The following is a 56,079-nucleotide window of genomic DNA, read 5'->3' as shown; positions in this document are numbered from 1 at the left end:
GCCGCCTGGCTGCCCGAGTTCCGTGCCCTGGGTCCCGCGGCGGCGGACGACGACTGGGTCGACGCGTGGGTCGGCCTGCTCGCGGCATCCGCTCGACTGTCGCCGGAAGACGATCGCGCGATCATCCGCGACAACCGCCCGCATGGCTACCCGACGCAATCCCTGCTGTACTGCACCGCGGCGGTCACTCCCGACGGCGTCGCGGTGCACGACCGCACTCTTCCCCGCCCCGGTCACTGGTCCTGACGCGAAGCCTCACCACCGACATCACTTGACGCGATGCGGTGCTCGTCATACTCTTTTCATGAGGCAGAACTATGTTTCCGTATTATGAAAAACGAGAGCCCGCGCGAGAAGGACCGAGGTGACCACCATGCTGACTCCCGAATTGACACCCGCCGCGGACGATGCGACCGACGAGCGGTCGATCGTCCACATCGATCCCGACTTCTACGTCCCCTCACACGGCGAGCGCGGGAACAGCTACGTCCGCGCGTTCCGCATCCTCTTCCCGAAGGTGACCTGATCGATACTGCTTGCGGGGTTCGATGATGGAGGAGCTCGGCGGTGGTCGGATCTTCAGCGTCGATCTCGTCGTGCAGGCCGTGCATCACACCTACAAGGCGCAGGCTCGGTTTTCCGCTCAGCGGGTGGGGGCGAGAAGGTTGTTTTCTGCGCGGTCGACGATCCCAAGGAAGGTCTGGTCGTCGCCGTAGGCGCGGGCCAGGATCAGCCCGCCCTGGATGACAGCGACCGCGTCCAGCGCACGGTCTGCCGCCTCCTGGGGTGAGAGTCCGGCGAGGCGGAGCACGCCCGTGAGGGCTTCGACCCACTCGGTGAAATACGACTTCACCGCCTTGGCGAAGGTCTCCTGCTCCTCACCCAGCGTGATCGCGGCGAACAAGCACACGCATTGACGAGAGATGAAGTACTCGGCAACCGCACGCGACATGTCCGCGATCGCCTTCTGGGGATCGGTCGCAGTGCGAAGCGGAACGAAGATCTTCTCCTCGAACCAATCACTGACTTGGTCGAGCACCGCGCGGGCCATATCCGTCTTCCCCTCTGGGAAGAAGTGATAGAGGCTGCCGCGACCTATGCCGGTCTTCTGCTTGATGACGGACAGCGAACCACCCTCGAAGCCTCGCTCGCGGAAAACGCCAGCGAGGGCGAGGACCACGTCAGACCGGTCGAGGACGGTTCTGGCCATCAGAGACCGAGCTCGCTCAGACCAGGGTGGTCGGCGGGACGCGGGCCGGAGTTGTCCCAGAAGAACTTGCGCTCGGACTCGTCGATCGCGACATCGTTAATGCTCGCGTGGCGGTGCGTCATGAGACCGTCCTTGTCGAAGTGCCAGTTCTCGTTGCCGCAGGCGCGGAACCACTGGCCCTCGGCGTTCCGATATTCGTACGCGAAGCGCACGGCGATCACATCGCCAGTGTAGGCCCAGACTTCCTTGATGAGCCGGTAGTCAAGCTCGCGAGCCCACTTGTCGGTGAGGAACTCGATGATGGCGGGACGACCCTGGACGAAGGTGGACCGGTTCCGCCACCAGCTGTCCTCGCTGTAGGCGAGTGCGATGCACTCCGGGTCGCGGGTGTTCCAGCCATCTTCGGCGGCGCGGACCTTATGAATGGCGGTCTCTTCGGTGAACGGGGGAACGGGCGGACGGGACATGGTGACTCCTCGTTGCGATTGTTCTGAACCAATCAGTTCAGTATGTACCGAACGGTACAGACGCCGGATATGCGTGTCAACTCGAAGAATCATCAAGATCGTGCGGGTAAGCGCAGAACTACGCCGGGATGATCACCCCTGAAGCGATGCTTGAGGCGTCACCACCGGGTGGTAGGTCGTTGGCGTTCTTGAGATCGAGGGGTGCGCTCACTAAAGCCACCGAAAGTTCCCGCCGAAACCAGGTTCTGATCCACGTTTCCGGCGCGCGTTTCCGCGCCTATCGTGCGATCAAGAACGATCGTTTGCGGCAGGCCATCGGGGCCGCGTAGTCAGGCCAACCGCCCGGGGCTGCGGTCGATGCCATCCGGACGTCGGTGTTCCTTGCTATCGTGGCGCCGTGCGATGGCTTGCGGACGAGGCGAGTGGTTCACGATGTGTTCCGCTCTCTCCGGGGTCACCCCGGGGTACGCAGTCTGACCTGGAACGAACGCCGCAGGCGCCTTACTGCGCTTCGCGCAGACCGGTGCCCGCACTGATGGACGAGTCGTACGCAGGCCATTGCACGCCCGGCGCCCGCTCCGCGGCTGCCCTCTGATGGCGCCCTCCACCGCATCACGCGTGCTTGGGCGCACGCCGCGACCGCTGCCGTCGTCGGTGGCCGCCTCTCTGGCCGACGCTTTCCTCGCCTCAGAGGTCTGGGCGAAGGATCAGCTCGTCGAGGCCGGCGCGTACGTCATGGGAGCGCGCCGTCGTTGGCTCTCTCCGCTCGTCGGCGACGTTTTGGCCTCCTTCGCCCGCCCGCCTGTCGATGCCCCGCGACTGCTGACGTCGGTGATCCTCCGTTCGCCCGATTTCGCAGAAGCGGTGCGCAAGGCCGACGAGCGCCGTTCGCCGCTGCGTATCCACCATCGCGTCGTCGGTCCATCGGCGTCGCAGCCGCCCTCGGGTGCTCTTCCCCGCATCGACAGCATCCCGGATCTCGCCGCCTTGCTCGATCTGGACGTCGGCCGGCTCCAGTGGTTCGCCGACACCAAACATTGGAATCGGCGCGCACGCTCAGGGGCCTTGCACCACTACCGGTACGAGTGGCGCACACGGCACGGGCGGATCCCCCGGTTGCTAGAGATCCCGGAGCAACGGATGCGCCGCGCGCAGCGCAGTCTTCTGGAGCGGGCACTCGGCCTCATAGCCGTGAACGATGCCGCCCACGGTTTCATGCCCGGTCGCAGCGCGGCCACCGGGGCCGCGCGCCACACGGGGGCGGACATCGTCATATCCCTCGACCTCACCACGTTCTTCGCCCGCGTGACGGGCGGTCGCATCTACGGAGCGCTTCGGCAGTCGGGACTGTCCGAACCCGTCGCGCACGTCGTGACCGGGCTGTGCACCAACGCCGTTCCTCCGCGCGTGCTTGCTGCCATGCCACCGGGCGGATCATCCGACGAGCGGTTCGCCCTGCGCCGGGCTCTGGCCACGAGTCATCTGCCGCAGGGCGCTCCCTCCTCGCCGATGCTTGCCAACCTCGCCATCCGGCGTCTCGATTCACGGCTGACGGGATGGGCGGATGCCGTCGATGCGACCTACACGCGATACGCCGATGACCTCGCCTTCAGCGGCGGTCCGAGACTCGCGAAGCGACCTGATGCCTTCATCCGTGGTGTGCAGCGGATCATCGAGGACGAGGGGCACGTGGCCAACCCGCACAAAACGAGGGTCCGACGCCAGGGCGTCAGGCAGAGCGTGACCGGAATCGTCGTCAACCAGCGAACGAATGTCTCACGGGACGACTATGACCGGCTCAAGGCGACGATCCACAACTGCGTCGTGCACGGTCCGCGCACTCAGAATCACCGCCGACTCGACGATTTCCGTGCACATCTGCTCGGCCGCATCTCGTGGGTCGAGAGCCTGAACCCCGTGCGAGGCGAGAAACTCCGTGCGGAGTTTCTGCGCATCCGTTGGTGACCGCGCTGCGATCGGGCACGAACTCATGAGCCGAGGTGGGCGGTGTCGTTCAGGTGAGCGACCGTGCGGTTGTGGAAGTAGTCGTCTTCAACCAGTCGGGTGATGCTGCCGGAGTCCACCGTGAAACTCGCGTGGGTGAGAGCATCGAGCGGCATGCCGATCCAGCGAGCGATGACCAGGGTCGCGGATCCTCCGTGGGTGACGATGATCTTCTGTCGAGGGGAGTCGGACAGGATCCTCTCCATGCCTGCGTAAACGCGACGCGCCCATTGAAGTTTCGTTTCGGCTCCTTCGAGACCTTCGTCATGGTCCATTCGTTCGCCGTCCAGCGGTGGCGGCACGAATCTCTCACGGAACCAGGCAACGGGCTTGCCCTCGCCGGCGCCGTAAGACTTCTCGCGTAGCTCGGCCAGCCATATCGGCTGAAGATCTAGTTGCTCCCCGATAGCAGCCGCGGTTTGGGCGGTCCGGCGAAGGTCGGAGCTATAGAGCGCTGGGTCCGGCTGCACGCTCGTTGCAAGGGCCGATGCAATTCGTTGAGCCTGTTCGACTCCGCGCTCCGTCAGTTCCGAGTCGAACCATCCTCCGACGCGATGTTCCACGTGATGGGTTGCTTCGGGATGAGTCACGACGAAGAGTTCTTTCACATCCGCGATCTAAGCACGCCACTGCGCATCAGTTTGCCCCTCCACTCGGTGTTCGCATGGCCTGCCGCAAACGATCGTTTTTGGCAGTACCGCCATGCCGACACCACACAACGACCGGAACCGTCGTCATGGCATCCTACAAAGTGGCGCCCAGTTTACGTCGCGGCGGCGCATCACACTCTGGCTATGAAAGCCGTGGCCGGACGTTTCGGACGGTGGATGGCTGGGCGTTGGGCTGACGCGCTGTCGCGTGCCAATATGGGGCCGTGCGGATCGTCGGAAGTGTCTCCCTGGCCACCGCAGCCACTCTTATCGGACTTTTCGGCAATCTCATGCTGGGCCTAGCCGGCCTCAGCTTGGCGGGTCCAGGCGTCACAGTCATCGAGTACTCCGATTCGGATGATAGCGAGCGGGCGATCGGTATCGGGATGGGCATCATCGCGCTTGTGGTCTGGCTCGTGCTGCTGTTCCCTGCCGTGCTTGTGGGACTGCGCGGCGGCCGCCCGACGCGCGCGCGGCGTGCCACGGTATGGATCGTCGTGGGACTGAGCACGGTCCTCGTGCTAGGCACGCTGTTCGCAGTGCTCGCTACGCCGCCTCCCCTCAGCGAGTACCCGCCTCCGGAGTGGAACCGCGCTTAGCCCGCTCCACGGCGTCGCTTACACGGCTGCGTGGAGGCGTCCTCCCGAATAGTCGAAAGGTACGTCAGGGTCCGGCGCGCAGGGCACGTTCCATCGCCGCCATCACCGACGACCGGTTCGACAAGTAGGCTCACGCCATGACGCACTCTCGACCTGGTCACCGTTCACGTCGGTTTGCCGTGATCCTCGCTAGCGCCTTCATCCTCGCAAGTGCGACCGGTTGCAGTGCATCCGGCGAGGTGAGCAACAGTGGCTCAACTGAACAGCCCGTAACGGCAACAGAAACCCCGACAAGCGGGGCGACGGCGGAGTCAACCGCAGCCGATGATGAAAGAACTTGTGCAGGAGTGGGCGACGTGCAGACCATCCTGCACAACGTCCAATCCGCGTTCTACAGCGAACGCATGGGACAAGACGAACTGGACCAGTGGGCGGCCCTTGCTCTTCGGATTCTCCACAACATCCCTGCCGCTGACGACGGTCGGGTCGCCGACGCCCTCGCCGTCGTGCAGGACGCTGCCACCGACCCGCAGTCGCTCCTGACGCCCAGCGACATTCTCCTCTCCGCAGAAGAGGGCGCCCCCGGGGCTGAACTCTTAGCAGGGTGCGAAGCCGCGGGGTTCACGGTCGTCACGACGGGGTTCGTCGGAGGGTAACGCACCGGAGGGACCTAGTTGCTTGCAATGCGCCCTCCTCAGCTCGATCGCTAGTACGTGCGGTCGCGACACCAGCCGAAAGCCTCTGCCAGAACCAAGTTCCGGCTCCCATTAGCGGCGACCGCCCCGGGGAACCGAGTGGCACCGAGCCGAAAGCGATCGTTTCCGGGCCGCGGAGAAACGTTCGACCGCTACTCCGACCACGGCTCCCAGCTATTCGGCGAGGGCGATTGCTAGTCGGGGAAGCTCGCGGCCCGGAATGGAACCACTAGGCGAGGTGCCGATCCGTCGAGCCCCAAAGCGCAGATAGAACGATTCCGCACCTGGATCCGCGTCGAGTTCCAGGTGCGTGAACCCTGCGGCCCGCGCAGCGTGCAGTGTGTGCTCAAGCAGCATTCGACCGCAGCCGGTGCCGATCGCGGACGGATCAACGAACAACGCCGACAGTTCGCCGTCGTTCGACTCACCCCTCAGGAGGCTGAAGCCAAGAACCGTATCGTCTTGCGCCACGACCCACATCAGTCCTGACCCACAGGTCGTCGCATCGAAGGTCAGCTCAGCTCGGCATGCTTCGAGAAACTCGGCTGAATACCCCCAGTACCCCTTCGAGCGGAGAGCCAACGCTGAAATCTCTTCGTGCTCCTCGGACTGTGCCCTTCGTATGTGCAAGTCACTCACGATCTTTACTATGCACGCCACGGCGTCCGAGGCGCCAGCCGCCAGGCGACGGTACACGTCCGACTTCAGGAACCCGCACCCTCCTCGGTCGCCGCCTCCTCGATCAGCTGCAGCAGCCGGGCCGCGACGCTGACGGCGATCACGGCGGGCTGCTTGCCCGCGACCTCGGGGATGCCGATCGGCGTCACGACCCGCGCCAGGTCGCTCTCGGTCTGGCCGAGCTCGGTGAGCTTCTTGCGGAACCGGGACCACTTCGACGCCGACCCGATCAAACCGATCGAAGCGAGATCGGGAGTGCGCAAAGACATGTCGACGACCGCGAGATCCTCGACATGGTCGTGCGTCATCACCAGGACGTGGGAGCCGGCCGGAAGGCCGGCCAGCACGGCTTCGGGCACGGGTGCGAGGGTCGCCTGGATCCGTGCGACGCTGTCGGCGAAAACACCGGAAACGCCGGGGGTGCCGATCCGCTCCTCGGCGAGCATCTCCGGACGCGAGTCGACCAGGTGCAGCTCGACCTCGTGCCTCGCGAGGATGCGGGCCAGCTCCAGCCCCACATGGCCCATGCCGAAGATCGCGATGCTGGGCGTGACGCGCACCGGTTCGAGCATGATCGTGACCTCTCCTCCGCAGCACTGCACGCCGTACTCGGTGACGGCCTTGTCGCTGAGCGTAAGCACCAGCAGCTCCGGCTCCGCCGTGCCCGCTCGGAGCATCCCCCTGGCGCGTTCGATCGCCGTGGCCTCGAGGTTGCCGCCGCCGACCGTTCCGAACACGGCATCGGGCGACACGACCATCTTCGCCCCGCCGTTGCGCGGCGCATGACCGCGCACCAGGGCGAGCGTCACGATCACCGCGGGCGTGCGCGTCGAGCGCAGCGCCTGCAGTGCATCGACCCAGTCCATGTCGGGTCCCGCTCAGCGGGTGGCCAGGAGTTCCGGTTCGGGTGCCGCGACGGCATCCGCCGCCTGCTGCGCACGGCGCAGGGCCCAGAAGACCGCCTCCGGCGTCGCGGGAGAGCCCAGCTCGACCATGTGCCCCTCGGGCCCGAATTCACCGACGGCCTGACGGATCGCCTCCCGCGCGCTGAACGCCAGCATGAACGGGGGCTCGCCGACGGCCTTCGAGCCGTACACGGCGCCGTCCTCGCGGGCGTTCTCGAAGAGTCGCACGTGGAACTGCTCCGGCATCTCCGAGAAGCTGGGCAGCTTGTAGGTGGATGCCGACTGGGTCTGCAGCCGCCCGCGGTTCGGGCCGTCGCTGTCGTCCCAGCGCAGCTCCTCCAGCGTCAGCCAGCCGACGCCCTGCACATAGGCCCCCTCGATCTGCCCGATGTCGAGCATGGGAGAGAGTGAGTCGCCGACGTCGTGGATGATGTCGACGCGGCGCACGCTGTAGAGCCCGGTGAACTCGTCAACCTCGACCTCGGTAGCGGCCGCGCCGTAGGAGAAGTACTTGAAGGGAGACCCCTGCATGATCTCCGGGTTCCAGTGCAGACCCTCGGTGCGGTAATACCCCGCGGCGAACAGCTGCACGCGCTGGAGGTACGCGGCGTTCGCCACCTCGGCGAAGGTGAGCCGCTGCGCGGCGTTGCCGAAGGCCGTCACGTACCCGCCTTCGAAGACGACGTCGCGCGCATCGGCGTTCAGCAGGCGACCGGCGACGTCGGCCATCCGGCCGCGGATCTGCTCGCACGCGTTCTTCACCGCGCCGCCGTTGAGGTCGGTGCCGGAGGAGGCCGCCGTGGCGGAGGTGTTGGGCACCTTGTCGGTGCGGGTCGGCGCCAGGCGCACCTGGTGCAGCTCGAGCCCGAGCGCCGTGGCGGCGACCTGCATCATCTTGGTGTGCAGGCCCTGGCCCATCTCCGTGCCGCCGTGGTTGATCAGGACGGACCCGTCCTTGTAGACGTGCACGAGGGCGCCGGCCTGGTTGAAGGCCGCGAAGTTGAACGAGATCCCGAACTTGATGGGCGTAAGCGCGAGCCCGCGCTTGACGTGCGGGCTGCGCGCGTTGAACTCGGCGATCTCGGTGCGGCGCGCATCGACGTCTGCCTCGTCGCGCAGCTCGCTCCAGATCGCGCCCATCCGCGGAGCATCCTTCACGAGCTGGCCGTAGGGGGTGTGGTGACCGGGCTGATAGAAGTTCTTCTCGCGCAGCTCGAGCGGGTCGATCCCGAGCGCCGGGGCGACGCGACCGAGGATGTCCTCGATCAGGAACACGCCCTGCGGGCCGCCGAAGCCGCGGAAGGCCGTGTTCGAGGCCTTGTTCGTCTTCGCGATCCGGCCGTACGCGTGCACGTTGGGAATCCAGTAGGCGTTGTCGAGGTGGCACAGGGCGCGGCCGAGCACGGGCTCGGACAGATCCAGGCTCCATCCGCCGTCGCAGGTGAGCACGGCATCCAGGCCCTGCAGCATCCCGTCGGCGTCGAAGCCGACCTTCCACGAGATGTGGAACGGATGCCGCTTGCCGGTCATCGTGATGTCCTGCGTGCGGTTGAGCCGCAGGCGTACGGGGCGGCCGGTCAGCTTCGCACCGAGCGCGGCGATCGCGGCGAGGCCGTGCGGCTGCATCTCCTTGCCGCCGAACGCTCCTCCCATGCGCAGCGACTGCACCGTCACCTCGCTCGAGGTGATCCCGAGCACGTGCGCGATGATCTCCTGCGTCTCGGACGGATGCTGCGTCGAGCACTGCACGAAGTACTGGCCCTCCGAGTCGCGGATCGCGAGCGAGGCATGCGTCTCGAGATAGAAGTGCTCCTGCCCGCCGAACTCCGTGACGCCTTCGAACACGTGCGCGGCGGAGGAGAGGGCGGATGCCGCGTCGCCGCGCTGCACCGTGCGGGCGATGCCCTGGTACGACTCGGCGTCGATCGCGTCCTGCACGGTGATGAGCGACGGCAGCGGCTCGTACTCGACCGTGACCCGCTCGGCGCCGAGGCGCGCGGCCTCCTGCGTCTCGCCGAGCACCCAGACCAGGGCGTGCCCGTAGAACATCGACTCGCTCGGGAACAGCGGCTCGTCGTGCTTGATGCCCGCGTCGTTGACGCCGGGGACGTCGTCGGCGGTGAGCACGCGGACGACGCCGGGCACCTCGTAGGCACCGGAGACGTCGACGGTGACCTTCGCGTGGGCGTTCGTGGACTGCACGGGCCAGGCGGTCAGGACACCGGCGGTGTGGGCGGCGAGGTCGTCGGTGTACATGGCCGCACCGGTGACGTGCAGGGCCGCACTCTCGTGGGCGGCGCGGTGTCCCACGATGGGGTTGGCCGGGCGGTCGGCGAGAGCACTCATGCCGACACCTCCTTCGAGCTGATGACCGTGGAGCTGTACAGCTTGAGCAGCGCGGTGTTGAGCATGAGCGCGCGGTAGTCCGCACTCGCGCGGTGGTCGGACATCGGCGTGCCCTCGGCTCCGAGGATCTCGGAGGCCGCGCGCACGGTGGCGACGTTCCACGGCCGGCCGATCAGGGCCTCCTCCGCGGCGTAGGCGCGGAGCGGGGTGGCTGCGACACCGCCGAGACCGATCTTCGCGGCGGTCACGATCCCGTCCTCGATGTCGAGTGCGAACGCGATCGCGACGCTGGAGATGTCGTCGAAGCGCCGCTTGGCGATCTTGTGGAACGCGGTCACCGGGGCGAGCGGCAGCGGGATGCGCACCGCACGGATGAGCTCGTCCGGACGCCGGATCGTCTGCCGATAGCCCGTGAAGTACTCCGACAGCTCGACCTCGCGCTCCCCGTCGGCGGATGCCAGGACGAGCTTGGCGCCCAGCGCGAGGAGCGCGGGCGGGCTGTCGCCGATCGGCGAGCCCGTGCCGAGGTTCCCGCCGAACGTGGCGCGGTTGCGGATCAGGCGGGAGGCGAACTGCGGCAGCAGCTGAGCCAGCAGCGGCACTGCGCCGTCGAGGCGCTTCTCGATGTCGGAGAGCGGGAGCGCCGCGCCGATCTCGAGCACGTCATCGGTGTGATGGAGGGTGCGGAGCTCGTCGAGCTGCTCGATCGCGATGACGAGCGGCGCCCGGCGGCCACGGATGTTCACCTCGACGCCCCAGTCGGTGGAGCCGGCGACCAGGAGGGCGTCCGGCTCGTCGCGGAGCAGGCGCAGAGCCTCGTCGAGGGATGCCGGGCGGAGGAAGCGCGACCCGTCGACCTCGGCATCCGTCGGGACGGCGACCGGAGCCGGAGCCGCGAGCCGCTGCTGCAGCGGATCGTCCGCTTCGGGGTCGCCGAGCGTGTAGGCGGCGTCGCGGATCGGCCGGTACCCGGTGCAGCGGCAGAGGTTGCCGCTGAGAGCGTGGAGGTCGAACCCGTTCGGGCCGTGCTCCGCGTCGTGCGAGGGGATCCCGTCGCCGTGCCCGGTGCCCGCCTGCGCCGGCGTGGTCTCGGTGGGTGTGCGTTCGGACCGGTAGTACTCCCCCGCCATGCTGCAGGCGAAGCCGGGCGTGCAGTAGCCGCACTGCGAGCCGCCCGCCTCAGCCAGCTTCTCCTGCACCGGATGCAGGGCGTCCGGAGACCCGAGGCCTTCGGCGGTCACGATCTCCTGACCGTTGAGCGCGTACACCGGCACCAGGCAGGCGTTGACCGGAGTCCAGGCCGTGCCGCCGTCGGGCGTCGGAGTGGCGAGCAGCATCGCGCATGCCCCGCACTCCCCCTCCGCGCAGCCCTCCTTGCTGCCGGAGAGCCCGGTGTCGCGCAGCCAGTCCAGCGCGGTCGTGTGGGCGGCGGTTCCGTCGAGCGGGCGGACCTGTCCGTTGACGTTGACGACGATGTCGCTCATGGTCGATCTCCTCCTACAGCTCTCCTGCCGCCGGTCACCCGGCGAGCAGCCCCTCGATCGGTCCGCGCACGAAGTACAGCGCGAAGCCGACCGCGACGACCCACATCAGCCAGTGCACCTTGCGCGCACGCCCGGAGAGCGTGTTCACCAGGGTCCAGGCGATGAAGCCCACGCCGATGCCGTTGGCGATCGAGTACGTCAGCGGCATCGTCACGATGGTGAGGAAGGCGGGGAGCGCCACGGCGAAGTTCGTGAACTTGATCTCCTTGATCTGGGCCATCATCATCGCGCCGACCACGACGAGCGCGGCAGACCCCACCTCGATCGGCACCACCAGCGTGAGCGGGGTGAAGAACATCGAGAGCAGGAAGAGCACGCCGACCACGACGGAGGCGAGTCCTGTGCGGGCTCCCTCGCCGATGCCGGAGGCGCTGTCCACGAACACGGTGTTCGACGAGGTCGAGGTGGCACCGCCGGCGACGGCGCCGAGGCCCTCGACGACGAACGCCGAGCGCAGCCGCGGGAACGTGCCGTCCTTGTAGGCGAGCCCGGCGTTCTTCGCGAGGCCGGTCATCGTGCCCATCGCGTCGAAGAAGTTGGAGAACACGAGGGTGAACACCAGCATCGTGGCCGCCAGGGCGCCGATGCGACTGAACGAGCCGAAGAGGTCGAACTGGCCGATGAGCCCGAAGTCGGGGATCGTCATGAACGAGGCCGGGATCTCGGGGATGGTCATGTGCCACCCGTTCGGATCCTCGAAGCTCGGTCCGAGCTTGAGGAACGCCTGCGCGATGATCGCCACGACGGTCGCCGCGACGATGCCGATCAGGATGCCGCCGGGCACCTTGCGGGCGACGAGCACGCCGATGATGAGCAGGCCGAGCAGGAAGATCAGCGTCGGGACCGAGGTGATCGATCCGCCGTCGCCCAGCTGCACGGGCGGCCCGCCGGGGGTGCGGTTGACGAAGCCGGAGTCGACGAAGCCGATGAAGGCGATGAACAGGCCGATGCCGACCGTGATCGCGGCCTTGAGCGGTGCGGGCACCGCATTGAAGATCGCTGTTCGGATGCCGGTGGCCCCGAAGAGCACGATGAGCACGCCGTTGATCACGACGAGTCCCATCGCCTCCGGCCAGGTCACCTGACCGACGACCGAGACGGCGAGGAACGAGTTGATGCCGAGACCCGCGGCGAGCGCGAATGGGAGGCGGGCGATCAGGCCGAACAGGATCGTCATGACGCCGGCGGTCAGGCCCGTGGCGGCGCCGATCTGCGCGGCCTGCAGGGCGTCGCCGGTGACGTCGTCGACGCCGCCGAGGATGAGGGGGTTGAGGATGACGATGTACGCCATCGTCACGAACGTGACGATCCCGCCGCGGATCTCGCGCCCGAAGGTCGACCCGCGCTGGGTGATCTCGAAGAAGCGGTCGATCCGGTTACGGGGTTCGGCGTCGACGGTCGTGGTGGCCCCGGTGGGCAGCGGAGGGTGCACCGCCGCGGGGGTGGCTCCGGTCTCGGGCTCGTCCGGCAGGAAAACTGATGAAGACATCTTCGGCTCCGATCGTCGTTCGGGTCAGTAGTCGACTCGGGTGGACGTGGTGCTCCACTCCGTGAACGGAGCGATGCGCGCGGTGGGCGGAAGGGGCTCCTGCGCGACCGGCATGATCGCCCTGTCCTCTTCACCGCCTTCGAAGTAGCGGTAGAACACGGCGTCGTCGAATCCGGCGTCGGCGGCGTCGTTCCGATCGGCGGCGAAGTACACGCGATCGACGCGCGCCCACAGCGATGTGGCGAGGCACATCGGGCACGGCTCGCAGCTGCTGTAGAGCACGGCGCCGGTGAGGTCGAAGGTGCCGAGCCCCTGACAGGCGGCGCGGATCGCCGTGACCTCGGCGTGCGCCGAGGGATCGAGGTTCGCGGTGACGCGGTTCACGCCCTCGAAGACGCGGCCGTCGGCCGTGACGACGATGGCGCCGAACGGGCCGCCCTGGTTGCGGACGTTGTCGGTCGCGATGGCGACGGCGCGGGCGAGATACTCGGCCGGAGTCGATCGAAGGCCGGTTTCGGGCATAGCGGTACTGGTCATGACGGAGAGCTTCCTTGCTGTCGTCGCAGTGATACGGCTTATCTGGTCGGGCCTTGATCAGGCCGTTCCGCGAGATATACGTCGAACCGCTAGGTTGTGCTGCTTCCTGCCCGGAGGCCTCTGTTGAGGTTCGGGCTGGGAACGACTGTAACACCGGATGCGCTGCGCGTCCAGCCTTTCGGAATCTCTCTTCCACCATACGAAATGATGGAACGGCGAGTCAGGCCGCCGGAGCCTCCTCCTCGTCCGCACACGAGAAGCGCGTGCGATAGGCCGTCGGGGTGAGGCCGAGCACGCGGGCGAAGTTCTGCCGCAGCACGGCCGCCGAGCCGAATCCGCACTCGTCGGCGATCTGCTCGAGGGGCAGATCGGTGCGTTCCAGCATCCGCTGCGCGTGGATGATGCGCTGGCGCGCGAGCCAGGCTGCAGGGGTCGCCCCGTACTCCGCCTTGAATCGCCGGGCGAACGTGCGCGGCGACATCAGCGCCTTGGCCGCGAGCTGATCGACGCCCAGTTCGTCTCGCAGGTGCTCGACGGCCCAGTCGGCGACCGCGGCCAGCGAGTCGCTGGCGACGACGGGGATCGGACGGTCGATGAACTGGGCCTGACCGCCGTCCCTCTGCGGCGGCACGACCATGCGTCGGGCGATGCGGTTGGTGAGATCGGCGCCCAGCTCCTGACGCAGCAGGTGCAGACACGCGTCGATGCCGGCGGCGGTGCCCGCACTGGTGATGATCTTGCCGTCCTGCACGAACAGCACGTCGGGGTCGATGTCGATCTGCGGGTACATCTCGGCCATGACGTGCGAGTACATCCAGTGCGTGGTCGCCTTTCGCCCGTCGAGAACCCCCGCGGCGGCCAGGATGAACGAACCGCTGCACACGCTCATGACCCACGCGCCGCGATCGACGGCGTGGCGGGCGACGTCGAGCAGGAGCGGATCGATCTGCCCCCAGTACGCACGCGGAACCGGGCAGAAGACCACGAGGTCGGCCTCGTACGCGAAGGACAGGTCGTGCTCGACGTTGACCGAGAAGCCGATCTTCGACTGCACCACCCCGGCCCGGGGCGCGACGATGCGGAAGTCGAAGTTGGGGACGCCGTCGTCGGAGCGATCAAGGCCGAAGGCCTCGCAGGCCACTCCGAATTCGAAGGGCGCGAACCCGTCCTGGATCACACAGGCGACCGTCTTCATCAGTTCTCCCGGGTTTGGCAGTTTTCCAACGCTGTTAGTCTTTTCTGCCACTCGTGGCAGTCACGCAGCGAACGTAGTGTTTCTGCCATGGTACTCCTCATCGCACTCATCGCCCTCTCGGCGTGGGCCGCCATCGCGACCGTCGTCGAACTCCGCCGCGACGGTTACCGTCGCACCCCCACCGACTGGAGCCGCGTCACCGGTCGCGACGTCCATCAGGACGCGCAGTCCACGCACGTCTACCGCTGAGACGGAACTCGCGTCACGGTATCGTCAGGTCATGATCCCGCTCGACAACCTGCTCGCGTTCGCCATCGCGTCTGTCGTGATCATCGTCATCCCCGGCCCGAGCGTGCTCTTCGTCATCGGTCGGTCACTCTCGCTCGGCCGCCGCGCGGGCGTGCTCAGCGTCGTCGGAAACGCCCTCGGGACCGTGCCCGCCGTCGTGGCGGTCGCGTTCGGAGTCGGCGCGATCGTCTCATCATCGATCATCGCCTTCACCGTCATCAAGATCATCGGGGCCGCATATCTCGTGTGGCTCGGCATCCAGGCCATCCGCCACCGCCACGATCACGTGGCGAACACCGGAAGCGGTCCGGCATCCGCAGGGAAGCTGCTGCGCCAGGGTTTCATCGTCGGGGTCACCAATCCGAAGACCATCGCCTTCTTCGTCGCGGTGCTCCCCCAGTTCGTGGCGCCATCCGCCGGTCCTGCCTGGGCGCAGCTGCTGCTCCTCGGTCTCACGTTCCAGCTGCTCGCACTCGCGTGCGACAGCGTCTGGGCGCTGGCGGCGGGAACGGCACGCACCTGGTTCGCACGCTCACCCCGTCGCATGTCGACCCTCTCCGGCACCGGCGGCGTCATGATGATCGGCCTCGGCGGCACGCTCGCACTGACTGGCGCCAAAAGCTGACCATCGGCGGCGCCGAACGCGATCCTCACGCGAGCGCACACCCGGCGACTACGCTCGACCTCATGAGCGAGCCGCAGCAGCCTCCTGTTCCGCCATCCGCACAGCCGAACCACGCCTTCCCCCCCGGCGCCACCCGCGCCGCATCTGCCCGCCGCGCCGCAGTACCCGGCGGGCGCACCCCAGTATCCGGCGGCCGCCCCGCAGTATCCGTCATCACCTCAGGTACCGCAGCAGTCCTACGGGCAGCCGCAGTACGGCCAGCCCCCGTCCGGTCAGCAGCGTCCGTCCGCGTTCGGGTCAGGCAATCCGCTGGCTCGCACGGCTTTCATCGTCGCGCTCGTGGTCGCCGCCGTGGGCGTCCTGCAGATCCTGATGCAGCCCTTCGTGCTCGCCTCGTTCAGCTACGACGCGAGCAGCTACGGCGTCTTCAGCTTCCTGTTCGCCGTCATCGTCTTCCTCGGCAGTGCGGCCGCCCTCGTGCTCGGCCTGATCGCGGCCCGGAGAGCGGGCGGCCAGGTGCTCGCCGGCATCGCGATCGGTGTCGGCGGCGTGCAGTTGATCGGCGTCGTGCTCGGCTGGATCGCCTCGACCTTCTACCGCTTCTTCTGAAGATCGGCGGCGGCGCTCAGCGACCGGCGAGCACGCGCTCGTAGACGCGGATCATCGCCGCGGTCCGCGAGGACTGCCGGAACGCCTCGGCGACCTCGGGCACCGGAATCGGCGCCGTCCCGGCGACGATGTCGGATGCCGCGCGTCGCAGCGTCTCAGCGAGCGCGTCTGCGCGCCGGGCCTCGCGTTCGCGACCGGTCGCCGTGGCGCCGGCATCCGGCACCGCCCACAGCCCGCCGCCGAGCTCCGCGGCGATATCGGGGTCGCAGATGACCGATGGCGTGCCGAGGGTCGCCGCCTCGAACGGCGTCATCCCCTGCGTCTCGAAGCCGATCGACGTCTGCACGAGCGCGTCCGCCGCGGCGATGTGCGCGAGAGTCTGCGCGTAGGTGAGACGGCCGGCGAAGCGCACGCCTGCCCGACCCGCGACGATCTTCTCGGCCGCGGCACGCTGCGCTCCGCCGCCGATGATGTCGAGCTCGGCATCGACGCCGGAGGCCACGAACGCCTCGAGGAACGGCAGCAGCCGTTTCTCCGGGCTCATCCGTCCCAGCCAGACGAAGCGCGGGCGACCGGGCTCGCGCTGGGCCGGCGCCGCCGCGAGCGTGGCATCGCGCAGGTCGTCGTCGATGCCGTTCCAGACGACGTCGACCGTGTCGAACACGTCGTGCTGCTCGAGGCGTCGGGCGAAATGGGTCGACGGCGCCGTCACGGCCGAGGCGCCGGCGGCGAGACCCCGGAGGAAGGCCCAGCCGTCGCTGCCCGCGACCGTCTCGCCGACGCCGCGCAGAGCGGTGCGCCGCCACGCGTTGAGGATCCCGAGCACAGGGCGGTGGAGCGGCGTGACCGCGGCGAGGCCGACATCGACGCGGTTGTGCATCGTGTGCACGACCGGGATGCCGTGACGCGCGGCGTAGCGGTGGCCGATGAAGGCTCCCCAGAAGTCGGCCTGCACGTGCACCAGGTCGACCGCGGGACGGCGGGTCATCGCGCGATCCAGGAACCGGTCGGTGCCCCGCCCCGGCCAGCTCATCGAATACTCGCGGTCGACCGTGATCGGCATCGACGGCAGGTCGACGTACGCCGGGTTCTCGCTCGGCCGCGTAGCCGAGCCCCTCGAGGCGCGCATCCGGGGCGCGACGACCGTCACCGTGTGCCCGGCCCGTTCCAGGAACTCGCGCTGCAGCCGCATCGACACCTGCGCTCCGCCGAGGGAGTCGAGGTGCTGATCGCCGAAGAAGACGATGTGCATGTCGCGGTGCCCGTCTACTCGGGCAGCGGCTCGTCGCGGTACAGCGCTTCGAAGGTGTCGAGGGTGCGGTTGATGTCGTGGATCGCGACGCCGTCCAGCGAGGCCCGCTGCATCCGCTCGTATTCCGCCGGCGAAGCCGTGAGCACGTCGGTCAGACGCGCCGCGAGATCGTCGACGTTGCCCGGCTCGAACAGGTGGCCGTTCTCGCCGTCGTGCACGAGGTGCGGCAGGGCGACGGCATCCGCGGCGACGATCGGCAGTGCGGATGCCATGGCCTCCATGGTCGCGATGGACTGCAGTTCGGCGATCGAGGCGATCACGAAGAGGCTCGCGCGCGACAGCAGCGCGCGGAGGTCCTCGTCGGTGGTGCGGCCGTGGAAGGTGACGCGGTCGGCGAGACCGAGCTGGGCTGCGAGGCTCTCCAGCTGCTTGCGCTGGTCGCCGCCGCCGACGATGTCGAACGTGGTGTCGAGGGCGGGGTCGAGCTTGGTCATCGCCTGCAGGATGACCTCCACCTGCTTCTCGGCGGTGAGACGGCCGACGAAGACGATGCGGTTCTTCTCGCGCGGGGCGATCACGGGGGTGTACTGCGTGCGGTCGATGCCGCAGCTGACCGGGATGACACCCTGCACCGCGACCGTCTTCTCGAGGAAGTCTGCGGCACGACGGGTGGGCGTGGTGATCGCGCGGGTCAAGTCGAAGGTGCGCTTGGCATCGCCCCACGCCCATTTCAGCACCAGGTCGTCGATGAACTTCGGCATGGTGGTGTGGTCGAGGATGTTCTCGGCCATGACGTGGTTGGTCGCGATGACCGGGATGCCGCGCTCACGGGCGACGTGTGCCAGCCCGCGGCCGATCACGATATGCGACTGGATGTGCACCACATCGGGCTGCACGCGGTCGAGCACGACCCGCGCATAGTGCTTCGAACGCCACGGCCAGACGAACCGCAACCAGTCGTGCGGGGGCCAGCGCACCGACGGCAGCCGGTGCAGGGTCATCGGCTCACCCTCGATCACCTCGGTGCGAGGCTGCGCGCGACGGTAGGCCTGGTTGGGGGCGGAGACGTGCACCTCATGCCCGCGCTGGACCAGCCCCGCGGCGAGGCGCTCGGCGAAGCGGGCGGCGCCGTTGATGTCGGGCGCGAACGTGTCGCACCCGATCAGGATCTTCAGCGGACGGGGCGGGGTCCCCGCTGCGTTCGTCGGATCGGAGGAAGAGGAAGACATTCTGCCTTACGGTACGGCGGCCAGGGGAGCCCGATCGGGCGCTGGCCACTCTACCCGAGGGGCCTGATCGCGCCGCCGAGGCGTACCGGCATCCCCCAGGGTCACCCGTTAGCGTGGGGCCATGCGACTGACTGCCGACGCCGATCCCCGGCTCTGGATTCCCGTGACGGACTCGCTCGGGTGGCGCGGCCGGCGTCACCGCAAGGCCGCGATCCGGATGCTCCTGGGGCAGGTCAACGCGGCCGTCGGGGCCACCGAGCGCCCGGGCTCCCGCTTCGGCGCCTGGGCGATGAGCCAGGCGGCGCCGATGCTCATGAAGCGCGCCGACGGCCGGGTCCTGGTCTGGACATGGAAGGCCGAGCCCGAGCTGGTCGTCGCGATGGCCACGGCACAGGTGCTCACGCCGGACGTGCGCGTCGCGCGCGCCTCGATGCCGATGGAGTACGACGACACGCAGTCGTTCCCGACCCGTCTGGGTGCGGGTGAGAAGCTGCTCGTCCCGCTTCCGACATCCGAGGCCACGCCCCCGTTCGCCACCTACACATGGGACACCGGAACCCACCTGGTCACGCTGACCGCCGTGTGCAGCGACCGGGAGCGCTTCGGCACCCTCACCGGCGCACTCGACGACCTGGCGCGCAGCATCCGCATCGCGGACGATCTCGAGGGTGGCGAGTCCCCCGAGGTGCTCCGGCTCGACCCGGCCTGACCGGACTCACACGGACTCGGTGTAGCTGGCGGCGACCGCGATCGCGCGGGCGCGCAGTGCCTCGCGGAGTTCGCGGGGCTCGAGGGCTTCCGCGCCGGTGCCGAGCTGCCAGAGCGCCCATTCCGCGTGTCGGAGGTCTTGGAAGGTCGCGGTCATCCGCAGGGCGCCCGTCGCGTCGATCGCCTCGTCGACGATCGTGACGGCCGTGGATGCGAGCTCTTCGCGCCGCGCCGGGTCGACGCGGGCAACCACGGTGAGCGGATCCTCCCCCTCGCGGAAGCGCGCGCTCCGCTGCTGCCACAGCGCGACCAGGTCGACGTCAGCGGCGCGCTGTGCCGGCTCCGCGAGCTCTTCAGCGGCGAGGATGCGTGAGAGGCGGTAGGTGCGGTCGCCGCCGTCGACGGTCGCGAGGAGGTAGCCCTTGTCGCGCACCGTGACGAGACCGATCGGGTCGACCGTGCGCCAGACCGGATCGCGGGCCTCGGCCGCGTAGCGGATGCGCAGCCGATGGCCGACGAGCACGGCGCGGCGCACCTCGCTCATGATCGGCTCCGGGATGATCTCGGCGATCCGACGCCGGGAGAGGAGGTCGGCTTCCGGGTCGACGAGGATACGACGGGCAGCATCCGCCGCGGTGATCTGGTGACTCTCGGGCAGCGCGTCGACGATCTTCCGCATCGCGGATGACAGGGCCGAGCTGAGCCCGAACACCTCTTTCGCCCCGGCGCCGCCGGCGGTGAGCAGCGCGAGCGCCTCATCGTGATTGAGGCCGGTGAGCTCAGTGCGGAACCCGGGCAGGAGCGTGAAGCCGCCGTGACGGCCGCGATCCGCGTAGACGGGCACGCCCGCGGTCGAGAGCGCCTCGATGTCGCGCAGCACCGTGCGCGTCGAGACCTCCAGCTCTTCGGCGAGCGCCGTCGCGGACAGGCGGCCGCGTTGCCGGAGCAGCAGCACGAGGGAGACCAGGCGATCTGCGCGCATAGGAGATTCTCTCAGGAATACATGACAGAGGGTGTCGTGATTGCTTGCAAGTCTGGATGCTGAGCCTCTTCTCGAGGCGTGATCGTAGGACGAAAGGAACAGACATGACTCTCGAACGCACCGCCGTGAACCCGGTGGCCTGGTCGCAGGAGCTGGGTTTCAACCAGGGCGAGCTCGTCTCCGGCGAGACCCGGACGCTGTACATCTCGGGCCAGACCGCGATGAGCGCGGAGGGCCGGCCGGAGCATGACGGGGATATCGCAGCCCAGCTCGCGCTGAGCCTCGACAACGTCGAAGGGGTGCTCGCCGCGGCCGGCATGTCGCTGGGGAACCTCGTGCGCCTGAACGTCTACACGACCGACGTCGACGCTCTCTTCCCGCACTACGGCGTGCTGGCAGCACGCCTGGCCGCCGCCACCGTCGCCCCCACCACGACGATGCTCCAGGTCACCCGCCTGGCCGTCCCCGGCCAGCTGGTCGAGCTGGAGGCCACGGCCGTCGCCTGACCGGCGCTCATCCAACTCGTGAAGCGAGGTAACTATGTAGTATGCTCACGGATATGGAGACACTGCTGCTGGACCGGTTGCTGCTGATCGGCGAGCTCTTCCAGCGCGACATGGCGCGCGCGTTCGACGGCACCGGACTCACGACCGCCCGCGTGCACCTCCTCTGGGTGCTGCAGCACGCCGGCCCGTCGACGCAGCGTGACCTCGCTCGGCTCTGCGAGGTCACGCCGCGCAACATCACCGGCCTGGTCGACGGGCTCGAGGCATCCGGCCACGTGCGCCGCACCCCGCACCCGACCGACCGGCGCTCCGTGATCGTCGAACTGACCTCCACGGCGGCCGACACGATGGCGCGGATGCAGGGCGAGCACGCCGAACTCAACGACACCCTCCTCGCCGCTGTCGCCCCGGAGGACCGAGCGGCCCTCGAGCGCGGCATCGCCGCGATCGCGACCCGCCTCGAGACCCTCGTGGTGGAGGCGGCCGGCGAAGAAGACCAGGCCGCGTCATGACCACCGAGACGAAGGCGAACCGCTCAGACGCACCCACCCGCACGGCCCGCGCGCTGAGCTTCCTCCACCGCGCGTGGATCTCCGAGTTGCGCGTCTACTCGAGCATCGCCCGCGCGATCGCCCGGCGCCCGGCCGTCCCCGCCGGCGGGACCGGCATCGCGTATCACCAGCCGGTGCTGACGATCCTCATCATCTTCATCGTGCTCTCGGCCGTCGAGATCCCCATCCTCGACCTCATCGTGCACCCGTGGCCCGCCGTGCGGATCCCGATCCTCATCCTGGGCATCTGGGGACTGACGTGGATGATCGGTCTGCTGTGCGCGATGCTGATGCGGCCGCACGCGGTCGGACCCGACGGCATCCGCATCCGCAGCGGACTCGAGCTCGATGTCCCGATCTCCTGGGACGACATCGCCTCCGTCGCCATCGCGAAGCGCGTCGACGAGCCGAAGTTGCCACGGGTCACCCCGACCGAACAGGGTGCCGAGTACGCCGAACGGATGCAGGACGAGACCAACATCGAGATCGAGCTCGAACGTCCCGTCGGCATCCGCCTCCCCGGACTCCGGCCCAAGGGCGGACGGCACGAGGTCACCCGCATCCGCCTCTGGGCCGACGACCCGCGCGCGTTCCTCGCCGCCGCCCGCCCCTTCCTGCTCGCCGCGGACTGACCGCCATACCGTCACCCGAAGGCGGGGAGCGTCAGCCGGTCCCGCTCCGGATCGAACGCCTCGACGATCTCGAGGAGCTCCTCGCGCGAGACGTTCGCTCCGAAGGCCCCGGCACCGGGCTGCAGGCGGATGCCGTCGGCGAGGGCGCCGGCCCGAAGCGGGTCGAACCCCAGGCCGTCGATCAACCGCGCCACCCGGGCGAGAGCGTCTTCGTCGTCTCCGGCGAGCGCGATCGCCTTGCGTCCGGCGCCCCCGGAGGGTCGGGCCTCCTCCTCCATGTCGTGATAGCCCATGTGGTTGAAGGCTTTCACGATGACCGACCCCGGCAGGAACCGCTGCACGATCTCGCTCGTCGAACCAGTGAACTCCTCCCGGATGCCGTCGGTCTCCCACCAGTAGTTCATCGCGTCGATGACGACTTTCCCGCGCAGCTCCTCCACCGGGAGGGAGCGGTGCTTCCCGAGCGGCAGCGCGAGGATCACGATGTCGGCCCGGGCCGCGGCGGATGCCGCCGTGGTCGCCTCGGCGCCCGGGGCGAGCACCTCCACGGTCAGGGCGATCTTCGCCGGATCGCCGGAGCCCGCGATGAGCACGCGGTACTCCGCGGCGACAGCCAGTCGGGCGAGGACCGTGCCCACCTTGCCGGCGCCGAGGATCCCGATCGTGGTCACCTCCGTGCGGCCGCTCATGCCGCCTCCTCGCTCTCGGCGCGCTGTACGGCCAGCAGCTCCCGCACACGCGGGATCACGACCGACCCGTAGAGCTCGACCGCCCGCATCCGCGCTGCAGCCGGCAGGAATCCCATCGTGTAGATGAGGTCGAAACGGCCGACGTCGAGTGCGCCGAGCGTCTGGGCGATCTTCTGCGCCACGGTCTCGGGCGAGCCGACGTACATGGAGCCGTGCTCGATCTCGTGGTCGAACTCCTCGCGGCGGATCGGCGGCCAGCCGCGCAGCGCCCCGATCCGGTCGCGGATCACCTTGTACCGCGGCCAGAGCAGCTCGCGCGCCTCCTCATCGGTGTCGGCGATGAAGCCGGGCGAGTGCATGCCGACCGGGTGCGCGGTCGTGCCGAACTGGGCGGCAGCGCGCCGATACAGATCGATGTAGCCGGCGAAGCGGTCGGGCGCCCCGCCGATGATCGCGAGCATGAGCGGGAAGCCGTAGTGGGCCGTGCGGATCACCGACTGCGGCGAACCGCCGACGCCGACCCAGGTGCTCAACCCACCCTCGGTCTTGGGGAAGACATCCGCGTCGACGAGAGCGGGGCGCTGGGTGCCGGACCACGTGACCGGCCCCTCCTTCAGGAGCTCGGCGAACAGGTCGATCTTCTCGTCGAAGAGCACCTCGTAGTCGGCCAGGTCGTGCCCGAACAGCGGGAAGGACTCGGTGAAGGATCCGCGGCCGAGGATGACCTCCGCACGACCGCTCGACAGGGCGTCGACCGTGGCGAAGCGCTGGAACACGCGCACGGGATCATCGGAGCTCAAGACCGTGACCCCGGACCCCAGACGGATGCGGGAGGTGCGGGTCGCGATGCCCGCCAGCACGGTCTCAGGACTCGAGATCGCGTACTCGGGCCGGTGATGCTCGCCCACGAGGAACACGTCGACGCCGAGCTGATCGGCGAGCACCGCCTCGTCGACGGTCTGACGGATGGCCGCGGCGTGGCTGGAGAGCTCGCCGTTCTCGTCTTCGGTGAGGTCGCCGAAGGTGTCGAGGCCGAATTCAAGGTTGTCGACGGATGCCGAGTCGTTCATGACTGCTTTCCTTCTTTGGGTGGGGGTGTTCACGCGGCGCGCTCGAGGGAGAGCAGCTCCCGCACGCGCGGGGCGACCTCGCGGCCGAGCAGCTCGATGGTGCGGGCGCGGGCCTCGCGCGGGAGATGCATGATGTCGTACTTCAGGTCGAAGCGGTCGAGCTGGAGATCGCGTGCGGACCGCGCGATCTTCTGCGCGACCGTCTCGGGCGAGCCGACGAACAGGGCGCCCTCGGCGATCTCGTGCTCGTACCGTGCGCGGGTGGGTGCGTAGAAGCCGCGCTCGTTCGCGAGGTCGGTCACGACCGGCTCCCAGAAGCGCCACCAGGTCTCCCGCGCCTCCTCATCGGTGTCGGCCACGAGTCCGAGCGAGTGCATCCCCACGGGCTGGGGCGCGTTCCCCGCCTGGGAGAGAGCCCGATGGTAGAGGTCGACATGGCCGGCGAAGCGCTGCGGGTTGCCGCCGATGATGGCGAGCATGAGCGGCAGCCCGTAGTTCGCGGCGCGGATGACGGACTGGGGGCTGCCGCCGACGCCGATCCAGGTGGGGATGCCGCCCGGCCGCATCCGCGGCTGGGCGACGTGATCGCGCAGCGGCGCCCGGGTGGTGCCCGACCAGGTGACGGCCTCCTCGCGCTGCAGGCGCATGAAGAGGTCGAGCTTCTCCTCGAACAGCTCTTCGTAGTCGGCGAGGTCGTAGCCGAACAGCGGGAACGACTCCGTCGCCGACGCCCGGCCGAGCACGAGCTGCGCGCGGCCGTTCGAGACCGCATCGAGGGTCGAGAACTCGTGATAGAGCCGCACCGGGTCGTTGGTGCTGAGCACCGTGACACTCGTACCGAGGGCGATCCGTTCGGTGGCGGTGGCCATCGCGGCGAGGAGCACCGGGGTGGCGGAGTCGTTGTGCCCCGGGCGATAGTGCTCGCCGACGCTGAAGACGTCGATCCCGGCGTCCTCGGCGCGACGCGCCTCGTCCACGAGCAGTCGCAGAGTCTCTGCACCGCTCAGGTCCCGTCCACCCGACGACGCGGTGTCGCCGAACGAGTTGAGGCCGATCTCGAATCCCTGCGGGTTCACGACGCTTTCCTTCTCTCTTTTATTGATACGTCAATCACTTGCATTCAAGTTCTACTCCGATATGATGGACATGTCAACTAAAGGAGGCGACCATGGCAGCACGAAGCACGCCCACCGCGCCGCAGCTGCGCATCTGGCGGGACTTCATCGAGACCGTCGCCGCCATGCAGGGCGAACTGGGCCGGCGGCTTCAGGACGAATCGGACCTCTCGCCCGCGGACTACTCGGTCCTCCTGGCGCTCAGCGACCAGAGCGGTCACGAGCTCCGATCGAGCGAACTCGCCGCGACCATCGGCTGGGAGCGCAGCCGCGTCTCGCACCACCTCGGCCGCATGGAACGTCGCGGGCTGATCCGTCGCGATGACTGCGCGACCGACAATCGCGGCGCCGTCGTGGTGCTCACCGACGAGGGGTCAGCGGCATTCCGTCGCGCGAACGTGCCCCACCTGCGCGCGATCCGCGAACTCTTCATCGACCGCCTCGACGACGAGCAGCTGCAGATGGTCGACGGCATCACCCGGGCGCTGAAGAAGGGCGCCTAGGGCGGGTCACTCCAGCCCGTGCTCCGCGAGCCACTCCTTCGCGACTCGCACGGGGGCGCGCGACAGCCAGGCGTCCGTGACGAGCTCGGTGAGCCGCTCCCGATCGATCACGTCGAGCCGTACGAGCAGCCCCGGGTACCCGTCGAAATGCGGGATCGTGAAGAGCACATCCGGCTCGGCAGCGAGCAGCGCCTCCTTCTCCTCGAGGCTCGCCGTCCGCACTCCGATCACGATGCCGGCCGGCCACTCGCGTCCGAGTTCCTCGAGCTGACGGAGGTCGGTCTGTCGCGGACCGCGAAGACCGGTGAACATCCCGCTCTTGACCCGCCACGCGGCGTCACCGGTGTGTCCGTCGATCACCTCGTGCACGCCGGGCAGCGCGAGCGCGATCTCGCGCAGATCGTCGATGGTCGCCATGAGGCCATCGTCTCGCTGATCGCCGCCTCGCGCCAGCATCACAGCCGGAGCGAGGCGGTCGATCACCTCAGCGGGGTCGAACTCAGCGGGTGATGCGGAGCGTACGCACCTCGAAGGGCCGCAGCTTCAGTTCGCCACCGAGGCGCGGCTCGTCGAGCTCGTCTTCGATGAGCGTCACCTCGCGCACCTCGCGGTGCGGGAAGTCCACGGTGAGCGCGCCCGTCGTGCGCCGGCCGAGGGACTCGTACACGCGCACGATCACGTCGCCGGAGCCGTCATCGGCGAGCTTGACCGCCGACACGATCATGCCATCACCCTCGACCGAGACCAACGGCTCGACCTCGCGCGCCCCGCGCACGACGGTGGGCACAGCGTTCATCCTGATGCCCTCGGTGGTCGCGATCCCGGCATCCGCGCCGACCACGAAGCCGACCTCGATCTGGTGATGCCCGTGATCGGTGTCGGGGTCGGGGAAGCGCGGGGCGCGCAGCAGCGACAGGCGCACGGTCGTCGCCACCGCATCGCCGTCGACCTCCCGAGTGGTGTCGTACCCGTAGATCGAGTCGTTCACCAGCGCGACGCCGAAGTCGGCCTCGCGCACCAGCACGAAGCGGTGCATCGAGGTCTCGAACTTCGCCGCCTCCCAGCTCGTGTTGGTGTGCGTCACCCGCGACTGGTAGCCGAACTGCGTCTCGGCATCGGTGTGCGAGGCCTGCACGTCGAGCGGGAAGGCGAGCTTGAGCAGCTTCTCGGTCTCGTGCCAATCCACGTCGTTGCGCAGCAGCACCGTGCGCTCACCGGGGGCGAGGGAGATCCTCTGCTCGATGGTCGACTCCGAGAACTCCCGGCGCACGGTGACGACCGCCGTGCCACCGTGGACGGTCGCATCGATCGACGACACGTCGGTGAGGTCGTCGACGCTGTTGCGGTAGTACTTGTCGATGTCCCACGCGTCCCACATGTTCGGGAAATCCTGGTGCAGCTGGAAGAGGTTCGCCGCCTGTCCCGCCGCGACGGCCTCGCGGCCGGAGGCGCGGTCGACGGCCGACACGATCAGCCCCTCCGCCGAGACGAGAACGGAGACGAGGTCGTTCTCCAGGCGCCAGCCGCCGTCCTCCGCGGTGAGCGACACCGAGGCTGCGGTCGGCTCGACCACGAACGATGCCCCGAGCGCACGCCCGCGCCCGACGGAGGTCGGCTCGAAGAGCAGCTCGCGCTCCCCCTCGCCGGCGAGGGATCGCCGCGCGGATGCCGAGATCTCCTCGGCATCCGACAGCACGTTCGTGAGCACCTCGACGGCCTCGCGGTGCACCCAGGCGATCGAGGTGCCGGGGAGGATGTCGTGGAACTCATGGAGCAGGACGATCTTCCAGAGCCTGTCGAGCTCGTCCTGCGGGTACGACGCACCCGTGCGCACGGCATCCGTCGTCGCCCACAGCTCGGCCTCGATGAGGGCGTGCTCGGCCCAGCGGTGCAGCGCCTTCGTGGCGTGCTGGCTGGTGAGGGTCCCGCGGTGCAGCTCGAGATAGAGCTCGCCTACCCACACGGCCGGGTGCGGCAGTTCCGCCTTGGCCGCGTCGAAGAACACGTCGGGGTGCTCCCACACGACCTGCGCGCTGCCCTCGAGGTTCGCGAGGCGCGTGGCCTTGCCGGTCATCTCGCGGGTCGTGCCGCCGCCGCCGTCGCCCCAGCCGACGGGCGCGATCGATCGGGAGCTGAGCCGGTTCTCCTTGAACTGGCGGGAGGCCTTCGCGACCTCCATGCCGCTGAGCTGCGAGTTGTAGGTGTCCATCGACGGGAAGTGCGTGAACACCTGCGAGCCGTCGATGCCCTCCCACAGGAACGAGTGGTGCGGGAACACGTTCTGCTGGTTCCAGGAGATCTTCTGCGTGAAGAACCATTCGAAGCCGGCGCGGCGCATGAGCTGCGGCAGGGCCGGGGAGTATCCGAAGCTGTCCGGCAGCCAGACGCCCTTCGATCGGATGCCGAACTCGCGCTCGAAGAAGCGCTGGCCGTGCGAGAACTGGCGCACCAGAGACTCGCCCGTCGGCATCACGGTGTCAGACTCGACCCACATGCCGCCGAGCGGCAAGAAGCGCCCCTCGGCGACCGCCGCCTTCACCCGCTCGTACACCTCGGGACGGTGCTCTTTGAGCCAGGCGTACTGCTGCGCGCTGGACATGCCGTACTGAAACTCGGGCTGCTCCTCGAGCAGGGTCGTCATCGACGAGGTGGTGCGCGCGACCTTGCGGATCGTCTCGCGCACCGGCCACAGCCACGCGGAGTCGATGTGCGCGTGGCCGATGGCCGAGATGCGGTGCGCGCTCGCCTCCGCCGGGGCCGCGAGCACCTCGGCGAGGCGGGCACGGGCGTCGGGTGCGGTCTGCGCGATGCGCTGCAGGTCGAGGGCATCGAGCGCGTCGTCCATCGCCTGCAGGATGCGCATGCGCCGCGGCGATGTCGGCGTGAGTTCGGCCTGCAGCTCGAACAGCACCTCGAGGTCGAGCGAGAGCTCGAAGACGTCCCGCTCGAACACGGCGAGGTCCATCCGCCGCGAACGGTAGAGCGGCTCACGCGAGGAGGTCTGGATGTCGCCCTCCTGCGTCGGCAGGAAGGGGTGGTAGTCGAGCAGCACCGGGTTGGCCGCGGCCTCGAGGTACAGCTCGACGGGCTCTTCGCCGTGGGCGGCCTCGGTGATCGGCAGCCACTGGTTGCGCGGGTTGATGCTCTTCACCGGGCTGCCGTCCGGGCGGTAGACGAGGGCCTCGCACTGGAAGCCGGGCATGTTGATGTCGAACCCGAGGTCGATCACGGCCTCGACGCGACGACCCGCCCACTCGGCGGGGACGCGACCCGTCAGCCGGAACCAGGTGGTCCCCCAGGCCGGACCCCAGGGCGCCCCGACGGCACCGGGAGCGTAGTCGAGCGCGAGGCCATCCTGCGGGCTGATCGGCTCGCCGGGCAGTTCGTGGAGCTCGACCTCCAACGGCACGGACGCCGAGTGGATGGCCGGGCGGATGCGCTCTTCGAGGACGCGCTTGACGCGGCCGACGGTGAGCGAGGTGTCGTCATGCATATGGGGGATCTCCGGCTCGACGGTGAGGGCAACTAAAACGATCTAGTGACCCAAGTCTAGGACACTCGATCCGTGCTTTCACGAGACTAAACCGATCAAGTATGGTGAGTGACTATGAGCCCGGCGAAACGCGTCACCATCGCCGATATCGCGCGCATGGCCGGGGTCTCTCCCGGCGCCGTCTCGTTCGCGCTGAACGGCCGCCCCGGTGTGAGCGACGAGACCAGGCAGCGCATCCTCTCGATCGTCGAGGAGAACGGCTGGCAGCCGAGCTCGGCGGCGCGTGCGCTGGTCGGGGCGAAGGCGAACACGGTCGGCTTCGCGCTCGCCCGGCCCGCACGGTCCCTCGGATCCGAGGCGTTCTTCACCGACCTCATCGCCGGAATCGAGTCGCGCCTGTCGGTGAGCAAGGTGAGCCTGCAGCTCCGCCTCGTGGCCGATGTCGCCGAGGAGATGGAGGTGCACCGGCAGTGGCGATCGTCGAACCAGGTCGACGGCTTCATCTTCATCGATCCGCGCGACGACGACCCCCGCGTGGACCGCATCACGGCCCTCGACGCGCGTGCGGTCATGATCGGATCCAAGCCGTCGCCCGAGGGTTCGGTGCCGAGCGTCTGGATCGGTGACGATGCCGTGGCCGAGACGCTCTTCTCGTACCTCGCGGCCCTCGGCCACACCCGCATCGCCTACGTCGGCGGCCCCGCCGACCTCGAGCACACGCACCTGCGCGCCGAGGTCCTGGAGCGCATGGCATCCGACGGGATCGAGGGCGAGGTGATCACGACGGACTTCTCGCCGGCACGGGCATCCGCGGTCACCCGCTCGCTGCTCTCCGGGCGGCAGCGCCCGACCGCGATCGTCTACGACAACGACGTGATGGCCGTCGCCGGTCTCCGCGTCTCGCAGGAGATGGGACGCGCGGTGCCGCGGGACGTGTCGCTCGCGTCGTTCGATGACTCCGTGATCGCCGGGCTGATCAACCCGTCGATCACCGCGATGACCCGCGACACGTTCGAACTCGGCGAGCGCGCGGCGACCCTGTTGCTGCAGCAGATCGAGGCCGGGGCGAACCTGCCGAGCGTGGAGGGCCCGACGCCCGTGCTCACCGCACGCGAGAGCACAGCCCCGCCGGCGCGGCTCGGCTGAATCGAAACGGTGGGCCGTTCGCGGTATGAGCGAGACGCTGCGGGCCGCCGGAAGTATGGCGAGGATGTCATCGCTTGGATCGCTGTCTTCCAACGGACCGAGGGCGCGGGCACGGGCACGACCCTGAACCAGATTGGGGTGATGCCCGACGACGGGGAATTAGAGCGCCGTGAAAGGGTGCGGTAACAATTGGATGACTTTGACCGGGGCCCGGAGGATATGCACCAGCCCCACCTGATACCCGAACACGCGATGGGTTGTCAGTCGCATGACATCGCCGCTTTGCCCGCCATTCCTGGCGGGGTCGCCCCCGTAATAGCGCCCACCTGACGCGCGCCGGGACTGGCGCGAACGCGTGCCCGCGCTATGAGTTGGCCTGCACATCGACGCGTAAGAGATCAGCGGCCAGCATATAGACCCAGGACACGCACGACTCCACCTCGGCACGGGACAGGTCCGCGTGCACGCCTTTGCTCGCGAGGTCATCGAGTGACTTCAGCCGAGTGCCGAGAGACACCAGATTCGAAGCGAGCAGGTCCGCATGCGTCGACCGCCCCCGGCGCTCGAGGACCCAGGCCGTGAGGCGGTTGCGGTAGTGATCGTCGTCCATCAACCGAGACAATCCGTCCTCGCCTGTGACCGGGGCGCCTGGTGGGTACAAAGCGTCAGCTAGAGCCTTGATGGCGCGTCGACATGATGTCGCAGCGTGGCTGGTGGCTTCGTGCCCGTCGCCATCGGAGCGGGATTCTGCAGCCCGGAGTGCTTCTAAAGCTTTGGGTGCGCGTCTCGCGAGTTCCGTTTCAACGAATTCACGACCTCGCGCGACGGAGTCCGGCACGGTTTCTCCAGCGAGAATCTGGGCTTCGACGTCCAGCACGTAGGTGTAGGCAGCGTCCTTCGTGCGCTCAAGCATCGATCTGCGTAGCGCGATAGGAACGTAAAGACTCGTCCGTGCCTTCTTTCGGTCGAGGTACGCGAGTCCTACGTCGATGGGGGTCATCCCGGCAGGGATCTCATCCTCGTGTAGCGCCACCATCGAGGCGAGGTTGGTCTCGAGTTCACCCACGGATTGAGACAGGATCACGTTCTTCCCGCCTTGCTCGACGGTGCGGCGCGCTTGAAACGTCTCTGCAGCACGCTCCCATTGCTTCATCGCTTCTTGGGTGCCCACTTCCGCTGTGAGGCGCGCGAGCAGCAGTCTGTTCCTCTCCTTGCTGTCGTCCCCAAGACCTTGCACCTCCATGCGTAGCCAGAACTCTGCAACCGTGTCCTGTCGCAGCGTGGCGACCCTAAGCGCTGACCGGCAGATTACCGTGGTGGGAGAGTTAGCGGCCACCGCTGCCAAAGTGTTGTCGATGGCGCGCGCGATCCGCTCAGAGGACTCCATGTATCGAAGATACTGGCCGTCGCCCATGCGCAACTGAGCTGGGCGGGTACCTCAGGTGGTTGCGATCTCCGTAGTACCCAATCGGGTTGCGCATCAACTGAGACAGAAGTTTTTAGCGGTTCCAACTCCTCATGGGTATCGCTCAGTACCGCAAACGCTTGCCCATTGCGTCCGGGGTCGAGCTACGCGAGACCAGAGAGTCGCGGATCCTTGAACCTTCGACTCGCCCGTTGTACACGCGGCCGAGGACTCAAAGCACCTCGCGAAATGTGTCGGTGCGCGAGAGGTCGTCACCTGGTGGGCGACTTGTCCGCCCACCGTCGGAGTTGCATGGCGCGAAACATTCGGACAGGGGAACGCTTCGCGCTACGCTCACCAACGTGAGTGAACTCAGAGTTGAACACCGCCGATTGAGCCTTCTGGGAAAGATCATCCGCGTCGTCGACGACGGTGAAACGCACGCAACACCCGGGATGCTGATGGTTGACCCGGGCGACGCAGCGGAGCGGGCGTCCGTCACCGCAGACGCCCGCGCGCTCCGTGATCAACAGCAGGTCAACCTCGATGAGCGCTACTCCGGAGGATGGGCTGCCCGCCCGACCTCGGACGGGCGCGACGCGTGGGCAGAATACGTTGCTCGACGTTCCGACCCCGTAGAACGCCAGCGGCAGGCGCGTAACGACTATCTGCGATGGATCTATGAGCACACGAGGGACAACACGCTCGCTGTCGCCGACCACTTCCTTGAGGCGGGGCTTACGTTCCTCGGCGACCCGTATGCCATGGAGGACCTGACACGCGCAGGAAAGTGGCTTGCCGACCGCGGGCTCATCGAGGGACCCGGGGCGGACCAACGCCCCGACCCGCTTCGTGTCGGCCTCACGGTCAAAGGGGAGGATCTGGTCGAGTCCGGCCGCGAACTCCACTCCGAGGCACCGCAAGCGGCTTCCACGTCGTATACGTTCCATGCGCCCGCGCAAGTAGCTCACAACAGTCCGAACGTCGTGCAGATGCAGACGAACGACGCGAGCAAGGGCGCGGTCGAGATCGCCGCCATGCTCGATCAGCTGACCGCGATCCTCGTCCCAGACGAGGCACGCCGGACCGGAGAGTTCGCTGCGCAGCTGCGCGAAGAAGCGAGCGGGACTGCGCGGTCATCTCGCTTCCGCGAGATCGGCGACGCGGTAATGAAGGCGTTCGGTACCGGGCTTGGCGGCGCACTGGGTAGCGCTGTTTCCACCCACACGAATGCGTGGCTGGGAACCTTGGTCTAGCTGCCTTCGCACCCATGCGTCGTGCCGACCCTTCAATTGCACGTGATCGAGACGCCCAGCACGCATCATCTCGACGCGGCTCGGTACATTCGTCCCGTCTCCCTTTGTGAGACGAACGTTCAGAGAGGACACCGCGTACAAGGCCGTCCGGGCCATGTACTCACGTCGATAGCGACGGAGTGCCAGTCTGGAGGACGCGAACAAACTCTCGGAGCCCGCTGACCACCTGGCCGTTTCGAACTTGGAACTGCGGGTATCGGGAAAGTTGTTACTAGTTCTCGAGCGAACCTTGAGCGCATCCGCGGCTGGCAGCGCACGCGCCTCTGACCAACCGAGTGTTCGTGCGAAGCATGTGGCGTGTAACCCGGTCCGATGACATTGACCCAGGAATTGATCTCGTAGGCGGATCCTTCGCTCGCATCGCTCGAGACCCGGCCGAAACGAAGCGCCGGTCGAAGTGCGAACTCGCTCGAGCGTCCTGCCCGCCCGTCAGGCTCCGACGACCGTGTTCACCGAGCCGTAGGGGTCGACCTCGTTCGCCGACACGTCGGGGCGGATCAGACGACGGATGCCGCGCGCATCGAGCGCGGCGGGGTCGAGCGCCGTCCGCGAGGTGACCAGCGCCGGGTCGAGACCGGCGGCGCAGGCATCCACCCACGCCTGGAACACCACTCCCCCGGGGCTCAGTGTTGCGCGGCTCACCGGCACCTCGCGCTCGTCGACCTCGACCACGATCGCAGTCTCGCGTGCGGGCGGCGCCTGGCGTGCGCGCAGCTCCGGGATGAGCTCGGCGAATCGGCGGCCGAGGGGCTTCGCCTTGCCGTCCTGGCCGACCAGGCCGAGCGAGTACTCCAGCTCGGGGAAGTCGCCGAGCTCACGGCTCACGTCATGCGAGCACCACCAGGTGATGCCCCAGAGGTTCTCGGTGCGGGCGGCCGAGCGCACCGTGGCCTCCAGGAAGCCGGGCATCTCGTCTTCCTCGAGACAGTTGGAGGGGGCGCCGACCTCCTGCAGCCACACCACCCGCTCCGGGTCCGTCGCGAAGGCGCGGGAGAGCTCGATCAGGTATTCCGCGTGGCGGTCGGAGGCGACCGAGCGCCCGCCGTAGCGCTGGGCGGTGCCGTTGAAGATCCAGGAGTGGATCGTGGTCATCGCCCCGAGGCGCGAGGCGTGCGCGGGCGTGAACCCGTGGCCATCCATGTACCAGACCGCGTCGTACTCGCTGTGCACGTTCGCATGGCCGGGAGCCGCGGCATCCGCCGCCGCCAGCAGCGCGGAGATCCACTCGCCGGCCTCGTCCTGCGTGACCGGCCAGGGCGAAGGATGCGTGTGCGCCGAGAACTGGTTCGTCTCGTTCCCGAGGGTCAGGCCGAGGAAGTTCGGGGCCTCGCGCAGCGCCTGGCCGAGCCGGTCGACGAGCGCGACCTGCCCCTCCAGCGCCTTCGGATCGGTGAACATGTTCTTGTCATGCCAGGTGTACAGCCAGGACGGGACGAAGTCGAAGCTCGAGAGGTGCCCCTGGATCACGTCGACGCTGGCGTCCAGCCCGAACTCGCCGGCGATGTCGACCATGGCGCGCACGTCGTCGACGGCCTTCGTGCGGATGAGCGTGCGGTTCGGCTGGAGGACGTTCCACAGCGGGAAGACCCTGACGTGGTCGAGCCCCAGCTCGGCGAGCGCGGCGAAGTCGCGGCGCACGTCGTCCGGCGTGAAGTCGAGCCAGGAGTGCATCCAGTCCTTCGACGGCGTGTAGTTCGCCCCGAATCTCAGGGGAGCATCGAGAGCGCCACGCTGCGTCATGTGTCCGGACCTTTCCGACGGCGCCCTCCGGTGAGGGCATGTCGGATCACTATAACGCTTGAGCAACGAACATCCCACCGCCCGGAACTGATTCCCGTGAGACCCTCCGCCAGCACCTTGACAGGCGGAGAATCGGATGGTTTCATCTGCTAAAGCGTTGTAGTCCACTCGCATGTGGACTACAACGCGGAATCGCCCGCCTCGAGGAAGAAGCACGATGAGAGTTCCGACACGCATTGCCGCCCTGGCAGCATTCAGCATCGGCGTCCTGGCGCTGACGAGTTGCACGGGAGGCGGCGGAGGCTCCGGCGACACCGGCCCCATCGACACCTCCGGCGAGCTGAGCGGAACGATCCAGTTCCAGACCTGGTCGCTCAAGAACGAGAAGTTCACGCCCTACTTCGAGGATCTGATCGACGCGTTCGAGAAGGAGAACCCCGACGTCACGGTCGAGTGGCTCGACCAGCCGGGTGACGGCTACCAGGAGAAGATCCTCAGCCAGGCGAACGCCGACACCCTCCCCGACGTGCTGAACCTGCCGCCGGACATCGCCTACCCGCTCGTCGCCGCCGGCAAGCTCGTCGACATCGACACGGCCGACCCCGATCTGAAGTCCGTCTACAACGCCGGCGCCTGGGACGCCTACAGCCAGTACCCCGAGGTCGAGGGCACGTACGGACTCCCCTGGTACCTCTCCAGCGATGCGTCCTGGTGGAACCTCGCGCAGCTCGCCCCGTACGGGGTCACCGAGGACAACCTGCCGACCACGGTCGACGAGCTCCTCACCCTCGCGAAGAAGGTCGCCACGGAGTCCGACGGCAAGGTGCAGCTGCTCTCGTCGATCCCCGCGCTCGACACCTTCACGGCCGCCGGCATGGAGGTCATCGACGACAAGGGCGAGTTCGACTTCAACACCGACGAGGCCGCGAAGATCATCGAGGCCTATGCCGACGCCTACGCGGCGGGTGCGATGCCCGCCGAGGCTCTGACCGGCGACTACGGCGGGAACGCCGAGTCCTACATCCAGGAGAAGGTCGCGTTCACGACCGGAGGCACCGGCTTCACCACCGACCTGCAGAAGGACGCCCCCGTTCTGCTGGAGAACACCGTCGCGACGCAGCGCCTGGGGGTGCCGCCGCTGTACGTGCAGGGACTCAACGTCTCGGCCGACTCCGACAACAAGGAAGCCGCTCTCGCCTTCGCCGAGTTCGTGACCAACGAGGAGAACCAGGTCGCCTTCTCGTCGCTCGCCGTCGGCACCGCACCCGGCACCGCCGCAGGTGGCGACAAGGTCGTGGAGAACATCTCCTCGTCGATCACCGACGAGAAGCAGCTCGCCGCGATCGACACCGTGTTCACCGCGATGGAGGGTGCCAAGGCTCTGCCGTTCCAGTGGACGTCCGACATGGCGACCTACATGACGCAGCAGATCGCCCTCGCCATCAACGGCGAAGCGGATGCCGCGACGCAGCTCGACAAGATCGTCGAGTACGCCAACGCGAACCGCGTGGACCAGTAAGCATGCGCGCGGACACCGGCATCCGGAGCAGGGTGAGATCGATGAGATCCCACCGATGGTTCACGCCCTGGCTGCTCCTCGGCCCCGCCGTGATCTGGGTGCTGGTGTTCGCGCTCTGGCCGTTCCTCAACACGGTCTTCCTCAGCTTCACCGACGCGCGTCCGCTGCGGACGCCCGAGTTCGTCGGCGTGGCGAACTACGACCGCATGTTCGGCGACGAGATGTTCTGGAACGCGCTGACGACCTGCATCATCTACGTCGTCGTGTGCGTGCCGCTGCTCACGATCCTCCCGCTCCTCCTGGCCCTGCTCGTGCAGAAGAAGCTGCCCGGCATCTCGTTCTTCCGCACCACGTTCTACTTCCCCGTGATCGCCTCGGTCGTCGTGGTGGCACTCATCTGGACCTGGCTGTTCGACAGCCGCGGCATCATCAACCAGACGCTCGAGTTCCTCGGACTGGTCGACAAGCCGATGGCCTTCCTCGTCGACCGCTGGCTGCTGTTGGGCTGCGCGATCCTGCTCACGGTGTGGAAGGGGCTCGGCTACTACATGGTCGTGTACCTCGCCGCCCTCGGCAACGTCGGCAAGGAGCTGCACGAGGCCGCGATGCTCGACGGCGCCGGGGCGTTCCGCCGCTTCCTCTCCGTCACGATCCCCTCGGTACGCGGCGCGATGCTCCTGATCGCCGTGCTCATCGCCGTCTCGGCGATGAGAGTGTTCGCCGAGCTCGACGTGCTGTCCAAGAGCACGGGAGGACCCGGCGGCTACGACATGTCGCTGGTGATGCTCATCCGCCAGGTCGGTTCCGGCCTGAACGGCAACATCGGGTACGCGTCGGCGATCAGCGTGGCGCTCTTCCTCCTCACCCTCTTCCCGCTCGCCGCGATCGCGTTCATGAATCGCGAGAAGAAGGCGAAGGCCCCCGCATGAGCATCCTCACCCCGCCCCGCGCCGACGACGACCGTCGCACGCCGGACCAGCCTGTACGTCCCGAGCGCGAGCGCATCTTCCGCCGACGGGGCTCCGGCGACTTCAGCAAGCCGACGCTCGGCGGCCTCATCGGCCGCTACGCCCTGCTGCTGCTCGTCCTCGTGCTCGTCATCGGCCCGTTCGTCTGGCAGCTGTCGACCTCGTTCAAGGGCCCGCAGGAGAACATCTACTCCTTCCCGCCGAACCTCATCCCGCGCGAGCCCACGCTGGGGAACTACTCGACCGTCGCCGACATCGTGCCGGTCTACCTCTACGCGTGGCACTCGCTGCTCGTCTCCCTCGGCACGGTCGTCAGCAACGTCGTGCTGGCCACCTTCGCCGGCTACGCGCTCGGCTGCATGCGGTTCCGTGGCAAGTGGATCGTGATGGCGATCCTCCTCTCCACGCTGCTGTTCCCCGGCGAGGTGACCGTGACGAGCAACTTCCTCACGATCCGCGCCCTGGGGCTCGCCGACACCCTCTGGGGAGTCTTCCTTCCCGGCGCCATCAGCGCGATGAACGTGCTCCTGATCGCGACGGCCTGCCGCATGATCCCGAAGGACGTGTTGGATGCCGCGACGGTCGACGGCGCGACCACCTGGCAGCGCATCCGGCACATCGTGTGGCCGAATATCCGCGGCATGGTCTCGGTGGTCGCGATCTTCGCGTTCATCGGCGCCTGGGACGACTACCTGTGGCCCCTCATCGTGCTGTCCGACCCCGCGAAGTACACGCTGACGGTCGGCATGGCCTACCTCAACAGCAGCTTCTCGGTCGACCCGCGACTGATCGCGGCCGGGACCATGATCGCGCTCGTGCCGATCGTCATCATGTTCTCGTTCACGCAGCGGTTCTTCTTCAAGGGCGTGCAGGAGGGCGCGATCAAGGGGTGAGCGCCACGCACCTCTCGCCGGCGGACGGCCCGGCCGATCCTCCCTCATCCCGTCCCCGCGCGGGCATCCTGTCCGGGCCAGTGTTCGCCTTCGCGTTCGATCCGTCCGCCGGGGAGCAGCGGATCGATGCACCGGAACTCCTCGACCTCGAGTTCTCGCCCGACACCGTGCTGCACTGGGCGTTCTACGCGGACGGCCCCGCGGCGACGCTGGCACCTCATGCGGCGCTCGCGGTCACGATCGACGTGCGATTCGCCGACGGCACCCGGCTGAGCGATATCCCGGCGGTCCGCGACCGCTACGACTTCCCGATCACCGCCGAAGAGCAGTTCGCCGCGCGCTGGAGCTTCCCGGAGCAGTGGAACGCCGACACCGTCGCGCTCGCCCCGGTCGCCCACCGCACCGGCACGGTCGAGATCGTGCTCGGCACCGAGACGCTCGCCACCGCGGCGGATCTCCCTCCGCGCGTCTCCGGCTATGTGCAGCTCGTGATCGAGCAGCGCGCGGCATCCGCACCGCTCACTCCCGTCGAACGCGTCGACACGCGCCGAGGGTCGCACTCAGGACCGCGATTCTCCCGCGGGAACACGATCCCGGCCGTTGCCGTGCCGCACGGCTTCACGTTCGTCACCCCGGCGACCGACGCCGCCGACTCTCGCTGGCCGTACCGTCCGTTCGTGCACGATGATCCCCGCGGGCGCCGGCTCGAAGCGCTCCAGTTCTCGCACCAGCCGAGCCCGTGGATCGGCGACCGCTCGGTGCTGCAGCTGATGCCCTTCCTCGGCCTCCCCACCTCGCAGCGTGCCGGCCGCCGACGCTGGATCGTCTCCGGCACCGAGCGCGCGCATCCGCACGAGTATGCCGCCGACCTCGGCGACGGCCTGCACGTCGAGATGACCGCGACCTCGCACGCGGCGGCCTTCCGGGTGCACACCGCGGACCCCAGCGCTCGCGTCGGCTTCGTGATCGATCAGCTCACCGCCGGCGGGCGCCACGAGTGGACGGATGCCGGAGGGTTCGAGGGCTGGATCCCGGAGGGCCCTGCGGATTGGGGCAACGCGCCCCGCTGCTTCTTCGCCGGTACCGTCCTGCGGGGTCGCGATCAGCCCGATGAGCGCGGCCGTCTCGACGACGACGGCCGCGGCGAGGTCGCCGGATACGTGAGCGGCCGCGGATCGCTCGAGGTGCGGATCGCGGTCTCCTTCCTGGCCGTCGAGCAGGCCAGGCGCAGCCTCTCGATCGAGGCCCCCGCGACGACCTCGTACGATCAGCTGCGCGACCGCGCTGCGGCAGCCTGGAATCGTCTGCTCGGGCGCGTCACGATCCCGCCGCTGCCCGCGGAGGATGCTCCGTACCGGTCGCTCGCCGATGAGGAGCACCGGTCACGCATCGCCGCCGCCCTCCACCGGATGCACCTGTACCCGAACAGCGCGGCCGAGAACGCCGGCACGGCCGAGACCCCCATCTGGCGGTTCGCCGACGTGTTCGCCGAGGTCCCGGTCCACGAAGGCGAACCGGCAGCCGACGGCGAGCTCGTCGTCAACAACGGCTACTGGGACACGTACCGCACCGAGTGGCCGGCGCTCGCCCTGCTCGACCCCGCCCTCACGGGGCGCCTCCTCGACGGGCAGTTGGAGCAGTATCGCCGCGGAGGCTGGATGGCGCGGTGGAGCGCCCCGGGGTACGTCGACAGCATGGTGGGCACGTCGAGCGATCAGATCTTCGCCGACGCCGCGCGCTGGGGCGTGGAGTTCGACCGCGTCACCGCCTTCGAGAGCGGATGGCGGAACGCCTGCGAACCGGGGCCCGACGCCCGTCGTGGCCGCAAGGGCATCGCCCGAGGCCGCTTCACCGGATACATCGCCTCGGAGGTCCCCGAAGGCATGAGCTGGAGCATCGAGAACGCCGTGAGCGATGCCGCGCTGGGGCGATTCGCCTCCCGGCTCGCCACCGAGTCGGAGTCGGAATCCGCGTCGGCATCGGACGTGGATGCTGCGCGCTACCGGTCCTTCGCCCGCTACTTCGCGAATCGGGCCCGATCGTATCGCACCCTGTTCGACGACAGCACGGGGTTCTTCCGCGGCCGGGATGACGACGGCGCCTTCGCCGCCTCGGGATTCGACCCGAGGTCCTGGGGCGGTGACAACGTCGAGACGAACGCGTGGGGGATGTCGGTCGGCGCCGTGCACGACGGCGCCGGGCTGGCCGACCTCTACGGCGGTCCCGACGGCCTCGGTCGTCATCTCGACGCCCTCTTCGCCGAGCCCGAGACCGCCGACGAGCGGTTCGGCGGCGCATACGGCACGGTCATCCACGAGCAGCGGGAGGCACGATCGCTGCGCTCCGGCATGTGCGCGATCTCGAACCAGCCGGCGCACCACATCCCCTTCATGTACGCGTTCAGCGACCAGCCATGGCGGACGGCGGGCATCGTGCATGACCTCGCCGGGCGCCTGTTCGCCGGCGCGCACATCGGCCAGGGCTTCCCCGGCGACGAGGACAACGGTGAGATGAGCGCCTGGTGGCTGTGGGCCGCGCTCGGGCTGTATCCGCTGGAGCTCGCCTCGGGCGTGCTGCGGATCGGGTCGCCGCTCTTCGACGACATCCGGGTCGATCGCGGCGACGGCTCCTCGCTGCGCGTCGTCTCTCGGCGCAGCTCACCGACGGCCCGGGTGCTGCAGGAGGCACGGCTCGACGGCGTGCGCCTGTCTGCGGCCGAGCTGCCGATCGACGCGCTCGTCGGCGACGCCGTGCTCGAGCTGGTGTTCGGCCTCGATCCGGCGGCAGCGCTCGAGGCGCGCGATCGCTCGGCCACGAACCAGGTCGAGGCCTGGCGCGAGGACCTGACGTCGACCGGAGGCCGCATCGTATCCTCGCCCGGACTCCGCCACGCCGAGCGGGTGTTCGACGACGGGGCGCTCTCGGGGGATGCCGGTACGGCGCTGCGAGCCGGGGAGTGGGTGGGGTGGCGGTTCTCCGAGCCCCGCGGCGTCAGCGACCTCACGATGACGGCGGTGGCTCCGGCATCCGCTTCTGCGCTCCGCTGGGAGATGCTCGGGCCGGATGAGAAGTGGGTTCCCGTCCGCACCACGCACCGGGCAGCGCTGCTGCCGAACCGCACGACGCCCTTCACCCTGGCGACGCGCATCGTGACCTCGGCGCTCCGCGTGCGGGCGGAGGCCGAGGTCACGATCCGTCAGGTCGAGCTGTTCGACCTGGGCTGATCACTCACCGGGAAGGTCAGCCGACCAGCGGATCAGCCGGCAAGCACGAACGACACCTCGGTGCGGTTCCCCGCGACGTCGAGCACCTCGAGCGTGTTCGCTCCGGCGACCGCCCCGAAGGCTCCCGGCTTCACGAAGTTGAGGTCGCTCCACGTGTTGTTCGTGAGGTCCTTCAGCACGCCGTTGACGAAGAGCCGATCGATCTGGCCCGCGTCGTACAGCTTGAAGCTGACCTGGGAGTACGCGTCGGAGGATCCCGTGGTGAACTCGGCACCCTGCTTCACCGTGATGGTCGGAGCCGTGCGGTCCTTCGGCGACGCGCGGTACTCGGTCGCCTCTCCCTTGAGCGCCTGCGTGATGCCGGAGAGATAAGCGGACTGATCGGTCGCGGTGAGGTTGTACGCCACGTAGACCCCGTAGCCATCGGCGACCGTGCGGTTCGCAAAGTCCGCCGCTGTCGCAGCACTGGTGTTCGCGAGGTCGATCGCCGCGGCTCCGATGCGCGTGCGGTCCTCGAGCCCCGGCACCCTCGGCGCGTCATAGGTCGGGTAATAGGGGTTCCAGGCGTAGTCGAGCACGCCCTCGGCATCGAACAGCGTGAAGTCCGTCGTCGTGTACGACGGGCCGATCGCGTACAGGCTGATGATCTTGTCGTCGCCGAGTCGACCACGCAGCGCCGTGGCCAGCCATCCGAACGACTCCGCGTTGGGCTGCGGCGTGCCGTTGGCGCCGTACTCCGTCCACTCGTCGTCGAAGTCGATGCCGTCGAGTCCGTAGGTCGTCACCGCGTCGGCGAGCTGGGCGGCGAACGCATCGGCCTGCTCGTAGGAGGTGAAGTTCGCGAATCCCGCGCCCTGGTGGTTGCCGAGCACCGAGAGCAGCACCTTCGTTCCCTGCTCCTGCACCGGGCGGATCTGGTTCTCGGCGTCGTTCAGCGTCTCGGTCACGCGCTCGTTGAAGTGCAGGTTCGCCTTCTCGCCGTCGTAGTTGATGTTCGCGGCGAAGATCATCGCCAGGTCCACGGCTACACGCCCGGAATCGGCGAGGGTGTAGTCGGCGACGTTCGCTAAATCGTTAGAGTTCACTTCCACATAGACCGCGAGCTGCGGGTCGTTCTCGGGCGCTTCGGTCGCGGCGGCCGGGCTCGCAGCGACAGCACCGGCTGCGGCGACGGCGAGGCCCGCCACGGCCGCGAGGCCTTTTCGGAACCGGTGACTCCTGATGCGTGACTGACTCATGGCAGATCTTCTCCTTCATCATCGACGTCGAGATCAGGCCGCATCGGTGCGACCTGCCGCCGACTATATCGCTTAAGCGAAACGAGGTGAAGGGTCGATGCTCAGGTCAGACGGCGACGTCTCCCACGAGGTTGACCTTGATGCCCATGCCCGCGAACATCGCGGCCTTGGCGATCAGCGCCTTGTCGGCGGTCTCGGCATCCGGGGCATAGACGAGCTGGGCGTGGTTGGCCTTGTGCCGCGCCATGAACTGGTCGCGCGAGATGCCGTGCAGCACCACGTGCGCGATCGGCCACTCCGGGTTGGTGGCGTCCTTGCGGCGCTGCGTCTCCTCGGCCGGCAGCTCGACGACGGATGCCCGGAAGATGTCGGCCTGCAGGATGCCGTCGGCGATGAAGACCCGCGACAGCACGATCTCGCCCGGCTTCGAGACGCCGTTGATCGTCGCACCGCCCGCGGGGAAGAACACGTGCCCCTGACGCCAGCCCTCGGCGTTCTGCCATCCGCCCAGGTGCGAGGCCGGCACGGAGCCCGAGATCTCGTAGACCCACACGAACTGCCCGTCGAAGTCCTCGCCCCAGCGCACGTCGTGCAGCGTGTTGTCTGGCACGAGCCCCATCGCGCGCCAGACCCGGTCGGTCACGAGCGCGTCGACCGCGACGCCCTCGTCGGCCTCATTGAAATGCGGGAACGCGCGGCCCTCGTGCAGCACGCGTGACCCGTCGCGCGAGGTCACCGGCGGGCGCTCGGTGGAGTTCAGGATGCCCTCGGCCAGATCGGATGCGGGCACCAGGTCCTTCAGACCCTGCTGGTACTGGATGCCGACCGCGTCGAGCCCGAAGTCATCGGCGATGCGGAGGGCGGCGATGTACATCTTCAGCTGCCACTGAACCTGCTCGCGGGTGAGCTCGGTCGCGGCATCCTCGCCGTACTGGAATGTCATTCCGGCGTCGATCAGCCAGTCGTAGGCGGCATCCGCCTCGCCTTCGGAGACCTTGAGCATCTCGGCGTACAGGGCCGACTGCGACAGGCGCTCCTTGTAGATGCCGGTCTTGTTCAGCAGCTCGTCGTCGAAGATCGCGTTGTACATGCCCATGCAGCCTTCGTCGAAGACGCCGATGATGGCCTTCTCGGCGAGCAGCTCGGCGGCGAGCGCCTCCCCGAGCTGCTTCTCGGGGCTGTCCGGCAGCTCGGGCAGGGCCCGCACGTGCGAGGCGTCGTGCGTGATCGACCCGGTCTCGGTCCACTCCTTGATGCCGGCCTTGAACCAGTCGTCGCTGAAGTCGACCGACCAGATCGACGCGTACGGCTTGTCCATCTTGGTCAGTCCGGCGTTGAGGCCGAGCAGTCCGACGAGTCCCGGCCAGTCACCCGCGAAGTTCGCGACCGTGAGAATCGGCCCCTGATGCGAGCGCAGACCAGCGAGCACATGGTGCGAGTACTGCCACACGGCCTCGGCGACGATGAGCGGAGCATCCGTCGGGATGTTCTTGAAGACCTCGAGGCCCATGCGCTGGCTGGAGATGAAGCCGTGGCCGGTCGCGGGGTCGACCTCGTTGGCGCGGATGACGGTCCAGCCGAGGTCGTTGAAGACACCGGTGACGCCGGCTTCGAGTTCGACCTGCACGGGCCAGCCGCCCGTGTTGGCGGATTCGCGCAGGTCGCCGGAGGCGATCAGGTAGGCGGTCTTCGGTGCAGACGCCGGGCGGGATGCCGGGGCCGGCAGGGTGTAGGTGGTCATGATGCCTCCGGTGTTGGGGTCGTGGTGAGCGGGAACCGCTGGGATTCGCTCGCTCGGAGTCGGATGCCGCGGCCGAGGCTCCGGCCGTGCAGCTGCAGGTCGGCGATGTCGAGCTCGCCGCCGTCGAGGTGGAGGGTGAGGGCATCGCGGTCGATCTCGACGCGTCCCCAGCCCGTGCCCGTGGTGAACAGGAACCTCTCGGCCCCCTGGGTCCCTGAGCCTCCACCCTGGGTCGCTGAGCCTCCACCCTGGGTCGCTGAGCTTGTCGAAGCGCAGGGCGCGAACGACAGCACTCCCGTCGGCGCATCCCACTGCGCGCCCGTCGCACCGAGCAGCAGCGCCCACGACGCGAGCGAGCGGGCGTAGTGGTTGCCGCACTCGATCTCGTTCCACGGACTGCGGTGGCCCCCGTCGTAGCGGGCACGCAGCGTCCGTTCGACGAGCAGGGCGTCGTCGTAGCGGCCGGCGAAGAGGAGGGATGCCGCGACCTGATGCTCGACGCCGGTCCACACCTCGTCCGAGTACACGAACGGGATCGCGGGTCGTCCGCCGTGCGGCCAGGACGCGAGCAGCAGCCCGCCCTCGTCGTTCAGCGCGTAGACGCGCTGCGTGCTCTCATGCGCCGAGAGGTCGTCGCGGTGGTTGTGCGCCACGATCGCGGCGAGCGCGGAGCCGACGCGCTCCGCGGGCAGGATGTGCCCGAGGCCGTTCACGTAGGCGTGGAACTGCCCCAGCAGCTGGTCGGAGAGCACCCCCTCGCCGTACTGGTAGCGGTGCGCGTCGGCATCATCGATCACCTGGCGGTAGTACTCGCCGTTCCAGAGCGTCTCGTCCATGGCCGCGGCGACGTGGTCGGCGCGCGTCGACCACGCGCGGGCCCGCTCCTGCTCGCCCAGGTGCTCCGCCATCCGGACGCCGGCGCGGAGCGCCGCCAGGTACACGCCGTTGGCGAGCGGCTCGGCGCCGTGGAACTCGATGTCGTAGGTGTTGTGCATCTCGCCGTCGAGCAGGCCGTCGCCGTCGCGGTCCCATTCGCGGATCGCGTAGTCGAGGGTGCGGGATGCCGCGGGCCACAGCTCGCGCAGGAACTCGTCGTCGCCGCTGAACCGCCATTCCCGGTGCAGGCGCAGCAGCGTGCCGAGCTGTCCGTCGACAGCCGGAGCCATGAACCACGCGGGTCCGCCGAAGATGCGGTTGCCGCGGAATTTCTGCGCTCCCTCGCCATCGGTCTCGAGCAGGTACTCGACCCGGCGCGCGCTCCGCTCGAGCGAGGGGAACAGCCAGGCGAGCGTCTGCGCGTACGACCAGACGTGCGTGCAGGTGCCCTCGCAGGAGCCGCCGTGATCGAACGATCCCTCCCAGGCCGCGAACACCGGCCCCTCCCCCAGCTCGGGGTTCGGGGACTCGAGCACGAACCCCGTCGTCGAGCGCGCGGCGGCGATGTTCGCCCCGATCGCGTCGACCAGCACCGGGTCGAGGCTGCTCCCGTACAGCGCCTCGACGAAGGCATCGGTCGCCCCTTCGAGGGCCGGGAGCTCACGGTGCAGATGCGTCGCCGCCGACCAGGCGTCGGCCCAGAGGGTCGCGTAGTGGTTGCGGACTATGGGCGACAGCGGGCCGTCCTCAGGAGGATCCGCGAACACGATGTGGCCGTGCCAGCCGCGCCGGCGGTTCGGGAAGCTCCACGCCAGCACGAACTCGAAATCGCGGGCCTCGCCCGGGGCGAGGGTGTGGACGACGCCGAGGGAGCCGGTGCGCAGGCGGGGGAGCTTCGCGAGCATCTGCTCCTCGGTGAGCGGAGCGCCCTTCGACGAGCTCAGGGACCCACTCTCGTCGAGCTCGGCGAACAGCCCGCGGGGACGATCCTCGAGGGTGAGCCGGGGCTCCGGGGCGAGCAGCCCGTCGTCGGTCAGGTCGTTCCAGAACAGGCGCGCTCCGTCGGGCCAGTAGCTCGTGACCCATTGGGGCTTCGCCGTGGTGGCGGCATCCGTCGTGGTGAGGCTCAGTGTGCCGTAGCCGGGGTCGTCCTGCGGGAGGTCGATGCCGAAGTCGAGGCCGCGCACGTCGCCGTCGTCGCGCCACCGCACTGTCTGCGTCGCGCGCATCCCCCACGGGGCGTCGGGTCCGGCGGCTCCGCGCCCGGCGGTGTGCGAGACGCTGCCCACCACCGTGACGGCGACGGGCACCGCACCGGGGTTGGTCACGCGGTAGCGCAGCACGGCGGCCGGGATCCCGGAGTCGTCGGCGTCGAGGGGCACGAGGGGGGTGAAGGCGTGAAGCGAGACCTCGACCGGCAGGACGGCGTCGGTGAAGTCGACGTCGACGACCGGGTACTCGCCGTGCAGGGTGGCGCCGTCGAGACGCGGGAGACCGGCCAGCTGGTCGAAGGCGTAGCCGGCATCCGCATCGTGACGACCGGTGAGCCGCGCCTCGAGCACGCGGGTCACCGGAGTGCCGCCCTCGGGCGCGGCATGGATCGCGAAGAACGAGTGCGGGTTGCGCCGCCCCTTGTCCGGCAGGTTCTCGAACTCCCAGTCGCGCAGCTCGCCGCGGGCGCCGATCGAGACGTTGCCGGTGCCGATGCCGCCGAGCGGGAACGCCGTCGCCTGCGAGGTGTGCGGGATGCCGCGGGCACGCCGGTTCATGCGGATGCTCCCCGCTGCGCGGCGGCCAGCTCGTGCACCACGTCCTTCGACCCCTCGTACAGCCGCACGTAGCGGTCGAAGAGGGTGTCGTAGAAGGTGCGGAGCGCCGGGTCAGGGCGGATGGTCTCGATGATCGGGTTCCAATCGGTGATCGCGGGGGCCTCCCCCGCAGCGGCGATCGCGGTCGCCGCGAGGAAGGCCGCACCGTAGCTCGCGCCGATGGTCGTCGCCGGCACCTCCTGGACGAGCCCGGTCACGTCGGAGACCACCTGCATCCACAGCCGGCCCTGCGTGCCGCCGCCGACCGCGACGATGCGCCGGATGTCGGCCCCGGCCGCGCGCATGGTCTCGACGTTGTGCCGCACGCCGAGGGCCGTCGCCTCGAGCGCCGCGCGGTAGAGGTCACCGCACGTGTGCTCGAGCGTGAGCCCCGCGATCACGCCGCGGGCATCCGGATCCTGGATCGGGGTGCGCTCCCCCGCGAAGTAGGGCAGCAAAAGCAGTCCCGCAGCTCCGGGTCCTGACGCCTCGGCATCCGCGAGAAGCTCGGGGTAGTCCGCGCCGGTGAGGTCCTTCAGCCAAGCCGTCAGGGCGCCCGAGGTGGAGAGACCGCCGGCCAGGTTCCGCGTGCCGGCGAAGGCCCCGGCGGTGGTCCACATCGACGGGGTGCGCAGCGTCTCGGCACCCGTGGCCACGAGGAACATGGTCGTTCCGTACATCAGCATCAGGTCGCCGACCTCGTGCGCACCCACGCTCACCGCCTCGGTCCACGCGTCGATCGTGCCGGTGATGACCGCGGTTCCCGCGGGAATGCCGGTGGCGGATGCCGCGTCCGCGGTCACCTTTCCGGCGACATCGCCCGCCCAGGCGAGCGACGGCTGCTCGATGCGGCCTGCGTACCTCTCCCACCACGGCTCGTGCCAGCGCTCGTTCTCGATGTCGTACAGCGGGGAGACCTGACTCGCCGACTGATGGTCGAGGACATAGGCGCCGGTGAGCCTGCGGGCGAGCCACGAGGCAGGCATGAACAGGCGTCGTGCACGCGCCCAGGCGTCGGGATCCTCCTCGGCGACCCAGGCCAGCTTCGGACCGCCCGCCTGCGAGGTGAGCGTCGAGCCGCCGATCCGCGCGATCTCGTCGACGCCCAGCTCTGCCGTCATCCGCTCGATCTGCGCCCCCGATCGGGTGTCCACGCCGTACAGGATCGCGGGGCGCACGGGCTCGTCCGCGTCGTCCGCGAGCAGGATGCAGGGCCCCATGCCGCTCACGCCGACACCCGCGACCTCGGCGGCGGGTGCCGCGGCGAGCAGCTCGCGCACGATCGCGACGAACTCGTCCCACCACACGCGCCCGTCCATCTCCACCCAGCCCGTGCGCGGGCGGCTGACGTCGTGCGAACGCGTCGCGGTCGCCAGGATCACGCCGTCGTCGGCGACCAGCACGCCCTTGCTGCTGGACGTGCCGATGTCCACCCCGAGGGTGCAGCGCATGGCGTCCTCCTTGAAACCCGAACTGCGGAACCTGAAACCTGATCGTCACTGTACGCGAAATCGATTTCAAGGCGCAAGCGGCTGCCACTCTTGCTGCACCGAACTTGCGCGATTCGTGTTGTCCACAGCTCGTGGGATTCGGACGGTCGGCACCCGGAATACCGTGACAATCTGGCCTTTCGTTCGCAGAATGGAGCCATGGAGATGACCGAACCGCAGGTGTGGACTTTGATCGGCGTGTTCGCCGCCGTGATGATCGGCGTGATCTCTCTGCTGCTGCGACAGGGTCACAAGACACTGACGGTGCTCTCCCACCAGAACGAGAGCACGCTCGCCTCGCTCTCCCACCAGAACGAGAGCACGCTCGCCTCGCTCACCCGCCAGAACGAGATCACGCTCACCTCGCTCACCCGCCAGAACGACAGCACGCTCGCCTCGCTCTCCCACCAGAACGAGAGCACGCTCACCTCGCTCACCCGCCAGAACGACAGCACGCTCACATCATTCCGCCGAGAGATCGAAGCCCGCCTCGAAGGACTTCAGGGAGTGTTCGACGCCCGCTTCGAGGCCATGGATGCGAAATTCGACGCCCGCTTCGAGGCCATGGATGCGAAATTCGACGCCCGCTTCGAGGCCATGGACGCGAAATTCGACGCCCGCTTCGACGCGATGGATGCGAAGGTCGACACGCGACTCGGATCGATCGACCGGCGCCTCGAAGACCTCGACAAGGAGGTCGCGAATCTGGCGACCCGCTTCTGGGGTTCTTCCTGAGCGAAGGCCGCTCAGGCCCGCGGGCTCGCTGGCTGCACCTCGTTGCGCAGCACGACGGTCCGCGCCGGCTGCTTGTCTCCCTTGATGCGCTCGAGCAGCATGCGCGCGGCGGTCACGCCCATGTGCCGGGCGGGAAGCCGCACGACGGTCACCGCGCTGGGCGACAGCGTGGTGAAGGGCAGCGAGCCGATCACCGCGACGCCGACCTGGGGCGGTGTGAGCCCGTGCTCGGTGAGAACCTGGATCGCGCCGACGCCGATGAGGTTGTTTCCGGCGACCACGGCGTCCGGCGGTTCCGGCAGCGAGAGGAGGTCTTCCATGGCGGCGCGGCCGCCGTCGACACGGAAGGTCTCGAATCGCTGCAGCGCATCGAGGTCGAGCTCCGGATACGCGGCGCCGAGCGCCGTGCGCCATCCCGCCGCGCGCTCCGCCGCCGTGTCGATGTGCTCAGGGCCGCCGATGTAGGCGATGCGACGGTACCCGGCGTCGATCAGGTCTTTGGTGGCCGAGGTCCCGGCGGCGCGGTTCGCCATCACGACGCCGTCGATGTCGTAGGTCGTGCTCCGGTCGACAGCCACGATGGGTCGCCCGGTCGCCAGGATGGTGTCGAGCTTGGTGCCCTCGTCGGCCGTCGCGATGATGACGCCCGACATGTGCTCGGCGATCGCGATCCGGAGGTACGTGGCCTCCTTCTCCATCTGGGCGTCGGAGTTGCAGAGCACGACCGAGTAGCCGGCTTCGGAGGCGACATCCTCGACCCCGCGGGCCATCTCGGTGAAGTAGGGGTTCTCGATGTCCGGGATCACGAGAGCGATCACCTCGGAGCTCTGGCGGCGCAGCGTGCGCGCGGTGCGGTTCGGAGTGAAGCTCAGCTTCTCCGCGGCATCCCGGACGGCGGCGACCTTCTCGTCCGACACGCTCGTGCCGTTGAAGACGCGCGAGACCGTCGCGGGAGAGACTCCCGCGAGCTCTGCGACGTCGTAGATCGTGGCCATGCACCCTCACTGCCTGCCCGGTCGCGCCGGGCGTGAAGCAACAGTATCGCGCACGCACGCGATCTCTGGAGTTCTGCGCTGAAATCGATTACATTAGCGCCCATGACTTCTGCTACCTCCGACCTGGCATCCCTCGCAGCGCTGCGATCCGTGCAGACGCGTTCGATCTCACCGGAGAACTTCGACGGATCCGCTGGGGGCGGAGGCCGGGCGACCGAGGGCACGGGCGCGGGGAACGCGCGTGACCTCGGCCCCGGCTGGAAGATCTCACCGAGCGTCGACATCAAGGCCGGCGAGACGCTCGAGCTCGCGAGCATCCAGGGGGCCGGCAAGATCACGCACATCTGGATCACCACGCACACCGACAATTGGCGCACGCTGCTGCTGCGCGCCTACTGGGACGGATCGGACGAGCCGGCGATCGAAGTGCCGTACGGCGACTTCTTCTGCAACGGCTGGGGCGTGTTCGCGCAGGTGAACTCGCAGACGATCGCCGCGAACCCTCATGGCGGGTTCAACTCGTACTGGCCGATGCCGTTCAAGGACGGCGCCCGCCTGACCGTCGAGAACACCTCCGTCGTCGACGTCCGCGTGTACTACCAGGTGACGTACGAGATCGGCGGCGACTACTCGAACGACGGCTACTTCCACGCGCAGTGGCGCCGGTCGAACCCGCTGGAGGACCTGACCCCGCACGTCATCCTCGAGGGGATCGAAGGCCAGGGCCAGTACGTCGGCACGTACATCGCATGGGGCGTGAACTCGAACGGCTGGTGGGGCGAGGGCGAGATCAAGTTCTACCTCGACGACGACACCGACTACCCGACGATCTGCGGCACCGGCACCGAGGACTACTTCGGCGGCGCCTGGAACTTCGACATCCCCGGGAAGGGCTACACCGAGTTCTCGACGCCCTATCTCGGGATGCCGCAGGTGATCAGGCCGGACGGCCTGTATGTGAGCCAGCAGCGCTTCGGCATGTACCGCTGGCACCTTCTCGACCCGATCCACTTCGCCACCGGCATCCCGAAGGTCGACATCCAGGCTCTCGGCTGGCGCAGCGGATGGCGGTACCTGCCGCTGCGGGATGACATCGCCTCGACCGCGCTGTTCTACCTCGACCGGCCGACCGCACGGCGCCCGAAGACGCCGACGGCCGACGACCTGGAGGTCCACCTAGGGACCGCTCCGGTTCCGGACATCGGCGCGAGCCCCGCCCGGGCCCCTCAGGACTGAGGCCGCCCGAGCGCCCTGCGATCCTCAGGCGATCCAGGCCGGGACGCGTCCGCGCAGCAGAGCGCGGTCGAGCGAGAACTTCCCCGCACCGGTGAACGCGAGCGCGAGAGCCGCGACGCCGAGCACGGCCACGAACTCGTAGCCGCCCTCGCCGACCCAGAGCCCGGCGGGAAGGTGAACGGCGACGAGTGCGACGGCCATGTCGATGGCGAGGAGAATGCCCACCGGGCGGGTGAAGAACCCGGCGATCAGCAGGATGCCGCCGACGAGTTCGACGAACGCGACGACCGGTGCCGCGATCTCGGGCAACGGGATCCCCATGCCCGCGAAGCTGCCGATCGTGCCCGGCAGGGTGTACTCGAAGATCTTCTGAGCGCCGTGGGCGGCGAAGATCGCACCGACGACGACGCGGAGGACGAGGAGTCCCGTCGACGTGGCTGCGGAGGGGGCGGTGGTGTTCGTCATGAGGAGGTGTTCCTTCGTGGCAGGACACCGCGCCAGGCGCGGAGCAGGGGCATTCCCTGTTTCGACCGTACGAAGGCGAGCTTTCCGTCTGCTGAGTGCTCCGTCCACCGGATATCCTCCAGACATGCAGCGCGGATTCCGACAGGTCGATGTGTTCGGCGACACCCCGGGCACGGGCAACCCCGTCGCCGTCGTTCTCGATGCGGAGGGCCTCGACGACGATGACCTGCGCCGGTTCTCGGTGTGGACGAACCTCTCCGAATGCACCTTCGTGCTGCCTCCGACCGAGCCGGGAGCCGACTACCGCGTACGCATCTTCAGCCTGAGCACCGAGCTCCCGTTCGCGGGCCATCCGACGCTCGGGACGACCAGGGCGTGGCTGGATGCCGGCGGGCTGCCGTCGACCCCCGGCACGGTGATCCAGCAGTGCCCCGCCGGCCTGATCCCCGTGCGGGTGAACGGCGACCGACTGGCCTTCGCCTCGCCGCCGCGGACGCGCTCCGGCCCCGTCGCACCCGAGCTCGTCACCGAGCTGGTCGAGATCCTGGGCATCAGCCGCGAAAAGCTCGTCGACGCCGAGTGGCTCGACAACGGCCCCGGCTGGGTCGGTCTGCTGCTGGACAGCGCCGAGACGGTTCTCGACCTCCGCCCGGATGTCGCAGGTCACCCCGGAGTCTGGGACATCGGCGTGATCGGCCCTCACTCGGAAGGAGCCGAGACCGCGTTCGAGCTGCGCGCCTTCTTCACCGACGGCGACGGCCCGCTGCGGGAGGACCCCGTGACCGGCAGCCTGAACGCCGCGGCGGCGGAGTGGCTGCTCTCGACCGGTCGCGCCCGCGCCCCGTACCTCGCCGCACAGGGCACGGCCATCGGACGCCGCGGACGGATCCTGATCAGCCAGGAGGCCGATCAGGTATGGGTGGGCGGCCGTGCCGACGTGGTCGTGTCGGGGTTCGTCGAGCTCTGATCCGCGGGCGGATGCCTACACGAGTCCCTGCACCCGGAACTGCTCCGAGTGATAGACGCTGTTGTTCCCGGTGTGCCACTGGCTCACGCTGAGGTGCAGATCGGACAGCGTGGACCCGGGGATGATGTATCCGCCGTACAGCTGCGCCACGTGCGAGGCATCCTCCGTCCCCCACTCGGTGCCGTGCAGCAGCGTCGTCTTGGTCGCCGTGTACAGGTTGTCGGTCGGGGTGTTCAGCACCATCGCGTCGATCCGGTACTCCGGGGCGTTGAAGCAGGTGAGGATCCATTTGCCGCCGAGGGGCCGGAGGCACATCTCGCCGAACCCTCCGGGCAGCACCTCGGTCACGGGCTTTCCCCAGCCCCAGGATCCGTTCGCGAAACCCCAGGGCTGATAGGCGGACAGCGTGGTCATGTTGTTCGACGGCACCCGGTAGAGCACGATGCCCTTGTCGCGCTGGAATCCGGTGCCGTAGATGTACACGTAGCCGTCGCTGCCCAGACCCCACGTGATGCACTGGAACTTCCCGCCCGCCATGTCGGCGGGGAACTGCAGCCCGGTGTGCTGCCAGGTGGCGCCGTTGTCGTCCGACATCCACAGCTCCGTCCAGCGCACCGCGCCGAACTGCGGACCGTTCACGATCGCGTGCAGGTACATCCGCGATCCGATCGTGATCACGTCGGATGGGATCACGGTCGTGAAGTACGCGTCGTGCGGGTAATACCAGAGCTGTGGCGCCACCCCCTGCGTGTTCGCGCCCGCTCCACCGCATCCGTTGAAGGTCACACCGGCGTTGAGGTTCGTCGTCGACGAGTACAGCGCCACCGGCGAGCGCCAGTTCGCGCCTCCCACAGTGTCGGCCCATGTGTCGCCGAAGACGAACAGCATCCGCCCGTCCGGCGTGCGGGCCGGGATGCCGAGGTCGGTCGCGCCCACCCCGTACTGCAGCGGGCTCTGGGTACCCGCGAGCACCTTGATCCTCGTCACCGTCAGTCCGGCGGCGGATGCCGGTGGCGCCGGTGCCGTCGCCGCGACGAACGCGGCGCCGAGCACGGCGGCTCCCTGCAGTACTCCTCGGCGACTGATTCCGCCGCCGTGCGTGTTCTCGGTCTCCATCGACCTCTCCTCTACTTGAGACCCGCCATCTTGATGTTGCCGATGATCTGGCGCTGGAAGATCAGGAACAGGATGATCACGGGGGCCGCGGCCAGCACGGACCCCGCCATCAGGAGTCCGAGCTCGGTGCTGCGCTCGGAGCGGAAGGTCGCGAGGTACTGCTGCAGGACGAAGCGCTCGGGCGAGGTGATGGTCAGGATCGGCCAGACGTACGAGTTCCAGTAGGCGAGGAACGCCGTGATGCCCATGACGACGAAGGGCGGCTTGGACAGCGGCAGGAAGATGCGGACGAAGATGCCGAACCGGCCGCAGCCGTCGAGCATCGCGGCCTCCTCGAGGCTCTTCGGGATGTTCAGGTAGAACTGCCGGATGAAGAAGACCATGCCTGCGCTGGCGAGCCCGGGGATCACGAGCACGGCGAGGGTGTCGAGCATCGACAGGCGGGTCACGACGATGAAGCTCGTGAGCAGGATCGTCATGCCGGGGATGAACATCGTCGTGATCACGATGGCCCAGATGGTGCCCTTGAATCGGAAGTCCAGGCGGGCGAAGGCATAGGCGGCGAGGGAGTTGACCGCCAGGCTGCCGACCGTGAACAGGACGGCGCCGAAGAACGTCCACAGCAGCGTCTGCAGGAACGTGGGGTCGGCGAGGATCTGCGCGTAGTTCTGCCACAACCAGACCTCGGGGAAGAACTGGAACGGCGTCTCGACGACCTCGGTCTTCGACTTGAACCCGGCGATCACCATCCACGCGAGGGGGAACAGCGACGCGACCACGAAGATCGCGCCGAGGATCACCTTGCCGATGACGACGAGCCAGCCGCCGGCCGTGCGCGGCGCTCTGCGCTGTGCCCGCGGCTCCTTGCCGGCGAGGACGATGCGGGTGGTCTCCTGCATGACGGCCATCTCAGTCCACCAGCCTTTCGGAGTTGACGAACTTGAACACGAGGGCCGAGATGGTCCCCAGCACCACGAACAGCAGCAGAGCGGCCGCGATCGAGTAGCCGACGTTCACGTCGTTGCGGAAGTGGTTGAAGATGAAGAGGTTCGGCAGGGTCGTCGAGTCGAGCGGACCGCCCTGGGTCATCACGAGGGGGAGCTCGAACTGCTGGATCGCCGCGACGAACCCGGTGATCAGCAGGTACAGCACCACGTTCTTCATCTGCGGGATCGTGATGTACGCGGTCTTCTGCCCCCAGTTCGCGCCCTCCATCGCCGCCGCCTCGTAGTACTCGGTGGGGATGTCGACCATGGCCGCGACCATGATCAGCGAGGTGAGTCCCATGCCCAGCCAGATGGCGGGGACGGCGACCGCGAGGAGCGCCCATTTCGGGTCGCCGATCCAGGCGATCGGGTCGACTCCGAAGACGCCGAGGAAGGCGTTGAGCAGACCGCCGGAGTAGTTGTAGATCAGGACGAAGATGATCGACGTGATAACCGCGGAGATGATGGTCGGGATGTAGATGCTGACCTTGAGGATGCTCGCCGCCCGACGCGACACCGCGACGACGAGGCTGGCGAACAGGAACGCCAGGATCAGCATCGCCGGCACGGTCATCAGCACGAACAGGAAGCCGCGACCGATCGTGGCGATGAACAGCGGGTCCTTCAGCACGTTGGCATAGTTGCGGATGCCGACGAATTCCGGGTCCTTGTAGAAGCTCCAGTCCTGGAAGGACAGGTATCCGGCGTAGATGGCGGGCCAGATCACGAAGATCCCCAGCAGTACCACCAGCGGCACCAGGAACCAGTAGGCGGTTCTGTTGTCCCGGTACCGGTACCGGTTCTTCCTCTGCCGGATCTCCCGGCGTTCCTGCACAGCCTGACTGGCCATTTCCACCTCGTCGCGATCTCAGGGTGCGACGCTGTCCGGGGACCGGGACCCCCGGCCCCCGGACAGCGAGCGATATCAGTTCTTGGGCGCCTTGTCGGGCAGCCCGTCACGGTCGATGACCGTCTGGATCGCGGCCTTGGCCGTGTTGATCGCGTCGTCCGCCGACGCCGAGCCCTTCATCACGGACTCCATGGCGGTGCCCACGGCGAGGTTCACGTCCCACGGGTAGGTGGCGCCGGCGATCGCGTCGGGCGCGATGTCGTCGACGATGATGCTCGACCACGGGGCGTCGGCGGCTTCCTGGCTCGCCGCGACCGCATCCTGCACCGACTGGCGGACAGGCACCTTGGTGAATTGGGTGTCGACGAAGAACGGCACGAGGTTCTCGGGGTCGCCGGCGATCGCCCACTCGAGGAACTTCCCTGCGGCCTCCGCGTTCTTGCTCTTGGCGTCGACCACCCAGGTGAAGTTGCCCATGGTCGTGGCCGTGCGGCCGTCGGCACCGGAAGCGCTCGGGAATGCGCCGACGCCCGTCTTGGCGAGCAGGTCGGCGTAGTCGGAGCCGATCTCCGACATCATCCACGAGCCGGAGACCTTGAAGGCCACCTTCTGCTGGCCGAAGTCCTCCCCGCCGACGTACGCGGCGAGCGGCTGCTTGGGCATGTATCCCTTGTCCCACAGCTCCTTGTACTGCGTCATGAGATCGCGGTAGCCGTCGTTGTCGATGTCGGGCGCGGACCAGTCGTCCGTGAGTGCGAGGTGCCCGGCGAAGTTGTACTGCTGGCCCACGGTCG

Annotated in this window: 52 protein-coding genes (2 of these 52 cut by a window edge); 22 read left to right on the top strand and 30 right to left on the bottom strand. The window is 68.3% G+C overall.

Annotated elements, in window-relative coordinates; all coding sequences use genetic code 11:
* A protein-coding gene (locus ABD648_RS14480; RefSeq protein ID WP_282215656.1) for an NRDE family protein crosses the window boundary here: on the top strand, window positions 1-246 show its final stretch. Its footprint begins 453 nt before the window's first position; 246 of the gene's 699 nt are visible here — the last part of the coding sequence; its start codon lies beyond the left edge, outside the window; the stop codon is at window positions 244-246.
* Between the two features lie 118 nt (window positions 247-364).
* On the top strand, window positions 365-526 hold the full coding sequence (locus tag ABD648_RS14475; RefSeq protein ID WP_282215655.1) for a hypothetical protein: 162 nt from the start codon (window positions 365-367) through the stop codon (window positions 524-526).
* A 117-nt stretch (window positions 527-643) separates the two neighbouring features.
* Here ABD648_RS14475 and ABD648_RS14470 read toward each other — a convergent pair whose 3' ends face one another.
* Together ABD648_RS14470 and ABD648_RS14465 are read right to left on the bottom strand one after the other, a co-directional pair.
* Complete coding sequence (locus ABD648_RS14470; protein ID WP_282215654.1) at window positions 644-1,210, bottom strand: TetR/AcrR family transcriptional regulator; 567 nt, start codon at window positions 1,208-1,210, stop codon at window positions 644-646.
* Window positions 1,210-1,677, bottom strand: a complete 468-nt coding sequence (locus ABD648_RS14465) for a nuclear transport factor 2 family protein (RefSeq protein WP_282215653.1) — start codon at window positions 1,675-1,677, stop codon at window positions 1,210-1,212. Before ABD648_RS14465 ends, ABD648_RS14470 begins: the two co-directional genes overlap by 1 nt.
* Before the next feature lie 594 nt (window positions 1,678-2,271).
* On the opposite strand from ABD648_RS14465, the gene ABD648_RS14460 reads away from it, so the two are divergent.
* Complete coding sequence (locus tag ABD648_RS14460; protein WP_282215652.1) at window positions 2,272-3,642, top strand: reverse transcriptase family protein; 1,371 nt, start codon at window positions 2,272-2,274, stop codon at window positions 3,640-3,642.
* A gap of 23 nt (window positions 3,643-3,665) precedes the next feature.
* On the opposite strand, the gene ABD648_RS14455 is transcribed toward ABD648_RS14460, so the two are convergent.
* Window positions 3,666-4,289 carry a histidine phosphatase family protein gene (locus tag ABD648_RS14455; RefSeq protein WP_282215651.1) on the bottom strand — a complete coding sequence of 208 codons (624 nt, stop codon included), beginning with the start codon at window positions 4,287-4,289 and terminating at the stop codon, window positions 3,666-3,668.
* Between the two features lie 266 nt (window positions 4,290-4,555).
* Between ABD648_RS14455 and ABD648_RS14450 the strand changes: the two genes are divergently transcribed.
* Together ABD648_RS14450 and ABD648_RS14445 are read left to right on the top strand one after the other, a co-directional pair.
* Entirely contained in the window at window positions 4,556-4,930 is a 375-nt protein-coding gene (locus ABD648_RS14450; protein WP_282215650.1) for a hypothetical protein, read from the top strand.
* Between the two features lie 404 nt (window positions 4,931-5,334).
* On the top strand, window positions 5,335-5,586 hold the full coding sequence (locus ABD648_RS14445; RefSeq protein ID WP_282215649.1) for a hypothetical protein: 252 nt from the start codon (window positions 5,335-5,337) through the stop codon (window positions 5,584-5,586).
* 213 nt (window positions 5,587-5,799) lie between these two features.
* Here the strand turns inward: ABD648_RS14445 and ABD648_RS14440 are convergent, their stop codons facing one another.
* The 7 genes from ABD648_RS14440 to ABD648_RS14410 all read right to left on the bottom strand — a co-directional run bounded on the left by ABD648_RS14440 (window position 5,800) and on the right by ABD648_RS14410 (window position 14,319).
* The gene (locus ABD648_RS14440) at window positions 5,800-6,264 is read right to left on the bottom strand and encodes a GNAT family N-acetyltransferase (protein WP_282215648.1); all 465 of its coding nucleotides are present in this window, start codon (window positions 6,262-6,264) and stop codon (window positions 5,800-5,802) included.
* Between the two features lie 65 nt (window positions 6,265-6,329).
* Window positions 6,330-7,169: a xanthine dehydrogenase accessory protein XdhC gene (xdhC, locus tag ABD648_RS14435; protein ID WP_282215647.1), complete on the bottom strand. Its 840-nt coding sequence runs from the start codon at window positions 7,167-7,169 to the stop codon at window positions 6,330-6,332.
* A 12-nt stretch (window positions 7,170-7,181) separates the two neighbouring features.
* Window positions 7,182-9,554 carry a xanthine dehydrogenase molybdopterin binding subunit gene (gene xdhB / locus ABD648_RS14430; protein ID WP_282215646.1) on the bottom strand — a complete coding sequence of 791 codons (2,373 nt, stop codon included), beginning with the start codon at window positions 9,552-9,554 and terminating at the stop codon, window positions 7,182-7,184.
* A complete protein-coding gene (locus tag ABD648_RS14425; RefSeq protein ID WP_282215645.1) occupies window positions 9,551-11,038 on the bottom strand; it encodes a xanthine dehydrogenase small subunit in 1,488 nt (495 codons plus the stop codon). The genes xdhB and ABD648_RS14425 overlap by 4 nt, the downstream gene beginning before the upstream one ends.
* A 34-nt stretch (window positions 11,039-11,072) precedes the next feature.
* Window positions 11,073-12,587, bottom strand: coding sequence for an NCS2 family permease (locus tag ABD648_RS14420; protein ID WP_282215644.1), 1,515 nt, complete (start codon window positions 12,585-12,587; stop codon window positions 11,073-11,075).
* 24 nt (window positions 12,588-12,611) lie between these two features.
* On the bottom strand, window positions 12,612-13,124 hold the full coding sequence (locus ABD648_RS14415) for a nucleoside deaminase (protein WP_243408775.1): 513 nt from the start codon (window positions 13,122-13,124) through the stop codon (window positions 12,612-12,614).
* Between the two features lie 220 nt (window positions 13,125-13,344).
* Entirely contained in the window at window positions 13,345-14,319 is a 975-nt protein-coding gene (locus tag ABD648_RS14410; RefSeq protein ID WP_282215643.1) for a GlxA family transcriptional regulator, read from the bottom strand.
* A gap of 87 nt (window positions 14,320-14,406) precedes the next feature.
* Here ABD648_RS14410 and ABD648_RS14405 point away from each other — a divergent pair, with 87 nt between their 5' ends.
* The 3 genes from ABD648_RS14405 (at window position 14,407) to ABD648_RS14395 (ending at window position 15,841) form a co-directional block, all read left to right on the top strand.
* Complete coding sequence (locus tag ABD648_RS14405; protein ID WP_282215642.1) at window positions 14,407-14,568, top strand: hypothetical protein; 162 nt, start codon at window positions 14,407-14,409, stop codon at window positions 14,566-14,568.
* Window positions 14,569-14,599: 31 nt separating this feature from the next.
* Window positions 14,600-15,232 carry a LysE family translocator gene (locus ABD648_RS14400; RefSeq protein ID WP_282215641.1) on the top strand — a complete coding sequence of 211 codons (633 nt, stop codon included), beginning with the start codon at window positions 14,600-14,602 and terminating at the stop codon, window positions 15,230-15,232.
* Between the two features lie 339 nt (window positions 15,233-15,571).
* Window positions 15,572-15,841: a hypothetical protein gene (locus ABD648_RS14395; RefSeq protein ID WP_282215640.1), complete on the top strand. Its 270-nt coding sequence runs from the start codon at window positions 15,572-15,574 to the stop codon at window positions 15,839-15,841.
* Between the two features lie 16 nt (window positions 15,842-15,857).
* Here the strand turns inward: ABD648_RS14395 and ABD648_RS14390 are convergent, their stop codons facing one another.
* Complete coding sequence (locus ABD648_RS14390; protein WP_282215639.1) at window positions 15,858-17,093, bottom strand: glycosyltransferase; 1,236 nt, start codon at window positions 17,091-17,093, stop codon at window positions 15,858-15,860.
* A gap of 14 nt (window positions 17,094-17,107) precedes the next feature.
* Window positions 17,108-18,322, bottom strand: coding sequence for a glycosyltransferase (locus ABD648_RS14385; RefSeq protein WP_282215638.1), 1,215 nt, complete (start codon window positions 18,320-18,322; stop codon window positions 17,108-17,110).
* A gap of 121 nt (window positions 18,323-18,443) precedes the next feature.
* Here ABD648_RS14385 and ABD648_RS14380 point away from each other — a divergent pair, with 121 nt between their 5' ends.
* Window positions 18,444-19,031, top strand: a complete 588-nt coding sequence (locus ABD648_RS14380; RefSeq protein WP_282215637.1) for a hypothetical protein — start codon at window positions 18,444-18,446, stop codon at window positions 19,029-19,031.
* Window positions 19,032-19,037: 6 nt separating this feature from the next.
* Here ABD648_RS14380 and ABD648_RS14375 read toward each other — a convergent pair whose 3' ends face one another.
* Window positions 19,038-20,012: a helix-turn-helix transcriptional regulator gene (locus ABD648_RS14375; RefSeq protein ID WP_282215636.1), complete on the bottom strand. Its 975-nt coding sequence runs from the start codon at window positions 20,010-20,012 to the stop codon at window positions 19,038-19,040.
* Window positions 20,013-20,116: 104 nt separating this feature from the next.
* Here ABD648_RS14375 and ABD648_RS14370 point away from each other — a divergent pair, with 104 nt between their 5' ends.
* From ABD648_RS14370 to ABD648_RS14360, 3 genes are read left to right on the top strand one after another with little or no spacing between them, the layout of a single operon-like run.
* Window positions 20,117-20,518 carry a RidA family protein gene (locus tag ABD648_RS14370; protein ID WP_282215635.1) on the top strand — a complete coding sequence of 134 codons (402 nt, stop codon included), beginning with the start codon at window positions 20,117-20,119 and terminating at the stop codon, window positions 20,516-20,518.
* Between the two features lie 53 nt (window positions 20,519-20,571).
* On the top strand, window positions 20,572-21,030 hold the full coding sequence (locus tag ABD648_RS14365; RefSeq protein ID WP_282215634.1) for a MarR family winged helix-turn-helix transcriptional regulator: 459 nt from the start codon (window positions 20,572-20,574) through the stop codon (window positions 21,028-21,030).
* Window positions 21,027-21,701: a hypothetical protein gene (locus ABD648_RS14360; protein WP_282215633.1), complete on the top strand. Its 675-nt coding sequence runs from the start codon at window positions 21,027-21,029 to the stop codon at window positions 21,699-21,701. Before ABD648_RS14365 ends, ABD648_RS14360 begins: the two co-directional genes overlap by 4 nt.
* A gap of 11 nt (window positions 21,702-21,712) precedes the next feature.
* Here ABD648_RS14360 and ABD648_RS14355 read toward each other — a convergent pair whose 3' ends face one another.
* Genes ABD648_RS14355 through ABD648_RS14345 form a run of 3 tightly spaced genes read right to left on the bottom strand, consistent with a single transcriptional unit; the run spans window position 21,713 to window position 24,536 of the window.
* Window positions 21,713-22,390, bottom strand: a complete 678-nt coding sequence (locus ABD648_RS14355) for an NADPH-dependent F420 reductase (protein WP_282215632.1) — start codon at window positions 22,388-22,390, stop codon at window positions 21,713-21,715.
* Entirely contained in the window at window positions 22,387-23,460 is a 1,074-nt protein-coding gene (locus ABD648_RS14350; RefSeq protein WP_282215631.1) for an LLM class flavin-dependent oxidoreductase, read from the bottom strand. The genes ABD648_RS14355 and ABD648_RS14350 overlap by 4 nt, the downstream gene beginning before the upstream one ends.
* A gap of 29 nt (window positions 23,461-23,489) precedes the next feature.
* On the bottom strand, window positions 23,490-24,536 hold the full coding sequence (locus ABD648_RS14345; protein ID WP_282215630.1) for an LLM class flavin-dependent oxidoreductase: 1,047 nt from the start codon (window positions 24,534-24,536) through the stop codon (window positions 23,490-23,492).
* Between the two features lie 92 nt (window positions 24,537-24,628).
* Between ABD648_RS14345 and ABD648_RS14340 the strand changes: the two genes are divergently transcribed.
* Entirely contained in the window at window positions 24,629-25,078 is a 450-nt protein-coding gene (locus ABD648_RS14340) for a MarR family winged helix-turn-helix transcriptional regulator (RefSeq protein WP_282215629.1), read from the top strand.
* Between the two features lie 6 nt (window positions 25,079-25,084).
* Here ABD648_RS14340 and ABD648_RS14335 read toward each other — a convergent pair whose 3' ends face one another.
* Window positions 25,085-25,495: an MmcQ/YjbR family DNA-binding protein gene (locus ABD648_RS14335; protein ID WP_282215628.1), complete on the bottom strand. Its 411-nt coding sequence runs from the start codon at window positions 25,493-25,495 to the stop codon at window positions 25,085-25,087.
* An 82-nt stretch (window positions 25,496-25,577) separates the two neighbouring features.
* Window positions 25,578-28,571, bottom strand: a complete 2,994-nt coding sequence (locus tag ABD648_RS14330) for an alpha-mannosidase (protein ID WP_282215627.1) — start codon at window positions 28,569-28,571, stop codon at window positions 25,578-25,580.
* Window positions 28,572-28,685: 114 nt separating this feature from the next.
* Between ABD648_RS14330 and ABD648_RS14325 the strand changes: the two genes are divergently transcribed.
* The gene (locus ABD648_RS14325; RefSeq protein ID WP_282215626.1) at window positions 28,686-29,717 is read left to right on the top strand and encodes a LacI family DNA-binding transcriptional regulator; all 1,032 of its coding nucleotides are present in this window, start codon (window positions 28,686-28,688) and stop codon (window positions 29,715-29,717) included.
* A gap of 364 nt (window positions 29,718-30,081) precedes the next feature.
* On the opposite strand, the gene ABD648_RS14320 is transcribed toward ABD648_RS14325, so the two are convergent.
* A complete protein-coding gene (locus tag ABD648_RS14320) occupies window positions 30,082-31,104 on the bottom strand; it encodes a hypothetical protein (protein ID WP_282215625.1) in 1,023 nt (340 codons plus the stop codon).
* A gap of 380 nt (window positions 31,105-31,484) precedes the next feature.
* Between ABD648_RS14320 and ABD648_RS14315 the strand changes: the two genes are divergently transcribed.
* Entirely contained in the window at window positions 31,485-32,378 is an 894-nt protein-coding gene (locus tag ABD648_RS14315; protein WP_282215624.1) for a hypothetical protein, read from the top strand.
* 489 nt (window positions 32,379-32,867) lie between these two features.
* Here ABD648_RS14315 and ABD648_RS14310 read toward each other — a convergent pair whose 3' ends face one another.
* On the bottom strand, window positions 32,868-34,178 hold the full coding sequence (locus ABD648_RS14310) for a glycoside hydrolase 5 family protein (protein ID WP_282215623.1): 1,311 nt from the start codon (window positions 34,176-34,178) through the stop codon (window positions 32,868-32,870).
* A gap of 217 nt (window positions 34,179-34,395) precedes the next feature.
* Here ABD648_RS14310 and ABD648_RS14305 point away from each other — a divergent pair, with 217 nt between their 5' ends.
* From ABD648_RS14305 to ABD648_RS14290, 4 genes are read left to right on the top strand one after another with little or no spacing between them, the layout of a single operon-like run.
* Entirely contained in the window at window positions 34,396-35,697 is a 1,302-nt protein-coding gene (locus ABD648_RS14305) for an ABC transporter substrate-binding protein (protein ID WP_282215622.1), read from the top strand.
* A gap of 41 nt (window positions 35,698-35,738) precedes the next feature.
* Window positions 35,739-36,626, top strand: a complete 888-nt coding sequence (locus ABD648_RS14300; protein WP_282215621.1) for a carbohydrate ABC transporter permease — start codon at window positions 35,739-35,741, stop codon at window positions 36,624-36,626.
* On the top strand, window positions 36,623-37,558 hold the full coding sequence (locus ABD648_RS14295) for a carbohydrate ABC transporter permease (RefSeq protein ID WP_282215620.1): 936 nt from the start codon (window positions 36,623-36,625) through the stop codon (window positions 37,556-37,558). The genes ABD648_RS14300 and ABD648_RS14295 overlap by 4 nt, the downstream gene beginning before the upstream one ends.
* Window positions 37,555-40,782, top strand: coding sequence for a glycoside hydrolase domain-containing protein (locus ABD648_RS14290; protein WP_282215619.1), 3,228 nt, complete (start codon window positions 37,555-37,557; stop codon window positions 40,780-40,782). The genes ABD648_RS14295 and ABD648_RS14290 overlap by 4 nt, the downstream gene beginning before the upstream one ends.
* A gap of 32 nt (window positions 40,783-40,814) precedes the next feature.
* Here ABD648_RS14290 and ABD648_RS14285 read toward each other — a convergent pair whose 3' ends face one another.
* The 4 genes from ABD648_RS14285 to ABD648_RS14270 all read right to left on the bottom strand — a co-directional run bounded on the left by ABD648_RS14285 (window position 40,815) and on the right by ABD648_RS14270 (window position 47,896).
* Window positions 40,815-42,020 carry an endo-beta-N-acetylglucosaminidase H gene (locus ABD648_RS14285; protein WP_282215618.1) on the bottom strand — a complete coding sequence of 402 codons (1,206 nt, stop codon included), beginning with the start codon at window positions 42,018-42,020 and terminating at the stop codon, window positions 40,815-40,817.
* A gap of 106 nt (window positions 42,021-42,126) precedes the next feature.
* A complete protein-coding gene (locus ABD648_RS14280; RefSeq protein WP_282215617.1) occupies window positions 42,127-43,761 on the bottom strand; it encodes a fucose isomerase in 1,635 nt (544 codons plus the stop codon).
* Window positions 43,758-46,406 carry a GH116 family glycosyl hydrolase gene (locus tag ABD648_RS14275; protein ID WP_282215616.1) on the bottom strand — a complete coding sequence of 883 codons (2,649 nt, stop codon included), beginning with the start codon at window positions 46,404-46,406 and terminating at the stop codon, window positions 43,758-43,760. The genes ABD648_RS14280 and ABD648_RS14275 overlap by 4 nt, the downstream gene beginning before the upstream one ends.
* Window positions 46,403-47,896, bottom strand: coding sequence for an FGGY-family carbohydrate kinase (locus tag ABD648_RS14270; RefSeq protein ID WP_282215615.1), 1,494 nt, complete (start codon window positions 47,894-47,896; stop codon window positions 46,403-46,405). Before ABD648_RS14270 ends, ABD648_RS14275 begins: the two co-directional genes overlap by 4 nt.
* Window positions 47,897-48,094: 198 nt before the next feature.
* On the opposite strand from ABD648_RS14270, the gene ABD648_RS14265 reads away from it, so the two are divergent.
* The gene (locus ABD648_RS14265; RefSeq protein WP_282215614.1) at window positions 48,095-48,670 is read left to right on the top strand and encodes a hypothetical protein; all 576 of its coding nucleotides are present in this window, start codon (window positions 48,095-48,097) and stop codon (window positions 48,668-48,670) included.
* 11 nt (window positions 48,671-48,681) lie between these two features.
* Here the strand turns inward: ABD648_RS14265 and ABD648_RS14260 are convergent, their stop codons facing one another.
* On the bottom strand, window positions 48,682-49,665 hold the full coding sequence (locus ABD648_RS14260; protein ID WP_282215613.1) for a LacI family DNA-binding transcriptional regulator: 984 nt from the start codon (window positions 49,663-49,665) through the stop codon (window positions 48,682-48,684).
* Between the two features lie 102 nt (window positions 49,666-49,767).
* On the opposite strand from ABD648_RS14260, the gene ABD648_RS14255 reads away from it, so the two are divergent.
* Entirely contained in the window at window positions 49,768-50,901 is a 1,134-nt protein-coding gene (locus ABD648_RS14255) for a glycoside hydrolase family 172 protein (protein WP_282215612.1), read from the top strand.
* A 24-nt stretch (window positions 50,902-50,925) separates the two neighbouring features.
* On the opposite strand, the gene ABD648_RS14250 is transcribed toward ABD648_RS14255, so the two are convergent.
* Entirely contained in the window at window positions 50,926-51,366 is a 441-nt protein-coding gene (locus tag ABD648_RS14250; RefSeq protein WP_282215611.1) for a DoxX family protein, read from the bottom strand.
* 124 nt (window positions 51,367-51,490) lie between these two features.
* Here ABD648_RS14250 and ABD648_RS14245 point away from each other — a divergent pair, with 124 nt between their 5' ends.
* Complete coding sequence (locus ABD648_RS14245; RefSeq protein WP_282215610.1) at window positions 51,491-52,333, top strand: PhzF family phenazine biosynthesis protein; 843 nt, start codon at window positions 51,491-51,493, stop codon at window positions 52,331-52,333.
* Window positions 52,334-52,348: 15 nt separating this feature from the next.
* Here ABD648_RS14245 and ABD648_RS14240 read toward each other — a convergent pair whose 3' ends face one another.
* From ABD648_RS14240 to ABD648_RS14225, 4 genes are all read right to left on the bottom strand, one after another.
* Window positions 52,349-53,449: a glycoside hydrolase family 183 protein gene (locus tag ABD648_RS14240; protein WP_282215609.1), complete on the bottom strand. Its 1,101-nt coding sequence runs from the start codon at window positions 53,447-53,449 to the stop codon at window positions 52,349-52,351.
* An 11-nt stretch (window positions 53,450-53,460) separates the two neighbouring features.
* Entirely contained in the window at window positions 53,461-54,357 is an 897-nt protein-coding gene (locus ABD648_RS14235; RefSeq protein WP_282215608.1) for a carbohydrate ABC transporter permease, read from the bottom strand.
* A gap of 1 nt (window position 54,358) precedes the next feature.
* Complete coding sequence (locus tag ABD648_RS14230) at window positions 54,359-55,285, bottom strand: carbohydrate ABC transporter permease (RefSeq protein WP_282215607.1); 927 nt, start codon at window positions 55,283-55,285, stop codon at window positions 54,359-54,361.
* A gap of 75 nt (window positions 55,286-55,360) precedes the next feature.
* Window positions 55,361-56,079, bottom strand: partial view of an extracellular solute-binding protein gene (locus ABD648_RS14225; protein WP_282215606.1) — the 3' portion only. Its footprint extends 649 nt past the window's final position; 719 of the gene's 1,368 nt are visible here — the last part of the coding sequence; the start codon falls outside the window, past its right edge; it ends in the stop codon at window positions 55,361-55,363.

The organism is Microbacterium luteolum (assembly GCF_039533965.1).
GTDB classification, from domain to species: domain Bacteria; phylum Actinomycetota; class Actinomycetes; order Actinomycetales; family Microbacteriaceae; genus Microbacterium; species Microbacterium luteolum.
The sequence above is the reverse complement of the archived record's forward strand: the minus strand, read 5'-3'. Positions and strand labels throughout refer to the sequence as shown.

What these genes read in the sequence shown, in the direction of transcription:
- ABD648_RS14335 (WP_282215628.1), bottom strand. Translation starts at nt 25,495, where the DNA reads ATGGCGACCATCGACGATCTGCGCGAGATCGCGCTCGCGCTGCCCGGC.
- ABD648_RS14460 (WP_282215652.1), top strand. Translation starts at nt 2,272, where the DNA reads ATGGCGCCCTCCACCGCATCACGCGTGCTTGGGCGCACGCCGCGACCG.
- ABD648_RS14405 (WP_282215642.1), top strand. Translation starts at nt 14,407, where the DNA reads ATGGTACTCCTCATCGCACTCATCGCCCTCTCGGCGTGGGCCGCCATC.
- ABD648_RS14355 (WP_282215632.1), bottom strand. Translation starts at nt 22,390, where the DNA reads ATGAGCGGCCGCACGGAGGTGACCACGATCGGGATCCTCGGCGCCGGC.
- ABD648_RS14375 (WP_282215636.1), bottom strand. Translation starts at nt 20,012, where the DNA reads ATGCGCGCAGATCGCCTGGTCTCCCTCGTGCTGCTGCTCCGGCAACGC.
- ABD648_RS14280 (WP_282215617.1), bottom strand. Translation starts at nt 43,761, where the DNA reads ATGACCACCTACACCCTGCCGGCCCCGGCATCCCGCCCGGCGTCTGCA.
- ABD648_RS14370 (WP_282215635.1), top strand. Translation starts at nt 20,117, where the DNA reads ATGACTCTCGAACGCACCGCCGTGAACCCGGTGGCCTGGTCGCAGGAG.
- ABD648_RS14420 (WP_282215644.1), bottom strand. Translation starts at nt 12,587, where the DNA reads ATGTCTTCATCAGTTTTCCTGCCGGACGAGCCCGAGACCGGAGCCACC.
- ABD648_RS14385 (WP_282215638.1), bottom strand. Translation starts at nt 18,322, where the DNA reads ATGTCTTCCTCTTCCTCCGATCCGACGAACGCAGCGGGGACCCCGCCC.
- ABD648_RS14465 (WP_282215653.1), bottom strand. Translation starts at nt 1,677, where the DNA reads ATGTCCCGTCCGCCCGTTCCCCCGTTCACCGAAGAGACCGCCATTCAT.
- ABD648_RS14230 (WP_282215607.1), bottom strand. Translation starts at nt 55,285, where the DNA reads ATGGCCAGTCAGGCTGTGCAGGAACGCCGGGAGATCCGGCAGAGGAAG.
- ABD648_RS14330 (WP_282215627.1), bottom strand. Translation starts at nt 28,571, where the DNA reads ATGCATGACGACACCTCGCTCACCGTCGGCCGCGTCAAGCGCGTCCTC.
- ABD648_RS14425 (WP_282215645.1), bottom strand. Translation starts at nt 11,038, where the DNA reads ATGAGCGACATCGTCGTCAACGTCAACGGACAGGTCCGCCCGCTCGAC.
- ABD648_RS14285 (WP_282215618.1), bottom strand. Translation starts at nt 42,020, where the DNA reads ATGAGTCAGTCACGCATCAGGAGTCACCGGTTCCGAAAAGGCCTCGCG.
- ABD648_RS14325 (WP_282215626.1), top strand. Translation starts at nt 28,686, where the DNA reads ATGAGCCCGGCGAAACGCGTCACCATCGCCGATATCGCGCGCATGGCC.
- ABD648_RS14235 (WP_282215608.1), bottom strand. Translation starts at nt 54,357, where the DNA reads ATGGCCGTCATGCAGGAGACCACCCGCATCGTCCTCGCCGGCAAGGAG.
- ABD648_RS14415 (WP_243408775.1), bottom strand. Translation starts at nt 13,124, where the DNA reads ATGACCAGTACCGCTATGCCCGAAACCGGCCTTCGATCGACTCCGGCC.
- ABD648_RS14300 (WP_282215621.1), top strand. Translation starts at nt 35,739, where the DNA reads ATGAGATCCCACCGATGGTTCACGCCCTGGCTGCTCCTCGGCCCCGCC.
- ABD648_RS14360 (WP_282215633.1), top strand. Translation starts at nt 21,027, where the DNA reads ATGACCACCGAGACGAAGGCGAACCGCTCAGACGCACCCACCCGCACG.
- ABD648_RS14270 (WP_282215615.1), bottom strand. Translation starts at nt 47,896, where the DNA reads ATGCGCTGCACCCTCGGGGTGGACATCGGCACGTCCAGCAGCAAGGGC.
- ABD648_RS14255 (WP_282215612.1), top strand. Translation starts at nt 49,768, where the DNA reads ATGACTTCTGCTACCTCCGACCTGGCATCCCTCGCAGCGCTGCGATCC.
- ABD648_RS14245 (WP_282215610.1), top strand. Translation starts at nt 51,491, where the DNA reads ATGCAGCGCGGATTCCGACAGGTCGATGTGTTCGGCGACACCCCGGGC.
- ABD648_RS14365 (WP_282215634.1), top strand. Translation starts at nt 20,572, where the DNA reads ATGGAGACACTGCTGCTGGACCGGTTGCTGCTGATCGGCGAGCTCTTC.
- xdhB (WP_282215646.1), bottom strand. Translation starts at nt 9,554, where the DNA reads ATGAGTGCTCTCGCCGACCGCCCGGCCAACCCCATCGTGGGACACCGC.
- ABD648_RS14380 (WP_282215637.1), top strand. Translation starts at nt 18,444, where the DNA reads ATGCGACTGACTGCCGACGCCGATCCCCGGCTCTGGATTCCCGTGACG.
- ABD648_RS14305 (WP_282215622.1), top strand. Translation starts at nt 34,396, where the DNA reads ATGAGAGTTCCGACACGCATTGCCGCCCTGGCAGCATTCAGCATCGGC.
- ABD648_RS14250 (WP_282215611.1), bottom strand. Translation starts at nt 51,366, where the DNA reads ATGACGAACACCACCGCCCCCTCCGCAGCCACGTCGACGGGACTCCTC.
- ABD648_RS14240 (WP_282215609.1), bottom strand. Translation starts at nt 53,449, where the DNA reads ATGGAGACCGAGAACACGCACGGCGGCGGAATCAGTCGCCGAGGAGTA.
- ABD648_RS14340 (WP_282215629.1), top strand. Translation starts at nt 24,629, where the DNA reads ATGGCAGCACGAAGCACGCCCACCGCGCCGCAGCTGCGCATCTGGCGG.
- ABD648_RS14275 (WP_282215616.1), bottom strand. Translation starts at nt 46,406, where the DNA reads ATGAACCGGCGTGCCCGCGGCATCCCGCACACCTCGCAGGCGACGGCG.
- ABD648_RS14445 (WP_282215649.1), top strand. Translation starts at nt 5,335, where the DNA reads ATGGGACAAGACGAACTGGACCAGTGGGCGGCCCTTGCTCTTCGGATT.
- ABD648_RS14400 (WP_282215641.1), top strand. Translation starts at nt 14,600, where the DNA reads ATGATCCCGCTCGACAACCTGCTCGCGTTCGCCATCGCGTCTGTCGTG.
- ABD648_RS14410 (WP_282215643.1), bottom strand. Translation starts at nt 14,319, where the DNA reads ATGAAGACGGTCGCCTGTGTGATCCAGGACGGGTTCGCGCCCTTCGAA.
- xdhC (WP_282215647.1), bottom strand. Translation starts at nt 7,169, where the DNA reads ATGGACTGGGTCGATGCACTGCAGGCGCTGCGCTCGACGCGCACGCCC.
- ABD648_RS14260 (WP_282215613.1), bottom strand. Translation starts at nt 49,665, where the DNA reads ATGGCCACGATCTACGACGTCGCAGAGCTCGCGGGAGTCTCTCCCGCG.
- ABD648_RS14350 (WP_282215631.1), bottom strand. Translation starts at nt 23,460, where the DNA reads ATGAACGACTCGGCATCCGTCGACAACCTTGAATTCGGCCTCGACACC.
- ABD648_RS14310 (WP_282215623.1), bottom strand. Translation starts at nt 34,178, where the DNA reads ATGACGCAGCGTGGCGCTCTCGATGCTCCCCTGAGATTCGGGGCGAAC.
- ABD648_RS14320 (WP_282215625.1), bottom strand. Translation starts at nt 31,104, where the DNA reads ATGGAGTCCTCTGAGCGGATCGCGCGCGCCATCGACAACACTTTGGCA.
- ABD648_RS14390 (WP_282215639.1), bottom strand. Translation starts at nt 17,093, where the DNA reads ATGCACATCGTCTTCTTCGGCGATCAGCACCTCGACTCCCTCGGCGGA.
- ABD648_RS14295 (WP_282215620.1), top strand. Translation starts at nt 36,623, where the DNA reads ATGAGCATCCTCACCCCGCCCCGCGCCGACGACGACCGTCGCACGCCG.
- ABD648_RS14470 (WP_282215654.1), bottom strand. Translation starts at nt 1,210, where the DNA reads ATGGCCAGAACCGTCCTCGACCGGTCTGACGTGGTCCTCGCCCTCGCT.
- ABD648_RS14265 (WP_282215614.1), top strand. Translation starts at nt 48,095, where the DNA reads ATGGAGATGACCGAACCGCAGGTGTGGACTTTGATCGGCGTGTTCGCC.